Source organism: Sorangium sp. So ce1504 (genome assembly GCF_051521635.1).
Taxonomy (GTDB): Bacteria; Myxococcota_A; Polyangia; order Polyangiales; family Polyangiaceae; genus Sorangium; species Sorangium cellulosum_B.
Genome location: NZ_CP150365.1, coordinates 10,560,359 through 10,618,029, shown reverse-complemented (window position 1 = coordinate 10,618,029; position 57,671 = coordinate 10,560,359). Strand labels below are relative to the sequence as shown.

Here is a 57,671-nt window from a genome sequence, read left to right as displayed (position 1 = left end):
GAGGCGGTTGACCTTCCAGCCCACCACGACGTCGAGGCCCTCCTCGACCTTGGCGATGAAGCTCGGCAGATCGGCCGGGTCGTCCTGGAGATCGGCATCCATCGTGACGACCACGGCGCCCCTCGCCTTGCGGAACCCGGCCGTGAGCGCCGTCGCCTTGCCGAAGTTCTTCCGCAGCCGGATCCCCTTCACGACCGGGTTCTCCGCGCGGATCCTGGAGATGACGCCCCAGCTGTCGTCCGTGCTGCCGTCGTCCACGAAGATGAGCTCGTAGGAGAAGCGCCCTTTCAAGGCCTGATCCACCCGCTGCGCGAGCTCCGTCAGGCTCTCCGCCTCGTTCAGCCCCGGGACGACCACCGAGACGTGCGGCGCCGCCGAGGCGGCCGGCGCGATGGAAGGCGCCATGAGGCTCGGGCGAGGATCGAAGGCGGCGAGCCCGAACGTGGCCCGGTCCTCCGGAGCCTCGTGAGGGGCAGGTGTGGGGGGTTGGTCCACAATCACGGCGGCGGAGGATAGCAGAACGTCACGAGAAGGCGCGGTTCCGTCCGAGAACGCGCTGCAAGCGCGACGGCAACGAGGGCAGGACGTGCTGCCGGTCACCGGCAGGGGTTGGGGGAAGGGCTGCGGAGAGCCGGCAGGGGTTCGGGCAAGGGCCGCAGAGACCCGGCAGGGGTTGGGGGAAGGGCTGCGGAGGGCCGGCAGAGGGGCAGGGAAGGGCTGCGGAGAGCCGGCAGGGGTTGGGGGAAGGGCTGCGGAGACCCGGCAGGGGTTGGGGGAAGGGCTGCGGAGACCCGGCAGGGGTTGGGGGAAGGGCTGCGGAGAGCCGGCAGGGGTTCGGGCAAGGGCTGCTGGGGGTGGCGGAGGCAGGGCGGCGCACGCTCGCCGGCCCCCTGCGCTCCTCCGCCGGCTCAGCCGGGCGTGCTCTCTTCTGCCTCGGTCTCCGCGGCGTCCTCTTCTTCAGCCGGCGCGGCCTCCTCCTCCTCCTCCGGTGCGGCGGCCGCCGGCGCGCGCTGCGGGCTGCGCTCGAGGAGGGCGAGGAACGGCGCGTGGAGCGCCTCGAGGAGCTCGCGGTGCTTGCCGGTCGGCGTGTGCTCGATGAGCCAGCCGATCTCGCCGTGGATGGCGTTGAACGCCTGCGTACACGCGACCACCGCCTCCCGGATGCGCTTCGACCGCGCGACCGCGCGCTTCTGGCCGGAGCTCCGGCCGAGCCCCTTGGCGAGCGCCTCGGTCGCCTCTTCGATGCGCTTCAGGTACGCGCCGGCGCCGACCTTCTTCACGTCGGCGGCGAGCGGCGCCTTGCCCGCGACCGCGACCTGGTGCCAGCCGTAATCGACCTCGGCGTCGTACGTGTACCGGGTCTGCTCGGTGCCCGCCCCCGCGAGCAGGGCGCCGCGGAGCCGCACCGCAGCGTCGCGCTGCGCTGGATCCTTGCTCTCGGCCGCCGAGGCCAGGAAGAGGTGCAACGCCCGCTGGGCAGTGTCCCACTCCGTGTCGAGCTCGGCGAGCGCCGCGGCCGAGGCGACGCCGAGCGCCTCGTCGAGCGCCCGAATGCTCCAGAGCGCGCGGGCCTTCCAGATCACCGGCTTCGGCGCTTCGAGCAGGAGCGCCGCCGGGACGCGGTTCGGGACATCGTACTTGTCGATCGAGACGCCCTTCCACGCTCCCTGCTCGAGATCCCGCGCGAAGGCGCTGAACGCCTTGTCGGTGACGAAGCTGTATCCATAGGCTGCCATCGTTCTCTTCTCCGATCCTCCCCCAGGAAACTGGGCATCTTAGTGGGAGCGCCTCGCGCGTTCGCAACCGCTTTGCGCAAAGGGTCCTGTCGGAACCGTGCTCGGCGCGGCCAGTGGCCAACTGGCCAATGGCCAGCGGGCATGCGAGGGCGCGTGGGCGCCTGGTGGTCGGCGGTCGCGTCGTTTTCGAAGGGGGAGGCGTCGATCGGGTGAGCACTCCGGCGGCGCCGAGCCGACATGGGTAGGCGACGGCAGCGCCTCCAGAGGAGGGGCGCTCGCCCGAGAGGCACCCGCCCATGGACAACGCGATGCTCCCTCTCACGGAACCCACGAGACGGCCGGCCTTCGTCACGGCGGCGCTGGCCGTCACGGCGGACCTGCCCGCCGCCGCGCTGGCCGTCACCGAGGCGTTCCCGCCGCAGCAGCCCGCGGATAGCGTGGGCGCCGGGAAGGAGCGGGAGAGCGCCGTGAGCGACGCCGAGGAGCCGATCGAGCGGCAGGTGTTCCAGCCGGGTCAGGTCTTTCACCAGATGGAGATCGTGCGCTTCGTGGGCGCCGGGTACTCCGGCGAGGTGTACGAGGTCCGCCACCGGATCACCGGCGCGCGGTGCGCCCTTAAGATGATGCACCTGCGCGACCGGAAGGACGCCAGGAAGGCCGAGAGGAGCCTGGCCGAGGCCCACGGGACGTTCGGGATCCAGCACGCCAACGTGGTCGAGGTCTTCGACATCGGCTGCGAGGCGGACGGCACGGCGTGGATGCTCATGGAGTTCCTCGACGGGCCGACGCTGAGCACCATCCTGGAGCGCCAGGGGAGGCTGTCGCCGCTGTTCGCGCTGCACGTCGCGCTCGAGGCCGCGTGGGGGCTCGACGCGGCGCACGAGAACCAGATCATCCACCGCGACGTGAAGCCGGACAACATCGTCTTCACCGCGGACGGGATGGTGAAGGTCGTCGATTTCTCGATCGCGAAGGTCATCCCCTACGAGATGCGGACGACCCAGCGCAACGTGCGCCTCGGGACGGCCGCGTACATGGCGCCCGAGAACCTCGCCGGGAACGAGGCGGACGCGCGCTTCGACGTGTACTCGCTGGGGCTCGTGCTCTGGGAGATGATGGCCGGCCGCCACCCGTTCCGCGACGCGTTCGACGACCGGACGAAGCTCGTGAACTGGCAGTTCTTCGCGGATCCCGCGCCGCTGTCGGAGGTGGCGGGGCTGCCGGCGTACGTGGACGAGGTGATCCGGCGCGCGACGGCGAAGCAGCCGGCGACGCGGTACCTGTCGATGGCCGAGATGGCGCAGGGCATGATCGCGCTGCGCAGGCGCCTCGAGCAGGACGAGGCGGAGGGCCGGATCTCGCTGGCGACGCCGCCCGGCGAGCCGCCGATCCCGGGCCGGCCGGGGCGGCGCGCGGTCTACCGGGCGCCGGTGACGGGGCCGACGCTCGAGGTGCCGCGGGGGGAGCCGTCGGCCAGGGTGGTGGTGGCGTCGCCGGCGCCCGCCCTGGGGCCCGGCGGAACGGCGCCGATGGATCTGGAGAGCGTCCGGGCGGCGGCGTTCGGGCCTGGACCGTGGCCGGCGGGCCGCGAGGGGGACGGGCGCGCGCCGGGCAGCCAAGGGAGGACGGCGCGGGGGACGGAGATCATGGAGGTGACGTCGCTGTCGTCGCCGTCCGGTCCGCCGCCGGGGTCGTCCCGGCCGCCCGCGGTGCGCACGACGAGCCCGATGCTCCGGCTGCTGGCCGCGGAGGGCGAGCGCGGGTCGGGGGAGCGGGGAGTGGGAGCGCGCGCCGGGCGCGAGGTGCGCATGGCGCCGTGGATGCTGATCGCGCTGGTGCTCGCCTCCTCGGCGGCGAGCGCGCTGGCCGTGAGGTGGCTCGCGCCGCCGGGCACGCCCGCGACCTCGGCGGAGGATGCCGGCGCAAAGGCGGCTGCCAGCGCAACCGCGGTTGCCGGCGGAACGGTGGCTGCCAGCGCAACGGCGGTTGCCAGCGCAACGCCGGTCGGTGCGGCGGAGGGCGCAACGCCGGTCGGAGCGGAGGGCGCAACCTCGGTCGGCGCGGAGGGCGCAACCTCGGTCAGGCCGGCAACCCCGGCCAGGCCGGCGGCGGCGGCGGGCGCAACCTCGGTCAGGTCGGCAACCCCGGTCAGATCGGCAACCCCGGTCAGGTCGGCAACCCCGGTCGGGTCGGCGCGCCGGCCAGCGGCGACGGCCAAGCCGGGGCGGCAGGGGGCCGCGCCCTTCGGAGACGCGCCGATTTTCTAGGGATGTGCAGGGCAGGGCGCTGGAGCGTGCGAGCGCGGAGAGGAGGCCGGAATGTCACAGGACGATCGAAACGACGAGCAGCGGCTGCGCGCGGAGCGCGTGGTGGCGGAGACGATCGAGCGGAGCCTCGCGCCGTACCGCGGGCTCGTGCCGGAGGCGATGCTCGCGCAGCTGCGCGAGGCGATGGAGGACGAGCTCGTCAAGAACCCCTACTCCGTCGCGCTGTTGCGCCAGCTGATGGCGCGGCCGGTGCCGTCGTCGAGCGGGGAGGTGCCGTGCGAGGGCGTGCCGGCGGAGCGTGGCCACGACCGCAAGGGGGGCGCGGCGGGCGGCGGGAGGGAGGGCGCGTGACCGGCGAGGGCGAGGGCAAAGACGCCGAGGTGCTGCTGCTGCTCACGCCGAGGCAGCGGGCGCTGGTCGAGCGCGCGCTGCCGATGGTCGAGGCCCAGGCCCGCTGGTACGCGCGCAGGTACGCGGGGCTGGTCGACCGGGACGAGCTCGCCGCGGCGGGCTCGGCGGCCGTGGTGGAGGCGGTGCGCCGGTACGACGAGGCGCAGGGCGTCTCGTTCGAGGGGTACGCGCGCGCGCGGATGGACGGCAGCATGCTGGACCTGATCCGGGCGGAGACGCAGGCGCGGCGGCGCGACGTGGCGATGCGGCGGGCGATGGCGGCGCTGTCGGAGCACCACAAGGGCGGGTTCGACCTCTTGCGGGACGGCCCGGAGGAGATCCAGGGTCGGCTTCAGGAGTTCTGCGACGCGCTGGCGACGGTGGGGGTCGTGGCGGGGGTGGCGGCGATGCGGCGGCCGGTGTCCGACGAGGAGGCGGCGGAGCGCGTGGCCTACGTGGGGGCGATCCGGGCGCTGGGGGAGGCGTTCGCCGAGCTGCCCGAGGACGAGCAGCGGGCGCTCGGGGCGGTGTTCGTGGACGGGATGGACATGCGCGAGGCGGAGGCGTTCCTCGGGGTGCCGTACATCACGGTGCGGCGGCGGCTGGAGCGGGGCAGGGAGCGGCTGCGCAAGGCGCTCTGGAAGCGGGGGGTGAAGGAGATGCCGCCGCCGCGGGGCGCGCCGGGGGTGGGGCCGGTGCTGCCCGGGGTGCGGGGCGATGGGCCGGCGGGTGGAGGCGCAGGAGGCACGGCAGGCGCGGAACGCGCGGGGAAGCGAGGACCCGGGTCGCGCGGGCGGTAGGCCGCGCGGGTGCAGGGAGCGAGGCGATGGCGAAGCAGCACGGCGAAGCGGCGGGCGTGCCCCGGGCGATCCAGAGCCAGGGCGAGGACGAGGCGAAGGCCTACGCGGTGGGCGAGGTCGCGCCAAGGCCGCTGCACCCGACGCTGGAGATGGAGCGGGTCCACATCGAGGATCCGCGGCGGGTGCCGCCGCCGCGGGACGGCGCGAGGCGGGGCGGCGGGGCGCGCAACCCGGAGCAGCGCGCGCCGCTCGCCGACGTGGGGGCGCCGACCGTGTCGATGCCGGAGGGGCTGGCGGTGACGAAGCGGCAGCCGATCGTGATCGACAGCGAGATCCTCGCGGAGTGGCACGGGGGGCGGAGCGGGGGAGGCGAGGAGAGGGGGAGCGAGGCGGCGGGGAGCGAGGGGGCGGGGAGGGGCGAGGCGACCGGGAGAGACGAGGCGACTGGGAGAGACGAGGCGGCGGGGAGCGCGGGAGCGAGACGCGCGGCGCCGCGGCTCGCGGAGGTCGCGGCGGCGCGGCGCACGCAGCGCCGGGCGGGCCGGCAGCGCGCGGCGTGGGTGCTAGCGGTGGGCGTTTTGCTGGCGATCGGGGTGTCCGTGCTGCGAGCCGGGTGGGGAGCGAGCGACGGTGCGGGAGAGGCGGCCGCGGAGAAGGCGGGCGCGGCGCAGGGCGAGGCGAAGGGGGCGGCTGCGGAGAAGGCAGGCGCGCCGGTTGCGGAGAAGGCAGGCACGCTGGGGGCAGCGATGGCCAGCGCTCCGGCTGTGAGCGCGTCGGAGGGGCCGGTCGCAGCGCCGGGTGGAGCCGCGGCCTCGGTGCGGATGACGCCGCCCATGGAAGGATCGCCGGGAGCAGCGAGCGGCGCGCAGCAGGACAGGTCGGGTGGGCCGGCGGCGTCGGCGGCGTCGCAGGGCACTGCGCCGAGGGCGCGTGATGGCAGCTCCGCGACGCCGTCGCGGCAGGCGCCGAGGGAGCCGGCGGGCGCGGCGCCGGTGAAAGAGAGGCAGGAGGCGCCGCGGCCGCCGAGCCCCTACGACACGCCGAACTTCGATTGAGCCGCCAGGATGGATCGACGATGGGAGACGCGATGAGGAACCTGACGATGCACGTGACGGGCGCGGCGCTCTGCGCGCTGTCCACCTGCGCCCTGGTGCCTGCGACGGCCCTGGCGCAGCCCGCGCCGCCGGCCGCGGCGGCGAGCGGCGACGAGGAGGGCCGCGGCGACAACGCCCGCGCGACGCAGCTCTACCGTGAGGGGAACGAGGCGTTCAAGCAGAAGCGGTGGTCGGACGCGGAGCTCCTGTACCTGAAGGCGTGGGCGCTTGTGAGGACGTTCGACATCGCGGCCAATCTCGGGGAGGTGCAGATCCAGCTGAACAAGGTGCGGTCGGCGGCGACGTTCCTCGCGTTCGCGCTGAGGACGGCGCCGCCGTCGACGAAGCCGGAGCAGATCGCGCGGATCCGGCACTTCCTCGACCACGCGAAGGCGCAGGTGGGGACGTTGCGCGTGAGGGTGAAGAACGCGGCGGACGCGGAGATGCTCGTGGACGGCGAGCGCGTGCTGGAGGACGCGGTGAAGCATGAGCTGTACGTGGACCCGGGGGAGCACACGCTGGCGATCCGGCGAGCGGGGTACGAGGACCAGGTGATGCGGGTGGTGGCGGCGGCGGGGGTGACCGAGACGGTCATGCCGGAGCTGAAGCCGAAGGCGGTGAACGCGCCGGAGGCAAGAGGGCCAGGTGGGAAGGGGCCGGGCGCAGCGGCACCGGAAGCAGCGAGCACGCCGGGGATGGGGGCGGCGAAGACGAAGATGCCGGCGGCGGGGGCGAGGGTGCAGGAGCCGCGGAGCTGGGTGCCTGTGATCGCGCTGGGGGCGGCGAGCGCGGTGGGGCTTGGCGTCGGGATCGGACTGACCCTGGCGTCCAACGGCGCGAGCGCGGAGGCCGACGCGCAGCTCGACGCGATCTTGAAGGTGCGCACCCACTGCTTGAACCCGCCTACAGCAGCGCCCGAGCGGTGCGCGGAGCTGCGCAGGACCGTGTCGCGCCTCGACACGCTCGGCAATGGCGCGCGCGTGGCGTACGCGACGGCGGGCGCGCTGGTGATCGCCGCGGTGACGTACGCGATGTGGCCGCGCGCAAAGAGCATCGCGACCGGCCGGGTGCGTGTAGCACCCACGCTTAGCGTGCAGGGCGGGAGCCTCGTGGTGCAGGCGACGTGGTGACCCGAGCAAGAGAGGACACGATGAAGCCGTTCACCTTCCATTCGCGCTCGACCGTCGCGGTGCTCGCTCTCCTCGCCGGGGGGTGCGACGTTCTGTGGAGCCATGAGATTGACCGGTGCGAACGCACCGCCTCCTGCGACTACCTGCGCTCGCCGAGCGATGGTGGGGGACCACCCCTCGCGTGCGTGCCCACCGAGAACGGCGAGGCCATCGACGCGAGTTGCGGCGTATTCGCGAAGCCCGGGCCTGCGTCCGGCGGCGATGGGACCAAGGCGAGGCCGTTCGCGTCGCTGCAGGAGGCGATCGATAAGGCGGGCGGCGGGCCGGTGTATGCGTGCGCGGCGCAGGGGGCGGCGTTCGCGGAGGCGGTGACGATCGCGAGCGGAGTGGAGATCTATGGCGGGTTCGACTGCGATGCGTGGACGTGGAGCGCGAGCGCGCGGAGCGCTATCGAGGGGCCCGCGGATGTCGCGGCGGTGACGGTGACCGAGGAAGCGGGGCGCGCGAAGGTCTGGGGGTTCGTGATCACCGCGGCGAGTGCGACGCTCCCGGGCGGGTCGTCGATCGGCGTGGCAGTGGCGGACGTCGAGGCGGAACTCGCGCAGGTGGATGTGACGGCGGGCGATGGGATGGACGGTGCGAAGGGCGAGACGCCGGGGGAGGCGCCGCAGGCGGGCGCGAGCGCGACGACGATGAGCGCGTCGAATGCGTGCGAGCTACCCGCGGACGTGCGAGGCGGCGAGCCCGGCGTGACGATGTGCGACGACGGCGAGACGCGCGGGGGTCGAGGCGGGCCCGGAGGAACCCCGGGGATGGACGAGGGTAACGGGCAACGCGGGGAGGACGGCGCGCCGTTGCCGGAGGAGAACCCTGACGAGTACGGGCTCGGTGGCGTGGGACAGACGGATCCAGATGGCGCCTGCAAGCCCGGCACAATCGGCAAAAGTGGCGCTCGCGGCATGACTGGCGCAGCCGGAGGCAGCACGACGCTGACATTGACCGGTGTCGTGGGCGGCGACGGCGGTCGAGGCATAACAGGCGGTCGTGGTCAAGGGGGGGGAGGCGGCGGCGGAGCGAAAGCAGGGCTGTTCTGCTCGGCCAGCACCGACACCGTGGAGGGACCTGGCGCGAGCGGCGGCGGCGGCGGAGCTGGGGGTTGCGGCGGTAAAGGAGGAGGCGGTGGCAAGGCCGGCGGGTCGAGCATCGGGATCCTCAGCCTCGGGTCGAAGCTGGTGCTGACGGAAGTGACCGTCGCAGTGGGCAAGGCGGGCAAGGGCGGAGACGGTGCTGGCGGAAGGGGCGGTGCCGCTGGGGGCAGCGGCGGGCCTGGGGGTGCTGCTTCGCCCCTCGGTGGATCCATCGGCTGCCGAGGCGGAGACGGCGGTCAAGGCGGAGCGGGTGGCCCCGGCGCTGGCGGTCGAGGCGGTCACGCCGTGGGCATCGCCTACGCGGTGGCTCCGAGCGAAGCGCCGGCGGTGCAATTCACCTTCGGCACAGCGGGCGACGGCGGCAGCGCCGCGCCCGGCGGTCCGGCGGAGAGCGCCGGCGCGCCGGGGAGCGCGGGCATGTGTTGGAATTTCGGATCAGGTCGATCATGTGAGAATTGAAGCCATCTGGAGGGAATGAGCTTCTCCGGAGAACTCAAGGGCAACATCGCTTCAGGAGGCTGGACGTAGAGAGCACCCAGGCGGTACCTTCCGGCGTGCCGCGGCAACGCGGGTCGGTGGGCTGCTCGGGGCTAACAACACTGCTGAGAAAGCGTGAGTGCCGGGCGGGTGGGCCGATGGTCTGCTGAAATCCTCCACTGCTTCGTCAGGCCTATAGTCGGGATATCTATCCAATGGCCATTGGCAGCAGTCCGGGAGAAGCGGACCCCTTTTTGGCCAGGCGGCTGACGGGTGCGAGCGCGCGCCGCGCGTGCGTGCGCTGACGTGGCCCACGCGCGCTGAGCAGGGAGCAGCGCCTCGTGCGCTGAGGTGATCGTGAGGAGGATTGAGCGCGCCGCGATGCGCGGCGCGCCTTGGCTCGGCTCGTCTCAGCGACGAGCACGCGAGGAGGACGATCGTGTACCCACAGCTCGCCATCGAGGCGGCAGCGCAGTCGGACGTCGGGCGTCGGCGCAGCCACAATGAAGACAGCTTTGCGGCACTGCCGTACCTGGGGCTGTTCATGGTGGCCGATGGCCTTGGCGGCAACGCGGCCGGCGAGGTCGCATCCCGCATGGCCATCGAGGTGGTCAGGAACTGCTTCGAGGAGGACGGCGACCTGGAGAAAACCTGGCCCCGCGGGACAACGACGACCGGGACCTCGACGCCCAGCGACTGGGACGAGGTGCGGCTGGTGCTGAGCGTGCGGCGGGCCAACCGGGCGATCTACGAGGCCAGCCAGCAGCAGGAGGCGATGCGCGGCATGGCGACGACCTTCGCGGGCGTGCTGCTCGCGCCCGGCATGGCGTACATCGCACACGTGGGCGACTCGCGCGTCTACCGGATGCGCGGGGGGACGCTGGAGCGCTTGACGCGAGACCACACGCTGCTGGAAGAGCTGCTCGGGGACGGCGACGGAGCGCGGGAGGCGGTCGAGGCGCTGAGCGACCGGGCGAGCGCGGTCACTTGCGCACTGGGGGCCGACGAGAGCGTCGACATCGAGTCGCGTGTGGAGGCCACCGCACCGGGCGATGTCTTTCTCGTGTGCTCCGATGGGCTATGGGGCCCGGTGCCCGAGCGGCGCATCGCCGGGATCCTCGAGGCGCACCGCGACCTGAGCCTTGCGGCGGAGTTGCTGATCCATCTGGCCAACGAGCACGGTGGGCCGGACAACGTGACGTGCGTCTTGGCGCGCCTCGGAGGCGGGTGACGTGCGCGGCGATGACGCGTTGCTGCCTCCCGTCACGGGCGCACCAAGACCCAAGCGTGTGCGCGTGCTGCGAGATACCGAGCGCGGAGGAGCGCGGGGAGCGGGCACGTGGATGGCGGACTTCGCGAGAGCGAGGAAGCGACCGTGAAGCGAGAGATGCGTGCAGGTTGGCTGACAATGTCGGTGTTGCTCGGAAGCGCGGCGGCGACGACGAGCGCGCGCGGACAGGAGCGAGCGCAGCCGGTGCCGACCGCGGAGAGCGAGCGTGACCGCGTGGTGCGGGACTTCGAGCAGGGCCGGAGCGCGCACCTCGCGGGCCGGCTGGAGGAAGCGGAGCTGTTGTACCTGCGGACGTGGGCGCGGCTGAAGTCGGTCGAGATCGCGGCGAACCTCGGACAGGTGCAGCTGGTGCTGGGCAAACCCGCGTCGGCGGCGAAGCACCTTGCATACGGGGTGCGGACGGTGGGTCCTGAGATCGAGCCGCAGCGGCTGGCGCGGATGCTGGCGCTGCTGGAGGCGGCGAAGGCGCGGGCGGGGACGTTGCAGGTGCGGGTGAAGAACGTGGCGGACGCGGAGGTGTACGTGGACGGCGAGCGTGTGCCGGAGGACGCGGTGAAGCATGAGCTGTACGTGGAGCCTGGGGAGCACACGCTGGTGATCCGGCGAGCGGGGTACGAGGACGAGGTGGTGCGGCTGGTAGCGGCGCCGGGGGTGACCGAGACGGTCATGCCGGAGCTGAAGCCGAAGGCGGTGAAGGCGCCGGAGACGAGCGCGGCGGGGGCGAAGGTGCCGGGGGCCGGAGGCTCGAAGGGCGCGCAGGGCGCGGCGGCAGCGGCGAAGGGGGAGGCGAAGACGAAGGCGCCCGCGGCGGGGGCGCGGGTGGAGGAGCAGCGGAGCTGGGTGCCGGTCATCGCGCTGGGGGCGGCGAGCGCGGTGGGGCTCGGGGTGGCGGTGGGGTTCACGGTGGCGTCGAACGACGCGAGCGCGGATGCGCACCGGTACAGCGATGTGCTCGCGAGAGCGAACGAGCAGTGCATCGCGCCACGAGGAGAGTTCATGGAGACCTGCACACAAACGAGCGACGCTGCGTCGCGTGCTGGGACGATGGGCGACCTCGCGCTCGGCAGCTACATCGTGTCGGCGGGGCTGGCTATCGCCGCGGCCGCCTATGCAGTGTGGCCGAACCCTCAGAAGTCAACAGAAACAGCGGTGCGCGTGACGCCGTTCGGAGGCTCACGCACGGCTGGCGTCATCGTGGCAGGTGCGTGGTGAAGACCTCAAAGGCACAGACAATGAGCCTGCGCAGGCAGTGCTTGCTCCTGATGATGTGGATGAGCGCCATGCAGGGCGTCGCTTGCGATGGCCTCTGGTACCACATCGAGAACGACTGCGAACTGCTTCGGACGTGCTCTCACTTCATGAGTAGCGGTTCCGGTGGTGGTGCACCACCCATCGCGTGCGTGCCGAGCGAGAACGCCGCCGGAGTGGACGACGAGTGCGGTGTGTTCGTGTCGACGTCCGGGAGCGACGAGAACGACGCGACGAAGGAGGCGCCGTTGAAGACGCTGCGTGCCGCGTTGGCGCAGGCGGAAGCGACCGGAACGCGGCGTGTGTACGCGTGCGCGGAGACGTTCGCGGAGTCGGTGGAGGTCGCGGGGAGCGTGACGATCTACGGGGGCCTGGACTGCGCGAGCGGATGGGGTTGGGCCGGCGAGCAGAGGAAGACGGTGCTGACGGCGGGGGCAGGAGAGATCCCGTTGCTGATGCGCGGCGGGGGAGCAGAGGCGAAGGTGCGCGTTGAGGACGTGCACGTGCAGGCGCGCGGGATCGAACCTGACGACGTGGAGTCGGCGGGAGCGTCGTCGATCGCGGCGGTGGCGGAAGAGGTGAACGTGGAGCTCGCGCGGTGCGTGCTGGAGGCAGGCGATGCGGCGGCGGGAGCAGACGGGGCGCTGCACGAGGTGAGCGCGATGGGGGGCGCGATGGGGAACGGCGGCAACGCGGCGTGCTCGGAAGCCCTCGTCGTTCCGGGCGGAGAAGTGAAGAACGACTGCGGCACGCCGGAGGATGAGAGCGACGATTCGCTCAGTGGTGCCGGCGGCATCGGTCAAGCGGGCAAAGGCGGCGGGGGGGACAAAGGTTCGCCCGGGGCGATCCTGAACGGCGGCACGGGTGAAGAAGGAGAGGTGCGCTGCAAGGACGGGACCGCGGGAGACGACGGCACCGTGGGCGGGCCTGGCGCCGGTGCGACCGGTCTCGGCGAGATCAGCGCCAGCGGCTTCACCGGCGCCGCCGGCCGCGACGGCACCAAGGGCGGCACCGCGCAGGGCGGAGGCGGAGGAGGCGGAGCGAAGGGCGGCGCGGGCGTAGACAAGTGCACGGATGAAGCGGTGGCCGGTGGCGCGAGCGGCGGCTCAGGTGGTGCTGGCGGCTGCGGTGGTGCCGGTGGTCGAGGCGGCAGCGCGGGCGGATCGAGCATCGCGCTGATGAGCCTGAACGCGCAGCTGAGCTTCGAGGAGGTCACGCTGAAGACGGGGCGCGGCGGAGCTGGAGGCAAAGGCGGTGCAGGCCAAGAAGGCGGTCCTGGAGGAGCGGGCGGTCCAGGCGGGACGAAGGCCGAAGGAGCGACGGCGCTGCACGACGCGTGCGCTGGTGGTCCGGGCGGCAAGGGAGGAGCGGGCGGTCCCGGTGGCGGAGGGCGAGGCGGTCACGCGCTAGGGATCGCGTACAAGGGCGCGGCGCCGCCGGTGCAAGGCGTGACGGTGGAGCTGGGCGACGCGGGTCCGGGCGGCGCGGGTGCGAACGCGGAGGGCGAGGGCGCCGCGGGTGTGAAGGCCGAGGCGCGGGCGTTCTGAGGTGACGCGGCTCGACGCGGTGGTCGCGGCGAACAGGACGCCGCAACCGCCGCGTGGAGCGAGGCGACGAGAGAGAAGAGCGAAACGTCGCGCTGGAGTAGGCGCGACGAACGGGGACGTGTGCGCGCGTGGCGGGAGAACGAGCGCGGCGAGCGACTGGGCGAGGTGCGAGCACGTGGACGGTGGATGTTGCGTGGATGAGGGAGCGATCGTGAGACGAGAGCTGCATGCGGGATGGCTTGCGATGTCGGTGCTGCTCGGGAGCACGGCAGCGACGAGCAGCGTCCGCGGCGAGGAGCGAGCGAAACCTCCGTCGAGTGAGGTGAGCGCGCGCGATGTTGCGCTGCGCGACTTCGAGGAAGGGCGTCGGGAGCACATCGCGGGTCGTCTGGAGGAAGCGGAGCTCCTGTACCTGCGTGCGTGGGCGCGGATGAAGTCGTTCGACATCGCAGTGAACCTCGGGCAGGTGCAGCTGAGGCTGAACAAGCCTGTGTCTGCGGCGAATCACCTTGCGTACGGGGTGCGCACGGTGGGCCCGGAGATCGAGCCGGAGCGGCTAGCGCGGATGCTGGCGCTGCTGGACGAGGCGAAGGCGCAGGTGGGGGCAGTGCGGCTTCAGGGAACGGACGTGGCGGACGCGGAGGTGTTCGTGGACGGCGAGCGCGTGCCGGAGGACGCGGTGAAGCATGAGCTGTACGTGGACCCGGGGGAGCACACGCTGGTGATCCGGCGAGCGGGGTACGAGGACGAGGCGGTGCGGCTGGTGGCGGCGCCGGGGGTGACCGAGACGGTCATGCCGGAGCTGACGCCGAAGGCGGTGAAGGCGCCGGAGACGACGGGGCCGGAGGCGAAGGCGCCGGCGGTGATGGCGCCGATGCCGCGGAAAGCCGGGTGGTCGTCTCCGCCAACGGTGCCGGCGCGACCGGAAGGGCCGAGGACGGCGGTGCTGATCGGTGGTGCGGCGACAGCGGGGGCGGCTGCGATTGCGGGGGTGGTACTCACATTCCTAGCGAACGCGAACGGCAGCGATGCAGACACAGAGCGAAGCCGCTTGCGCAGCGCCGGTGGCACGGGTGCGTGCGGGGCTTCCGATCCGCGGGCAGGATGTCGTGAGCTGAGCGAATCTGTAGACGACCGCTATGCATTCAGTAACGCGGCGTTCTGGAGTTTCGCCAGCGCAGGAGCCGTCGGGGTTGGGACGCTCGTCTACGGGCTCGCTACTCGCCGTTCAGTGCCGGACCGACACGTGCATGTGACACCCATCGTCCGAGCCAGCAGCCTGGGGATTGTCGTGGGCGGTGTGCTCTGACCAGGCGCCGCGGAGAGAAATGATCATGCATCGAACTGCTTGCTGGGCTTGGGTGTTGCTGGTGGGGCCAACCGTGACGGGGTTAGGTTGCTTTCCGTACACGATGCCGGAGGACTGCACGATCAAGCTCCTCTGTGATGGCGGCGCTGGCGGCACCGGTGGTGGGACGCCCGCCGTCTGCGTGCCGAGCGAGAACCCCATGGCGGTGGACGACACGTGCGGGGTGTTCGTGTCGTCGTTGGGGAGCGACGAGAACACTGCGACGAAAGAGGCGCCGATGAAGACGCTGGGGGCGGCGCTAGCGCTGGCGGAGAAGAATGAGAAGCGTCGGGTGTACGCGTGCGCGGAGACGTTCGAGGAAGCAGTGGAGGTCACGCAGGGCGTGACGATCTACGGAGGGCTCGACTGCGCGAGCGGATGGGGCTGGGCCGGCGAGCAGCGCAAGACGGTGCTGACGGCGGAGGCAGGAGAGATCCCGCTGGTGGTGCGCGGTGGGGGCGTCGAGGCGACCGTGCGCGTGGAGGACGTGCACGTGCTGGCGCGCGGGATCGAGCCGGATGACGTGGAACTCGCGGGAGCGTCGTCGATCGCGGCGGTGGCGGAAGAGGTGAACGTGGAGCTCGCGCGGTGCGTGCTGGAGGCAGGTGATGCGGCTGCGGGAGCCGAGGGAGCCGCGTACGAGACGAGCGCGATGGGGGGCGCGATGGGGAACGAAGGAACCGAAGCGTGCTCGGCACCTGCGTCGCTGGGTGGGTTGTCGGTCAAGAACGACTGCGGCACGCCGGAGGATGCCAGCGATGACTCGCGCGGAGGCTCAGGCGGCGCAGGTGAAGCGGACACGGGCCTCCTCGGGATTCCCGGTGCTCCGGAGAATTTGACGAACGGAGGCAAAGGCGAAGGTGCGGCGGTGTGCACCGACGGGACCGCAGGCGCGAACGGCTCCGAGGGGGGCCCTGGTGCGGGCGCCACCGGTCTCGGCGAGATCAGCGCCAGCGGCTTTACCGGTGTCTCCGGCCGCGATGGCGCGAAGGGCGGCACTGCGCAAGGCGGAGGCGGAGGAGGCGGAGCGAAGGGCGGCGCAGGTACAGACAAGTGCCCGAACGAAGCGTTAGCGGGCGGCGCGAGCGGCGGCTCTGGAGGCGCGGGCGGTTGCGGAGGAGCCGGCGGGCGAGGCGGCGGCGCGGGAGGATCGAGCATCGCGCTGATCAGCCTGAACGCGGCGCTGAGCTTCGAGGACGTGACGCTGAAGACGGGGCGAGGCGGAGCAGGCGGCAAGGGCGGCGCTGGCCAGGAGGGCGGTGCTGGAGGGGCCGGTGGGCCTGGCGGCACGAAGCCCGAGGAAGCGACGGCGCTCAACAACGCGTGCGCCGGCGGTGCCGGTGGCAAGGGAGGCCCCGGTGGTCAAGGAGGCGGCGGTCGCGGCGGTCACGCGCTGGGGATCGCGTACAAGGGCGCGGCGCCGCCGGTGCAAGGGGCGGTGATCGAGCTGGGCGAAGCGGGCACCGGCGGGCCGGGCGCGAAGGCGGAGGGCGAGGGAGCTGCGGGCGTGAAGGCCGAGGTGCAGGCGTTCTGATGTGACGTTGTGAGCGACGCGGCTGCGGCGGAGCATGAGCCGCAGCGCCGGAGCGGCGTGGGACGGAGGAGACGACCAACGGGACGGCGCGCTGGAACTGGCGCGACGAACGGCGGACGTGTGCGCGGAGAGAGCGCGAGCGCGGCGAGCGAGGAGCGAGCACGTGGATGGCGGATGTTGCACGGATGAGGGAGCGATCGTGAGGCGAGAGCTGCATGCGGGATGGCTGGCGATGTCGGTGCTGCTCGGGAGCACGGCAGCGACGACCAGCGCCTGCGGAGAGGAGCGGGCGAAGCCTCGGCCGAGCGAGGAGAGCGAGCGTGAGCGCGCGGTGCGCGACTTCGAGGAAGGCCGCCGGGCGCATCTGGCCGGCCACTTGGAGGAAGCGGAGCTCGCGTACCTGCGAGCGTGGTCGCGGCTGAAGTCGTTCGACATCGCGGTGAACCTCGGGCAGGTGCAGCTGCGGCTGAACAAGCCTGCGTCGGCGGCGAAGCACCTTGCGTACGGGGTGCGGACGGTGGGTCCTGAGATCGAGCCGGAGCGGCTTGCGCGGATGCTGGCGCTGCTGGACGAGGCGAGGACGCAGGTGGGAGCGGTGCAGCTTCAGGGAACGGACGCGGCGGACGCGGAGGTGTTCGTGGACGGCGAGCGCGTGCCGGCGGAGGAGGTGAAGCACGAGATCTACGTGGAGCCCGGGGAGCATCGGATCGTGATCCGGCGCGCGGGGTACGAGGAGACGGCGATCCGGGTGGTGGCGGCGGCGGGGGTGCGGGAGACGGTGCCCGTCACGATGAAGCCGGTGGAGGCGAAGGCGCCGGAGATGACGGTGCAGAAAGCGAAGCTGCCGGGCGCCGCGGGCGCGAACGGCGCGGCGGTGGCGGCGGCGAGCGGGGCGGTGTTGATGGTCCCCCCGATCCGCAGATTTCTGCCCCTCACCTCGTGACGCCTGGGGCGAGCGCGGGCGGCCGGGAAGTTCGCCAGCGCGAGGCGCGGCGGTAGAGATCGAGCCCAAGCGGTGCGCTGGAAAGAAGAAGGCCCTGGGTAGCGACCAGGGCCTTCCGGGGATCGGCGACAGACCGATGTTCGGCCTGTCTCGCACGACCCAGCCGCCGAGGGCAACTTCCCGGCGCCCTGGTCCGGGGACTCGTGCAAGACAGCTTCCGGCTCGCCCGCTGCGGGCTCTGCGCCGTGATCTTCTTCGTCTGCGGCCGGTGTGATCGAGGGCAGCTCTACTGCGGCAGCGGCTGCCGCGACACGGCTCGCCAGCGGGCGCAGCGCGCGGCTCGGCTGCGGCACCAGAGCTCCCACGAGGGGCGCCTCGATCACCGTGATCGCCAGCGTGTCTACCGCGCCCGACGGGGCCGGCGCGTGATGGATATCGGTTCCGACAACTTGCCCGCATCCGCCAGCGTATGCCCGCGGATCGGCGCGCCGACGTCGAAGGACGACGTGGCCGTCGCCGGCCCGCAGGAGTCGAGGGATGGACGAGTTGGTGATGACGATCTCCGCGACGCCGCAGGAGACGCGGGTGCTGCTGACGCAGGGGCCCGACGAGGTGATGAAGGCCCGGCTGCGGTCAGTGGCCACGCCGGCGCATCGGTTCGCCGGGCCGATGCTGTGCGAGTCAATGGCGCTCTGGCACGACCAGAGGGTCCGTGCTGTCGTTTCTGCGGAGTCCGAGGACATCTTGTTCGCGCTGGGTTTGTGCGACGGCCTCGGCGTCGCGCGCGCGACGCTGCACTACGTCGTCGAGCCTCTGTTCATGGACGCCCCGCCCCGCCGCGGGCAACGCCTGCCGGGACTCGGTAACTTCCGCGGCGAGCATCGCCTTCGCAGGAGCCTCGGTCGATGACGATCGACGAGGCCAAGGAGGCGGAGATCCGCCGCCTGCACTTCGCCGAGCACTGGAAGATCGGCACCATCGCGACGCAGCTCGGCCTGCACCACGACGCCGTCGAGCGCGTGCTCGGCCTCGGCAAGGGGGCGCGCTCGCGGCCCGTCGTTCGCGACGCGGATGCCGCGGTGAGCGAGGTGCCTTTGCCGCTGCGCGGCTACGAGGCCTTCGTCATCGAGACGCTGACACAGTATCCTCGGCTCCGCGCCACGCGCCTGTACGACATGCTGGTGGAGCGCGGCTACGAGGGCAGTGTGCGCACGGTGCGACGGCATGTTCGGCTCGTGCGCCCGGCGCCGAAGAGCGAGGCCTTCCTCCGCGTCGAGCCGCTCATCGCCGAGCAGGCCCAGGTCGACTGGGCTTACGTCGGCAAGCTGCGCGTCGCGGGCGGCACGCGCCAACTCTGGGCCTTCGTCATGGTCCTGTCGTACTCGCGCGCGATCTGGGGTGAGCTCGTGCTCGACCTGTCCGCAAGCTCGCTTCGCCGCTCGCTCGTGCGCGCGTGCTGCTACTTCGGCGGCGCGACGAGACAATGGCTCTTCGACAATCCCAAGACCGTTGTCCTCGAGCGCCACGGCGACGCCGTGCGCTTCCACCCGGACCTGCTCGCGCTCGCCGGTCAGCTCTGCGTCGCGCCGCGGCTCTGCGCCGTGCGCAAACCGCAGCAAAAGGGCAAGGTCGAGCGAGCGATTCGCTTCCTGCGCGACCGCTTCTTCGCCGCGCGCACGATTCGTGACCTCGAGCGTGGCAACGCCGAGCTGCTCGTCTTCCTCGACGAGATCGCCAACGTGCGCCCGCACCCGCGATGGCCTGAGCGGCGCGTCGACCAGGTGCTCGCGGAGGAGAGGACGCGGCTGCTCGCGCTGCCCGATCCGCTGCCGGAGACGGACCTCGTCGAGCCCGTGCCCGTCGACAAAACCGCCTTCGTGCACTTCGACGGAAACCGCTACTCGGCGCCGTCGATCCACCACGGCAAGACGCTGATGCTCGTCGCCAATGACACGACCGTGCGGCTCTCGGACGGCGGCACGGAGGTCGCGCGGCACGTGCGCTGCTGGGGACGACACCAGAGCATCGAGGCGCCCGAGCACCGTGCCGAGCTGCTCGACCACAAGCGCGCCGCGCGCGAGGCCAAGGGGCGCGATCGGCTCGGCGCCGCGATCCCCGGCTTCGAGATCCTGCAAGAGCGCTGGGTGGAGGCCGGTCGCAACGTCGGCTTCATGACGGCCAAGGCCCTGCGCCTTCTCGACCTGTACGGCGTCGAGATCCTCGGCGCTGCGGCGCGCGAGGCCATCGCCCGCGGCACCCACGATCCCGGTGCCCTCGCCGTGCTCTGCGAGGAGCGCCGCCGCGCCGCCAACGGCCCTGTCCCCGTCGACATCGCTCTCGGAGCCCACGTCCCCGATCGCGACGTGATCCCCCACGACCTGGAGTCCTACGATGCCCAACGATGACGTCGCTGAGCTGGTTCGCTCCCTCGGCGTACGCGTGTCGCGCGAGGCGCTGCTCGCGCTCATCGCGCATGCCACCACGGCGCGCCTGTCGCCGGTGCAGACGTTCGAGGAGCTCGCCGCCATCGCCCACCGCGAGCGCGCCGAGCGCAATCTCGCCGCGCGCGCCAAGGCGGCGACCATCGGCACCTTCAAGCCCCTCGATCGCTTCGACTGGAACCACCCGCGCACGATCCAGCGTGAGCTCGTCGAGGAGCTCATGACGCTCGACTTCATCGCCAAGGGGCACAACATCCTGCTCCGGGGTCCGAGCGGCGTCGGCAAGACGATGCTCGCCCAGAACCTCGGCATGCTCGCGCTCCAGCGCGGCTATACCGTGCGCTTCACGACGCTGTCGGCCGCCCTCGCCGATCTGCTCAAGCAGGAGTCGCTGCCGGCCCTCGAACGACGGCTGCGGAAATACACGGCCCCGTCGCTGCTCATTCTGGACGAGATCGGCTATCTGCCGTGCAGCCGTCAGTCTGCCGACCTGCTCTACAACATCATCAGCCGCAGGCACGAGAGCCGCTCGCTCGTGCTGACGACGAATCTGCCGTTCAAGCAGTGGAGCACGGTCTTTCCGGGCGCAGCGTGCGTCTCGGCGCTGATCGACCGCTTCGTCCAGCACTGCCACATCCTCGACATCGACGCCGACTCGTGGCGGCAGAAGGAGTCGCTGGCCATGAGCGAGGCGCGACCCAAGCCGGGGCCGGAGGCCCCCGAGCCGCCCGCGGCAGCGAAGAAGCGCTGACCCGGCCGACGCCAGGTCAGATTTCCGCGGCGCCCGGGGTCAGATTTCCGCGGGCGCCGCGGTCATTTTTCTGCGGACGCGCGCGGCACGTTTCCGCGGATCTGCGTGGTTAGATTCCTGCGGATCTCCGAGGCCATCTACAGGGCGGGGAAGACGAAGCCGCCCGCGGCGGGGGCGCGCGTGGAGGAGCGGAGCTGGGTGCCGGTGATCGCGCTGGGGGCGGCGAGCGCGGTGGGGTTGGCGGTAGGCGTCACGACAACGGTGCTCTCGACAAATGCGCGAGCCTCCGCGGACAAGGATGAGGAAGCGCTCCGGTACGCGAACGGACAGTGCATCGAGCCGCCGAGCGATCTGACACAGCACTGTCGCGAACTCCGACATGAGGCAAAGCGCGCCGAGGGCTTCGGAACGGCGTCCGTCGTCAGCTATGCGGCGTCGGGCGCTCTAGCGATCGCCGCTGCTGCGTATGCGCTGTGGCCTCGACGCCCCCCTTCGGCGAGCCATGGATTGCGTGTGTTGCCTCGAACACACGCAGGCGGAGGCGGTGTGCTCGTGGTCGGAGCATGGTGAGCACGATGAAGAACGCGCGGGTGATGCGGTGGATGCGCTGGGGGGTTGCTGTTGCCGGAGTTGCGAGCGGCTGCGACGCGTTATCGATCGGGCTGACGAGCGACTGCGATTACATGCGCACGTGCTCTCACTTCCTCAACGGTGATGCCGGCGGGACGCCGGAAGGGTGCGTTCCAAGCGAGTCGACGTCGTCGTCTGTGAGCGATACGTGCGGTGTGTTCGTGTCGTCGTCCGGGGACGACGAGAACGGGGCGACGAAAGATGCGCCTGTGAAGACGGTGGGCAAGGCGCTCGCGCTGGCGGAGAAGAGCAGGACGCGGCGGGTGTATGCGTGCGCGGAGACGTTCGAGGAGGCGGTGGAGGTCGCGGGGAGCGTGACGATCTATGGGGGGCTCGACTGCGCGAGCGGCTGGGCATGGGCCGGTGACCAGAGGAAGACGGTGCTGACGGCGAGGGCAGGAGAGATCCCGCTGGTGGTGCGCAGCGGTGGAACCGAGGCGACCGTGCGCGTGGAGGACGTGCACGTGCAGGCGCGCGGGATCGATCCGGAGGACGTGGCGCTTGTGGGAGCGTCGTCGATCGCGGCGGTGGCGGAAGACGTGAGCGTGGAGCTCGCGCGGTGCATGCTGGAGGCGGGCGACGCGGCGGCGGGGGTCGATGGGGCGCTGTACGAGGTGAGCGCGATGGGGGGCGCGATGGGGAACAGCGGCAACACGGCATGTTCGGAAGACTTTGTCGATCCCGGTGCGAGCGCGAAGAACGACTGCGGCACGCCGGAGGACGCGAGCGATGACTCCTCCGGCGGCCTGGGCGGCGTAGGAGCAGCGGAAACCGGCTTTTCCGGGACCGAGGGCTCGCCCGGGGAAACGCTGAACGGAGGCAAAGGCGAAGGTGCAGCTGTGTGCACCGAAGGGGCCGCTGGTGCCGAAGGCGCCGCGGGTGAAGCTGGAGCCGGTGCGATCGGCCTGGGCGAGATCAGCGCCTCCGGTTACGCCGGCGTCACCGGCCGCGATGGCGCGAGGGGCAGCACCGCGCAAGGCGGAGGCGGAGGCGGAGGAGCGAAGGGCGGCGCGGGCGCAGACAAGTGCCCGAACGAAGCGTCGGCGGGCGGCGCGAGCGGCGGCTCGGGCGGAGCCGGTGGCTGCGGCGGAGCCGGAGGTCGAGGCGGCGGCGCGAGCGGCGGCTCGGGCGGAGCCGGTGGCTGCGGCGGAGCCGGAGGTCGAGGCGGCGGCGCGGGCGGAGCGAGCATCGCGCTGATCAGCCTGAATGCGGCGCTGAGCTTCGAGGAGGTGACGCTGAAGACGGGGCGCGGCGGAGCCGGAGGCAAGGGAGGCGCCGGCCAGGAGGGAGGCGCAGGAGGCGCCGGCGGTCCTGGCGGGACGAAGCCCGAGGAAGCGACGGCGTTGCACGACGCGTGCGCGGGCGGCGCGGGTGGCAAGGGAGGCGCTGGCGGTCCCGGTGGCGGCGGTCGAGGCGGTCACACGCTCGGGATTGCATACAAGGGCGCGGCGCCGCCTGTGGAAGGAGCGACGGTGGAGCTGGGCGACGCGGGTCCGGGCGGCGCGGGTGCGAACGCGGAGGGCGAGGGCGCCGCGGGCGTGAAGGCCGAGGCGCGGGCGTTCTGAAGTGAGGTCGTGAGCGGCGCTGCTGTGGCGGAGCCTTCGTCGCAGCAGCTGCGCGGCGTCGGGAAGAACGGACGAAGGGCGAGACGGCGCGCTGGAGCAGGCGCGACGAGCGGGAGACGTGTGTGCGCTCGACGGGACGGCGAGCGCGGCGAGCGAGCGAGGAGCGAGCACGTGGACGGCGGACGTTGCGAGGACGAGGGAGCGACCGTGAGGCGAGAGCTGCATGCGGGGTGGTTGGCGATGTCGGTGCTGCTCGGGAGCACGGCAGCGACGAGCAGCGTCCGCGGCGAGGAGCGAGCGACGCCGAGGCCGAGCGCGGAGAGCGAGCGAGAGCGAGCGGTGCGTGACTTCGAGGAAGGGCGGAAGGCTCACATGGAGGGGCGGCTGGAGGAAGCGGAGCTCGCGTACCTGCGCGCGTGGTCGCGCCTGAGGACGTTCGACATCGCGGCGAACCTCGGGCAGGTGCAGCTGCGGCTGAACAAGCCTGCGTCGGCGGCGAAGCACCTTGCGTACGGGGTGCGCACGGTGGGTCCGGAGATAGAGCCTGAGCGGCTGGCGCGGATGCAGGCGCTGCTGTCGGCGGCGAAGGCGCAGGTGGGGACGCTGCACGTGCGGGTGAAGAACGTGGCGGACGCGGAGGTGTTCGTGGACGGGGAGCACGTGCCGGCGGAGGAGCTGAAGCACGAGATCTACGTGGAGCCAGGGGAGTATCGGATCGTGATCCGGCGCGCGGGGTACGAGGAGGCGATGATCCAGGTGGCGGCCGTGGAGGGGTCGCGCGAGGAGATCGCGACGGAGCTCAAACCGAAGATGGCGACGCGGCCGGGGGCGGCAGGCGCGCCGGTGGTCGGGAAGGTCGGAGAGGAGAAGACGAAGGTGCCCGCAGCGGGGGCGGCGGTGGAGGAGCCGCGGAACTGGGTGCCGGTGATCGCGCTGGGGGCGGCGAGCGCGGTGGGGCTCGGGGTGGCGGTGGGGTGCACGGTGGCGTCGAACGCAGCGAGTGCGGACATGCGCGTGCAGCGGGCAGCGATCCATGGGGACGGCGGTGGCTGCTTGGGGACGTCGGACGCGTTCAACATGCGTTGCCGCGAGCTCTACAAGACGGCGTCTCGTGCTGAATCGTTCGGGCACGTCGCGATGGTGACCTACGCCGCCTCGGGAGCCGTCGCCATTGGTGCGCTCGCGTATGCGCTATGGCCTCGCGCAGGCGCGACCACGTCGACTGGCCTGCGTCTGTTGCCTCAGGTCTACGCGCGAGGTGGGCGCTTCACTCTGTCGGGGGCGTGGTGAGGAGAACGATGGAGGGTGCCGTGCAGCGAACGCTGAGGTCCTTGTTCGTGAGCATCATGGTCGGAGGCGCTTGGATGACCTCGGTCTGTTGTGTCAACTACACCGACGACTGCGAGTTCATGCTCACCTGCGAGAAGTACCGAGGCAGGGGCACGACGATCGTGCCCTCGGTCTGTGTGCCGAGCGAAGCCGACGGCGCCGTGGCTGTGGCTGACAGCTGCGGCGTGTTCGTCGCCGCGAGTGGCAACGATGGCAACACGGGCACCAAGGCCGCACCCGTCAAGACGCTCGCCGAGGCGCTGCGACGCGCCGGGGATAACGGCAGCGACGTCTACGCGTGCGCCGAGCCGTTTGCTGAAGCGGTCGAGGTGCCCGCCGGCGTCGCCCTCTTCGGCGGTCTCGACTGCGCCAACGGCTGGACATGGATCGGCGAGCAAGCGAAGACCATCGTCGCACCGGAAGCCGAGGCGATCCCGCTGATGCTCGCGCGCGGCGAAGGCACCACGCGCGTCGAGGACATCGAGGCGCGCGCGCCCGACGCATCGACGAAGGGCGGCTCGTCGATCGCCGTGCTCGCAGACGGAGCAAGTGCGGAGCTCACGCGCTGCGCCCTCGTCGCAGGCAACGCGGCCGATGGTGCCGACGGCGACGACGCGCCGAGCGAGGCGCCGGAGCGCGCGCCGGGCGGCAGCAACGGCGTCGATGCATGCAGCGACCTCGATGACGTGGAGGGCCCCGACGCGACGCTCAACGGCGGCGCGCAGGTGGTCAACGAGTGCGGCGGCGAGCTGTCCGTCGGCGGCAACGGTGGCAATGGGAACGTCGGCAACGGTACGGACGGCGCATCAGGCCAGACCGGGGTCGAGGGACAAGCGGGCGCTGGAGAGCCCCCGTCGATGAGCCACAGCTGGAGCTGTGGTGCCATCCCGAACGATCCAACCAAGGGCGGTGGCAGCGCCGGTGCAAACGGCACCCCCGGCCCATCCGGCGTCGGCGCCAGCGGCCTCGGCGCGCTGAGCGCTACCGGCTACACCGGCGTACCCGGCGGCGACGGCACGCCCGGTACGCCCGGCCAGGGCGGCGGCGGCGGCGGCGGCGCCAAGGGCGGCCCCGTCTGCACCGGCGGCGTCCCGGGCGCCGGCGCCAGCGGCGGCAGCGGCGGCGCCGGCGGCTGCGGCGGCCTGGCAGGGCAGGGCGGCCGCCCGGGCGGCGCCAGCATCGCCTTCGCCAGCGTCGATGCCAGCGTCACCCTCATCGACTGCACCCTCACCGCCGGACGCGGCGGCAACGGCGGCAAGGGTGGCAATCTCCAACCGGGAGGCCTGGGCGGCAACGGCGGCACGGGCGGCGTTGGCGTCGGGATATCGAAGGCGGCATGCGACGGCGGCAAAGGCGGACAGGGCGGCCCCGGCGGCCCTGGCGGCGGCGGCCTCGGCGGTCCGTCGCTCCCCATCGCCTTCCGCGGCACCCCCGTCGTCCAGCAGGGCCAGACCACGCTCACCCCCGGCGCACCAGGCAGCGGCGGTCCGGGTGGCAACAACAACATCACCGAGAACGCCGGCCAAGATGGCATGGCCGCCGACACCCAGGAGCTGCCGTGAGCCCCCGACAGCCTGGCCGCACCGCTCCCCTCCCGCCCCCCGCCACCGCTTCGCCGCGTCATCCGACGCACAGCGTCACCAGGGTCGCGGAGAAAAAAATGCAACCGCCGGACGATTGTGCAGCAATCCAGGACTGCTCGCCGGAACTAGAAAGGTAGAGGAGCCCGGAAACGGCTCGGCAGGGCGGTCGGCGGACCACCAGCGCTCCGCGGGGGTGGTCCAACACGCCGGCGGGTTGGCCGAGGGACAGCTGGATCGTCTTCAACCCTCGCGCTCGGCGCGCAGTCCAGGAACAGCGACTCGCTCCTCGCCTTTTTCTCATGACGCTCGCTTCACTTCCGCGCGGCATCGAGGACGCCCGGATGGAGGCGTTGCTGGTGCAGCTGGCGGGCCAGGTAGAAAAGTGGGCGGTCGAGGACCGAGCCGCCGAGCACGAGGCGTGGCGAGCGTGGCGCCGGACAAGGGCGAGGTCGATCAGCGCAGTCGCGCCTGGCGCTGCTCGGTGCGGTGCTCTTCGTGCTGGGAGTCTTGTGCGGCGTGGTGCTGGCAGCGCTGCGGCTGCGTTGAGATAGCGACGTAGCGAAGGCCGCGCGCGGCGCGGCCTGATTACATCGAGGGAAACGCGCGCCGCGCAGGGCGGCGCGTCTTGGCTCGGCTCGTCCTGTGGACGAGCGCGCGAGGAGGACGAAGGTGTATCCACAGCTCGCCATCGAGGCAGCAGCGCAGTCGGACGTGGGCCAGCGGCGTAGCCATAACGAGGACAGCTTCGCGGTGCTGCCGTGCCTCGGGCTGTTCATGGTGGCCGACGGGTTGGGCGGCCATGCGGCTGGCGAGGTCGCGTCGCGGATGGCCATCGAGGTGGTCAAGAGCTGCTTCGAGGAAGCGGGAGATCTGGAGGAGACCTGGCCCTACGGCGCGGCGACGCCGCACGACCGGGACGAGGTGCGGCTGGTGATGAGCGTGCGGCGGGCGAACCGGGCGATCTACGAGGCGAGCCAGCGGCAGAAAGAGACGCGTGGCATGGCCACCACCTTCGCGGGGGTGCTGCTGGCGCCGGGCATGGCGTACATCGCCCACGTTGGCGACACGCGCGTCTACCGGATGCGCGACGGTCGGCTGGAGCGGCTGACGCGGGATCACACGCTGCTGGAGGAGCTGCTCCGTGAAGGTGACCGCGACAGCATGCTGGAAGCGATCGAGGCGCTGAACGACCGGGCGAGCGCGGTCACGCGCGCGCTCGGGTGCGACGAGAACGTCGAGATCGAGTCGCGGGTGGAGGCGACGCTGCCGGGCGACGTCTTCCTCGTGTGCTCCGACGGGCTGTGGGGCCCGGTGCCCGAGAAGCGGATCGCGGGGGTGCTCGGAGCGCATCGCGACCTGAGCCTGGCGGCGAGCCTTCTGATCGACCTCGCGAACGAGCACGGCGGGCCGGACAACGTGACGTGCGTGCTGGCACGCCTCGGGGGCGGGTGATGGGTAGGTGGCGATGAGATCGGGCGGGCAGGGCGAGAAACGGCGGGTGAGAAATTCGGGGAGCTCGGAGGAATGCGATCGGCAGAGGAGCTCGAGCACAGCGGGCCGTGATTTCCGAAATGGAGGTGAGGAAATGAGAAGACAAGACCTGCGCGAACACGGTACCGATCTTCGTGTCGCGCGGCACCGCGACAAAGAGGCGGGCTGCTCTGCGCTCATGGCAGCACCCTCCCCAGGGTGGGTTGTCTTGGGTTCGGACGGACGGGCCTTTGATCTGCTGACTCCTTCTGCGTCGAGCGCGGAGATCCTCCGACGGTCGCTCCAAGCAGCCCCTCAGCAGGTCGTCTATCGCAGCATGGCAGCAGTGCGCCGGGGAGGCGGGTGACGTGGCGGGCGAACACAGCGGCGCGCCGCGCGGCGGACACCCGGACGATGAGCGGCTGTTCGGCCCCGATGCCGTCCGGACGCTGCGCGTGGCCTTCGAGGAGGTGACGTGGCTCCTCGGCCGCGGCTATCCGCTGCGCACCGCGATCCGGACCGCCGGCGACCACCACCAGCTGGCCGCACGCCAGCGCCTCGCGCTGCAGCGGGCCGCTTGTTCGGACGCGCAGCGGGCGTCGCGCCTCGCGCGCTGCGCGCCGTCCTCGTCGCTCCAGGGCGCGGAGGCGAACATCGACGGCTTCAACCTGATCATCACCCTGGAGGTGGCGCTCGCGGGCGGGCTGCTCGTGCGCGGGCCGGAGGGGGCGCTGCGCGATCTCGCGGGGCTGCGCGGCAGCTACGCGCCGATCGCGGAGACCGACGCGGCCATCGATCGGATCGGCGACGCGCTGTCCGGCGCCGGCGCGGCGCGCGCGCGCTTCCTCCTCGACGCGGCCATCCCCAGCTCCGGGCGGCTGCGCGCGCGGATCCTGGAGCGGCTCGGGGGCGCGCCCCTCTCGATCGAGGCGACGCTCGTCCCCGATCCCGACCGCCTCCTCGCGGGGGCGGCGGGCGTGATCTCGTCCGACAGCGTCGTCCTCGATCGCTGCGTGCGCTGGGTCAACCTCGCGGACGAGATCGTGGGCGCGCGCGTGCCGGCGGCGCGCGTGGTCGAGCTCGTCCCTCGCGGAGGTGATGCCGGCGCTTGAGGGCGCGGAGCGCCCGTCACCGGCAGAGCCCGAGCCGCCTCGTTTGCCAGGCGACCTGCGCCGCGAGCCCCTCGCGCAGGGGCACCCGGGGCACGTACCGGAGCGCCGCCTGCGCGGCAGCGGTGTCCGCCCAGGTGCGCCGGACGTCGCCGGGCTGCGGCTCTCCCCGCTCGACGCGCACGGGTCCTGCGAGCTCCCCCAGCAGCCCGAGCGCGTCGTTGAGGCTCACCCGCGAGCCACCGCCGATGTTGAACACGCCCACCGCGCCGCCCTCCATGGCGTCGACGTTGGCCTGCACCACGTCGCTCACGTACGTGAAATCGCGCGTCTGCTCGCCGTCGCCGTACACGCGGACCGGCTCGCCCTTCAGCACGGCGGCGATGAACCGGTGAAACGCCATGTCGGGGCGCTGCCTGGGGCCGTACACCGTGAAGTACCGGAGCGAGATCGTGGGCAGGCCGAAGTTGCGCCGGTACAGCTCGCAGAGCTGCTCGGCGGCGAGCTTCGTCACCCCGTAGGGTGAGTGGGGGGCGGTCCGACTGGATTCGTGCATGGGCACATCCCCCGTGTCGCCGGAGGGGTCGCCGTACACGGAGGAGGACGAGGCATAGACGAGCTTGCGCACCTGGCCATGCGCCCTGGCTGCCTCCAGCAGCCGCTGCGTCGCGAGCACGTTGTCGCGCAGGTAGACCTCGAAGCTCTGTCCCCAGCTCGGGCGCACGCCCGCCTGCGCCGCCTGGTGGAAGACGACCTCGCGGCCCGAGAGCAGCGGGCGGAGATCGTCTGTCGCGAGGTCGGACGTCGAGAGCGAGAAGCGCGGCTCGCCGCGCAGCCGTGCCAGGTTCCCCTCCTTGAGCTCGCGGGCGTAGTAGTCGGTGAAGCGGTCTACCCCGAGCACGTCGTGCCCGAGCTCGATCAACCGCTCCGCCAGGTGGGAGCCGATGAATCCGGCCACCCCCGTCACCAGACAACGCATCCGCCTTCCGTCCTGGTCCTGCCGCGTCGCGGCCTCGCATCCTCGTCCAGCCGCGCCGCGGCCTCCGGTCCCGGGCCTGCCGCGTCGCGGCGCGGCGATGCTAGCACCTCGGGCCGTCCGTTGAGTCGGGCAGCAGCCGGCCGCGCGAAGCCCGCCGCGCAGCTGAGCTCGCTCCGGGGTTCGGGAACCGACTGGGGACCGACCGGGGTTGGAGATCGTGGACCGACCGAGGTTGAGGACCGACCGAGGTTGAGGACCGACCGAATCGGCCCCGCGGACCGACCGAGGTTGGGGACCGACCGATCGGCCCAGGACCGGGACCGACCGAGGTTGGGGACCCGACAGTGGCGGACCGACCGAGGTTGGGACCGACCGAGGTTGAGGACCGACCGAGGTTGAGGACCGACCGAGGTTGAGGACTGACCGACACGGGAGGGGTCGGCCTGAGCACCGGCTCCGCGCTTCCTGCCCTCTGTCAGCCTTCTTGCATCAGCACGCCCCCTTTCTTGCAAATACGCCCACCTTTCCGATGTGTATTTCTGAATCTGGTTGCGCCTACCCGCCCGGCAGGCGACGCTGGTGCGCGCTCGGGCCCCTCGCTTTTTCTGTCCGAGGAGCGATCGAGACGGGTCGGAAGGCTAGCTGTTGCTTATGGGAATTGTTGTCGAGCGGCTCACGAAGCGGTTCGGTCCGAACAAGGTGGTCGATGACGTCTCGTTCGAGATCGAGAGCGGCGCGCTGGTCGCGCTCCTCGGGCCGAGCGGAGGTGGCAAGAGCACCGTCCTGCGCATCATCGCCGGGCTCGAGAGCCCCGACTCCGGCGAGGTCGTCCTGAATGGCAAGAACGCGACCACCACCCGCGTCCAGGACCGGAACATCGGCTTCGTCTTCCAGAACTACGCGCTGTTCAGGCACATGAGCGTGCGCGACAACATCGGCTTCGGCCTCAGCATCCGGAAGCGGCCACGGAAGGAGATCGCGACCACCGTCGACGAGCTCCTCAGCCTCGTGCAGCTCGACGGGCTCGGCGGCAGGTTCCCGCACGAGTTGTCGGGCGGCCAGCGGCAGCGCGTCGCTCTGGCGCGCGCGCTCGCGCCAGGCTCGTCGCTGCTCCTGCTCGACGAGCCGTTCGGGGCGCTCGACGCCAAGGTCCGCCTCGAGCTGCGCGAGTGGATCCGGAGGCTCCACAAGGAGCGAGGGATCACGAGCGTCTTCGTGACCCACGACCAGGAAGAGGCGATGGACCTCGCCGATCGGGTCATCGTGCTGCACAAGGGGCGGGTCGAGCAGATCGGCACCCCGGAGGAGATCTACGACCGGCCGGCGACCGAGTTCGTCGCGAGCTTCGTCGGGTCGATCAACGTGCTCAAGGGGGAGGTGCGCGACGGCCAAGCGGCGCTCGGCACCCTCGCGGTGCACGCCCCCCCCGGGACCGGCGACGGCGCGAGCGTGCACGCCTTCGTACGTCCGCACGACATCGAGGTCCACACCCGGATCGACTCCTCGAAGACGCCCGCCGCCGACGACGCCAGCGTCGCGCGCGTCGAGCGGCTGTCGCGGGTCGGGTGGATGGTCAAGGCGGAGCTCCGCCTCTCCGACGGCCAGCCGCTCTCCGTCGAGCTGACCAAGGATCGCGTCGCCGAGCTCGGCCTGTCCGAGGGGGACAGGGTGCTGGTAAATCTCCGAGACGCCAAGATCTTCGTGCAAGATTACTCCATCTAGCCCGCTGGCCGGCGCTCCCGTCTGGCCAACGGCCATCACGGGAGGCGGCACGTGGCTTCAATCTTCGACGACATCGCGGCGACGATCGGGCGCACCCCCCTCGTCCGCCTGAGCTCTGCGGGCAAGGGGCTGCGCGCCGAGCTGATCGGCAAGGTCGAGAGCCGGAACCCCGGCGGCAGCGTCAAGGATCGCATCGGCCTCGCGATGGTCGAGGACGCGGAGCGGCAGGGCAAGCTGAAGACCGGGAGCGTCCTCGTCGAGCCGACGAGCGGCAACACGGGCCTCGCGCTGGCGATGATCGCCGCGGCGAAGGGCTACCGGCTGATCCTCACGATGCCCGAGTCGATGAGCCCGGAGCGGATCGCGCTGCTCCGGGCCTTCGGGGTCGAGGTGCTGCTGACGCCCGGGTCGCTCATGGTGCAGGCCGTCGCGCGGGCGCGCCAGATCGTGGAAGAGACGCCCGGCGCGGTGATGCTCCAGCAGTTCGAGAACCCGGCGAACCCCGCCGCGCACCGCGTGACGACCGCGCGCGAGATCTGGGAGGACACGGACGGGACGGTCGACGTCGTGGTCGCCGGCGTGGGGACCGGCGGGACGATCACCGGCGTGGGCGAGGTGCTCAAGCAGAAGAAGCCGGGCGTGAAGATGATCGCGGTCGAGCCCAGGAACGCGGCCGTGCTGAGCGGCGGCCGCGTGGGCGCGCACCTGATCCAGGGCATCGGCGCGGGCTTCGTCCCGAAGATCCTCAGGCGCGAGCTCATCGACGAGGTGGTGCCCGTGTCCGAGGACGAGTCGTTCGACGCCGCGCGCCGGCTCGCCAAGACCGAGGGCATCCTCGTCGGCATCTCCGGCGGGGCGGCGATGGCGGCGGCGCTGTCGATCGCGGCGCGCGACGAGATGCAGGGAAAGAGGATCGTGGTGATCCTTCCCGACGGCGGGGAGCGGTACGTCACCTCGCCGCTCTTCAAGGAGCTCGTCGGCTGCGCTCGCGCGGCCGTGCCCCGCTGAACCGCTAGGGAAGGCAGCCGCACATCGGGTCGCCTTCCCTGCAGAAGCGCTCCGTCTTCCTGGGCGCTTGCGGCGCCGCCGGCCTCGCGGCCTCGATCACTCGATGCGGACGGCGACGAGGACCTTCATCCACACCCCTTCGGGCGGGATCGTCTTCGTCAGATCGACCTTGCCTTCCCAGTCGACGTGCACCGTGTAATCGCCGCTCTCGTCGTTCTTGTAGAAGAAGGGCCGGATGTCGTCGTGATAGACCCGATCGAGCGGGACGATGCGCTCCCCGGTAGGCATCGGCGCCTTCTTGGCGACGACGGTCGACTTGCCGTCGACGACGGCCGAGGCGGATACGCTCTTGAGGAAGGTGAGGTCCGGCACGTTGTCGTCGCGTGCTTCCAGCCGGATGTACATGAGCTCGGCCCTGTCGACGGAGCTCGGGTCCTCCGAGACGGAGAGCTCGCTCCATCCGGAGAAGGTCGACTGCGAGGTGGGCTTCACGAGGAACTTGGTCTCCACCTCATGCTCACCGACGACCGAGGCGCAGGCGCTCGCGCCGAGCGACAGCACCACGGTGAGCGCCGCGCCGCTGCGCGCGGCAAGGCAGAGCGAAGCGAGCCCACGGCGACAGGTCAACATAAGCATCCTCATTCGCAAGACATAGCATGGCGAGCTCCGATCGACGCGCGGGGCGCGGCCGGCTATCGTCGTCGGCCGAGGGCGACCAGATGGCGGCGGAATCAGGCGCGGGTATTGACGGCGGGCAGGGCACGGCCCCTGCGTCCTTCGAGGCGAGGCTCGAGCTCGCCCAGCGGACGAGCGCGCGGCTGCGAGAGGCGATCGGGCAGGCCGTGGTCGGGCAGGACGACGTCATCGAGCAGACGCTCTGGGGGATCCTCGCGGGAGGGCACGTCCTCCTCGAGGGGGCGCCCGGGCTGGGCAAGACGCTCCTCGTCAGGACCATCGCCGGCTGCTTGGATCTCGCGTTCTCGCGCATCCAGTTCACCCCGGATCTCATGCCGAGCGACGTGACCGGCACGAACGTGCTCGTCGCGGCGGCGGACGGCTCGCGCCACTTCTCGCTGCACAAGGGGCCGATCTTCGGCCAGGTGATCCTGGCCGACGAGATCAACCGGGCGACGCCGAAGACGCAGAGCGCGCTGCTCGAGGCCATGCAGGAGCACGCGTGCACCATCGCGGGCACGCGGTACGCGATGGAGGAGCCGTTCTTCGTGCTGGCCACCGAGAACCCGATCGAGATGGAAGGGACTTACCCGCTGCCGGAGGCGCAGCTCGATCGGTTCTTGCTCAAGGTGCTCGTGCCGAGCCCGACCGAGGATGAAATGACCGAGATCCTCGCCCGGACCACGGGCCACGATCGCGGGCCGCCGCCGCGGGTGCTCACCCGCGACGACGTGCTCTCGCTGCGATCGCTCTGCCGCGACATCGCGGTCGCCGAGCCCGTCATGCGGTACGCGTCGCGGCTCACCCGGGCGAGCGATCCGGCCGCCGAGGGGGCGCCCGAGATCGTGCGGAGGTCGCTCCGGTTCGGCGCCGGCGTGCGCGGCGCGCAGTCGCTGGTGCTGGCCGCGAAGGCGGTGGCGCTGCTCCAGGGAAGGGCGCACGTCGCCTTCGCCGACGTGCAGCGGGTCGCCAAGCCGGTGCTCCGCCACCGGATGATCCGGTCCTTCGAGGGCGAGGCGGAGGGGATCACGACGGATCAGGTGATCGCGGCGCTCCTCTCCGCGATCGAGGCGCGGCCCGAGCCCGTGGCGCAGGCGATCCGGCGATGAGGCGCGTGCAGGAGCCGCGGGGGCAGGCGATCCGGAGCGGGTCGCTGAGGAGAGGCGCGAAGGGCCTTGCGGGGGCGGCGTCGCTCGCGGCGCTCTTCTCGGCGGGGCCCGCGTCCGGGCAGGCGCCGCCCCTGTCGACCGCGACGGCGCTCGTCGTCGACGTGGCGCCCGTGCTCGGGACGAGCGGCGGGATGCCCTGGGGCTGGAACCAGGTCGTCGTGCGCATCCAGAACAACGGCGGCCGGGCGGCCAGGGGCGAGGTCGAGGTCGAGTCGAAGCGCTACTCCGATGACCGCGTCTTCGTCGCGTCGGCGCCGTACGCCGTCGGGGCTGGCGCGTCGGTCGACGTGCGCGTGCCGGTGCACGTGTCGCCTTTCGGCGACGTGCAGGTGCGGGCGCTCGATGAGGGCGGAGCGCAGGTGTCGTCGCAGGGGCTCTCGTCGACCTCGCAACACGCGGTGGTGCTCTTCGACGTCAGCGAGAGGTCGCTGCTCCGCGGGGGCCTCCACGACGCGCCGATCGCGCCGCTGTACATATCGACCAGCCGCGCGCCCGGGGGGACGCCGAGCCCTGTCCTCTGGGTCGGGCAACCTCGCTTCGACAGCGCGACCGGCGACCCGCTGCTGCCCGACCGGGCGGCCCTGTACAACGCGGCGGACGCCGTGCTCATGCGCACCGACACGCTGTCCAGGCTGGGCGGCTCCGAGCTCGAGGCGCTCGCCGGCTTCGTCCTCTCCGGCGGCACGCTGGCGCTGTCCGTCGCCCGCCCCGAGGATCTGCGGCACCCGACGCTCGCGGCGTTCGTCGGCGGTGAGGTCGCGAGGGCGGCCATCGCGCCGCCCACCCTCGCGGAGATCGCGCCGCCCGGCGGCTCCAGCGGCTTTGGCAAGCAGGGCAACGTGCTCCTGCCCGCGCCGAGCGCGACCCCCGCGGTGGCCGAGTCGCTCTGCGGCTGGTCGGGCGGCAACCTGCGCGGGAGCGCGTATGGCAGCTCGGCGTTCTACGGCCTCGGCGAGGTGCACCTGCTCGCCTTCGACCCCACGCGCTCGCCCGCGGCCAGCGACCCGTGGGTGAAGATCCGGGTGGCCGATCTCGCTCGCCGAGCCTACGACCGTCGCTCCACGGTCGCCTTCCGCCCGGGGGAGGATGCGATGGGCGTCGACCTCGATCCGGTGCGGCGGGAGCTCGATCCGAACGAGAGCTCCCGCTGGGCGATCGGGGTCTCCGCGCTGCTGCTCTGCATCTACGCGGTGCTCGCCGGTCCGATCAATTTCTCGCGCGCCGCGCGGCAGGGGAGGCCGCTCCGCGCGCTGTGGCACTTGCCGGTGCTCTCTGCGGTCACGTTCGCGATGATCGTCGGCGTGGGCTTGCTCGCGAAGGGGGTGCGCGGCCGGGCGCGCCACCTCACGCTGATCGAGGCGGGGGCCGGCATGACGAAGGGGGCGGTGCGCCGGTTCCGGGGCTTCTTCGTCGCCAGCGCGGAGGAGCTCACGGTCCGCACGACCGACGCGAGCGGCGTGATCAGCACGGCGGTGGTCGCCGAGCTCTCGGAGCGGCGCGACCGGCTGCTCGTGGACCGCGACGGGGCGCGGCTGACGAAGGTCGCGGCGCTCCCCTGGCAGACGGTGATCGTGCGTGAGGACGGGGCCGCGTCGCTCGGGGACGGCATCGCGATCGTCGCCGATCCGAGCGGCGACGTCGTGGTGAGCAACCGGAGCGGCCGCGATCTCCGGGGCGGCGTCCTGTGGCTACCGGAGGGCGCGGCCCGCTACTTCGCCCGCATCGGCGACGGGGAGAGGGTCTCGTCGCGCGCGGGGGTCGATCTCGCGGCGCGGAGCGAGGGGCAGGGCTGGCTCTCGCACGCGGGCTTCGGGCGGCGGGTCGGCGGCATGGACGTCCACGACCTCGGCGGGAGGCTGCTGGCTCCGCTCCTCGAGCCCGACGCGCCGGGGCTAGGCGCTGCGTGGCTGGCGATCGAGGAGGCGGCCGGCGGATCGGTCGACTGGTTCCCGGCCGGGGTGCCCGTGCTGTTCGGCCAGCTCGACGGCGGCGAGGGGCGCGCGAGCGACTCCGGGTTGCGGATCGACAGCGATCGCGTGCTCGTGCGGGTCGTGGGCTACGGAGGCCGGCCGTGAGCGCGGCGCTCGGCGGCGCTCCGCCCTCCGGGGCGCAGATCGAGCGGGCTCGGCCGACGATCCGCGTCCGGCACCTCTCGCACCGCTTCGGCGCGCTCGACGTGCTGAAGGACGTCACCTTCGACGTGGGCCCCGGCGAGATCTTCGGCTTCATCGGGCCGAACGGCGCGGGCAAGACGACGACGATCCGGGTCATGGCGACCTTGCTGGAGCCCATGGCGGGGCGGGTCGAGATCGACGGCGTCGACGTGACGATCGACCCCGCGGCTGTCCGCCGAAGCATCGGGTACATGCCGGATCACGCCGGCGTCTACGACAGGATCACGGTGCGCGAGTACCTGGAGTTCTTCGCGGACGCCTTCCGGGTGCCGTCGCTCGACGTGGTCGACGCCGTCCTGGAGCTGACCGACCTCGGCAAGATCCAGGACCGGATCGTCGCCACGATGTCGAAGGGGATGAAGCAGCGCCTCCAGCTCGGGAGGATCCTGCTGCACGATCCGAAGGTCCTTATCCTGGACGAGCCGGCGAGCGATCTCGATCCGCGCGCGCGCATCGAGATCCGCGATCTCTTGCTCGAGCTCCGGAGCCTGGGGAAGACGATCTTCCTCTCGTCGCACATCCTCACGGAGCTCTCCGACGTGTGCACGTCGATCGGCATCCTCGAGAAGGGCCGCCTCGTCGTCGCCGGGCCGATCGGGGAGATCGCCGCGCGCCTCGAGGCGGTGCGCGCGGCGCAGGCGCACGGGCACGCGCCGCCGCGCCATGGCGCCGCGCCGGGCGCGTACGGGGCGCAGGCGCATGGACACGCGCCGCCGCGGCACGGACCCGAGGCGGCCACGCCCGACGGCGCGCCGGCGGATCCGGCCGCCGTCGATCGCTCGCAGGCCGGCGGTCCGCCGCCCGGATACGGCCAGCACCCGCCGCACGCCGCTGCGCCGGCGAGCGCGGGGCAGGCGGCCTATCCGGCGCTCTCGCCGATCTCCCGGCGCAAGGTCAAGGTGCGGGTCCTCGGCGATCCCGAGGCAGCGGCCTTCCTGGTCAGGGGCGGGCCGGGGATCACCGACGTCGACATCGTCGCCGGAGCCGTGCACGTCGGTTACGTGGGCACCGACGTGAAGATCGCCGAGATCGTCCAGCACCTCGTGCGCAGCGGCGTCGGCGTGATCGGCGTCGAGCCGGAGCGCAATGAGCTCGAGAGGATCTTCCTGGAGGTCACGCAAGGAGAGGTGCAGTGAGCGTGCAGACTGGCACATCGCCGCCCGCCGGGCCGGCGTCGCAGCGGCTCGTCGATCGGGCGCGGCATCGCGTGGGGCGCATCCTGGGCGAACCGAACCCGATCTGGATCCGCGAGCTCAAGCAGGCGGCGCGCCTCGCCCGCACGCCGATCATCCTGCTCGTGCTGGCCGTGCTGATGGCGCTGCTCGTGGCGGCCATCGGCGGCATCGCGGCGAAGGAAATCGCGCCTGCGAAGACGGGCGTGATCCTGTTCCAGGTCTTCTTCTCGCTCGCGTACTTCGTGGTGGCGCTGGTCGGGCCGGCGGTCGCCGCGAACAGCATCGCTTCGGAGCGCGAGGGGCGCACCTGGGAGGCGGTGCTCCTGACGGGCATCCCGCCCGGTGAGATCGCGCGAGGCAAGTTCCTCGCGGCTTACACGGCGATCTCGATGTACGTGGTGATGCTCGCGCCGGTCGGGGCGCTGCCGTTCCTGTTCGGCGGGATCACCGCGATGGAGGTGGTGATCGCCTTCCTGTTCCTCTTCTTGATCGCGCTGCTCAGCGTGGCCTTCGGCCTGGCGATCAGCTCGAAGATGGGGAGCCTGCGCGCGGCGATCCTCGTCACGCTGCTGCTCGCGTTCCCGCTGTCGATCGGCCTGTTCTCGGCGGGCGGCTCGGGGCTCTCGTACGCGGCCCACCTGGCCTGGCCGGAGGTTCCCGAGGGGCCGCCCATCTGGCTCCCGATCGCCTACCAGCGCGCGCCGCTCGGCCTCGATTACGTGCTCTTCCTGATCCTCCTGCCGATCGCGGCGATCGGCATGCCCGCGTGGTTCCTGTACCAGGTGACCGTCTCGAACCTCACGAGCGAGAGCGATGATCGCTCCTCCGGGCTGAAGACGTGGTTCGCGGTCTGCGCGCCCGTGACGACCGCCGCCGTCGCGGTGCCGGCGTTCTCGGTGGACGCCTCCGATCGCCTGCCCGCGATCGTCGCGGGCCTGTGCGCGGCGCTCTCGTTTCTGATCTTCTGCGTGTTCCTCTTTGCCGGAGAGCCGATCGGCCCATCGCGCCGCGTCGAGGTTCACTGGGCTCGGAGCCGCGCCAGCCGGCTGCGTCGCTTCTTCGGCCCCGGCGTGATGCGCTCGGCGTACCTCCTCCTCGCGGTGGGGGTCTCCGCCATCACCGCGCTCTGGGTCGTCGGGCACCGGCTGAGCCTCGGCGCGCCCGTCCCGACGCCGGAGATCCATGCGCAGCAGGTCCAGCACGTCGCCGTCTACGCGCTCGCCGTCTACGTGTTCCTCGTCGGGCTCAACGCGTTCCTTCGCGCGCGGATCGCCTCGCCCCTGGTCACGCGGGCGCTGCTCCTGACGCTGCTCTTCACGATCGCGGTCGGCCCATGGATCGTCGCCGCCATCGCCGGCCTCGTCGCGGAGCTCGACACGAGCGAGAGCGCTCTCCTCGTCGCGGCCCCGTCGCCGTTCTATGCGTTCGTGATGCTCTCCAAGGCCGATCAGGGCGACGCGGGGTCGTCTGTCATCGCCGCCGGGTACACGGCCGCAGCGGGCTGGGTCGCCGTCGGGCTCGGCCTGCTCTCCGCGGCCCGCGCGCGCTGCGCTGCCGTCGTCGCGCAACGCGAGGCGGCCTTCGCCGAGACGGACGCGCTCCTCGCCCGGGAAGACGAGGCGGCGCTCGCGGCGGAGCAGGCAGCGCCGCCGCACGCGGCCACGCCCGAGCACGCGGAGCCAGGGAGCGCCGCGGGCACCGCCGCCTGATCACGGGGGCATGATCGCGACGCGCTCCGAAATCGTACGCGCACGTCTCTTTGTGTGGAAATTTGGAACGCGTCCGGGGAATGCGTCAGGATGCGCTGCGCGCGGATCTGTCGAAATCTTGGGCGTCCCGTGGCGAGCGTGTGAGAAGAGCGCTCGCGCGCTCGAGGTCCGGGAGCGAGAGGGGATCTCGATTCCTCGCGTCGTGTGACGACGGCGGCACCACCTCGACCCGCAGAGGATGGCCTTGCCTTCGCACGAAGACTGCCGATGCGCGGCGCCTGAGCTGAGCGATACCTTGCTGGATGGAACGCCGTACCGGCCCGTGCGCCGGCTCGGGCGAGGGGGAATGGGCGAGGTGATCGAGGCGGCGCACGTGGGCCTCGACAAGCCGGTGGTGGTGAAGCTCCTGCACCGCGACCTGAACCGCGAGCCGCGGCTCGTGGAGCGGATGCGCGTCGAGGCGCAGTCGCTGGCGCGGCTCGCTCACCCGAACCTGGTGACCGTCACCGATTTCGGGCGGACCGCCGAGGGGAGGACGTTCCTCGTCATGGAGCGGCTCTACGGCCGGACGATGCGCGAGGAGCTCGCGGCGCGCGGCGCGCTGCCTGCGATGGAGGCGCTCGATCTCGTGACGCAGACGCTGGCGGGCCTCGCCGCGGCGCACGGCGCGGGCATCGTTCACCGCGACGTGAAGCTCGAGAACCTCTTCGTGTGCGACGCGGATGCGCAGGGTCGGCGCGTGGTGAAGGTGCTCGACTTCGGGATCGCCAAGGTGGTCGCTCCGCGCGGCGATGGGCGCGCGCCGGCGCCGTCGCTCTATCAGACGGAGGAGGGGGTTCTCGTCGGTACGCCGCGCTATCTCTCGCCCGAGCAGGCTTGCGGGCTCGCCGTCGATGCGCGCACCGACGTGTATGCGGCCGGCGTGGTGCTCTACACGCTGGTCGCCGGTCGCGATCCGTTCGAGCATGTGAGGCGCGTCCACGAGCTCGTGCGCGCCCATGCGAGCGAGGTCCCCGCGCCGCCGTCGAGCCACGCGCCACGAGCGGTGCCGCCGGAGCTCGACCGCGCGATCATGAGGGCGCTGGAGAAGAGCCCGGAGCTTCGTTTTCCGGACGCAGCGGCGTTCGCGGCGGAGCTGTCGCGCATCGCCGCGGGGCTTTCGGGAGGGGTGGATGGTGGGTCGGTCATACCGTCCGGGTCGTACTGGGAGCGTACGGCGCCGCTGACGCTGCCGCCGGTCCGGGCGCCGGTGCTCCCACCGACGTTGAGCGCGACCGTGAAGGCGTTCGGCCTCACGGCGCCGTACATGGCAGCGCGGCCCGCCCCAGGGTCTGCGCTGCAGCGGGCCTCGGAGGCGCACAGAAGCAGGCCGCGGCGCGCGCGACGGTCTGCGCGCGCTCAGGCCAGCTGGGCGGCCATGGGATTGCTGGTGGTGAGCGTGGTGCTCTTCGGCTTCACCCTGGCGCTTCTGGTGAGCTTCCTGGGTTGACAGGCGGGTACGGCGTCGTCGCCGCGGATGCCAGGAACGTCACCCGGTGTGACGAACCCGCTACGATGCGGGCTGCGGAATGGGGAGCGTTGGCGCTGAGAGGGGCAACCTGGGTCGGAAGGGTCAACCTCGGAGGGGTCAACCTGGTCAACCTCAGGCGCGCGGTGGAGGTCAACCGGAGGTCAACCTGGGTGCGGGCCAGAAGGCAGCTCGGCAGCTCAACCTGGGTGCGGACCGTGGACCGTGGATGCTGGATGGGTGCAAAAAATCGATGTCGTGGCACGCGGGAATTTTGGCAGCGGAGTATTGGACAACACGCGCGTGATTCGGTGAGAAAGCAAGAAAGTGGCCAGGGGCAACTTTGCGCGCCGTCGACCCGCGGAGCCGCGCGTTGCGCGACGTCATGCTCCGCGACACCGGCGCCTTCGAGCATCGGGAGCCGCCGCCGTCACGGACGTGACCGCGGCGGCTCCCGATGCCTGCGCCCTGCCATGGAGCGACCTTGGCATCGCTCCGGAGGGGGTGGTCACGCTTGGGTGCGTGGTGGTGGCGGCCGGGTGGAGTATCTTCGGGTCCATGCCGTGGCCCTGTTCCCGAGCGAGCTCCGAGGTACCGTGCGCGGACCAGCGCACGTTCGACGCTGGCCTCCGGCGCCCCCGGGCTTGTCGGAGCGCTGCCGCGGCACCCGCCACGCCGTCTGCGGTGCAGCGGTCGAGGCAGATCACCTCGGGAGCGCGCCCATGACAGCGCGGCGTCTTGTACCGGGGGCTCGATGCGCTGCTGCTCACGTGGGGCAGCAGCGCGCCTTTTGCGCGTGGCGAGAGGGGCAGGCATGACCAACAGGAACGCGAACAAGAGCTCGCCAGGCCAGCCGGCGGCTCAGGGCGCTGCGGGCGACGCCGCGCCGCAGCAACCGACGCTGCCGCAGCAGCCGCCGCGCGGGTACGACACGCCGAATTTTGCATCGCAAGAGCACCCCTCACCGGCGCAACAGCGAGCGCTTACGCAGGAGCCGCGCCGCAGACCTGAAGAAGGGAACACCGGCCCCGCAGCGCCGCCCGCGGAGCGGATGGTGCAGTGGGGCGAGCCTAGGCCGCGGCGCCGCCAGGATCGCGAGGCGGGACCGAGCGACAAGCAAGTGTATGTTCCTCCGGTCACGCTGCCTCCGAACCGAGAGCACCAGGCGATGGATCAGCAGAAGATCCAGGTAGCGCCGTCGCTGTTGAAGGGCGTCGACGAACGGAACCGGCCGACGATGCGCAGGATCCCTGTGCAGGGCATGCCGGGTCCGCCGACGGGGGCTCCCGATGGGCAGGGCGGTGCGCGTCCCGGTGGCGTCCGCACGGCCCGCGTCGGTGTGGGCAGCGGCGTCTGGCCGCCGCCCGAAGACGAGTCGTCCGGCTCGCGCGGGCAGTCGTCCCGGAAGCAGCGGCCGATTGCAGCGGCCGCTCCCCCGCCAGCAGCCGGCGCGCCTCGAGCGGGGCTGCAGCCGACCGCGGCGCGGCCCGACGACACCGCGGTGACCGCAGCGGCCGCCGCGGCGGTGCTCGCGGCGCGCCGCCGCAGGGCCCCGCTGGCGCTCTTCGCGTTGCTCGTGTTTCTGGGGAGCGCGACGGTCGCAGGCTTCTGGGTGCTGTGGCGCGCCGCCAATCCGACGAGCGAGCAGGATCCGGCGCTGGCCGAGGGCGGCCGCGCTCCCACGCCCGATCCCGCTGGCCTCGCGACGCCCACCCCGAGCGCGCAGCCCGAACATCCGCCCCCGGTGGCGATCGAGCCGCCGCCCACCGCAGAGCGACCCGTTCCCGCCGCGCCCGAGGTTCCGACAGCGTCGCCCACGGCGGAGCCGAGCTCGCCGCCCGCTCACTCCGCGGCCACGGTCGCCGCCCGTCCGTCATCACCGCGCCCTGCTGTGCAGGTGAGGCGCCCGGTCAAGCCTTCGACGGCGGTGGACGACTTCTACGACTCGGCTGTGAGCCCTCCGATCCCCCCCTCGGTCCCGCCGTCCGCGCCCTCTGCGTCGCCCACAACGCCCCCGGGGACGACCGCTCCCCCGCGTCCGTTCCCCTGAGGCGTCGCCTCTCCGGATTGCATTCCTCCCGCCAGCCACCATGCGAAAGCCATTCTTGAAATACCTGTCTCTACTCCTCCCGTGCGCGGCGGTTCTTCTGGGGCCGAGCATCGCGAGCGCGACCGGAGAGGCTCGGCTGATGCCGAACTCTCCGACCGACGCCCCGCCTGCGACGTCGCGCGCGGGCGAGCGCGCCGCGCAGCTCTACCGGGAGGGGAACAGGTTCTACGATGAAGCGCGATTCGCCGAGGCCGAGGCGCGTTATCAGGCGGCGTGGGATCTCCAGCAGAGCTTTGACGTGGCCGGCAACCTCGGGAACGTCGAGCTGGAGGTGAACCAGCCCCGCGAGGCGGCCGAGCACCTCCTGTACGCGCTCAATACCTTTCCGCTCGGCGAGAAGGCCGAGAAGAAGAGCTTCCTGCAGAAGCGCCTCGCCGTCGCCAGGTCGCAGGTCGGCGCGCTTCGCATCAGCGTGAACGTCGACGACGCCGAGGTGCTCGTCGACGGCAAGGTCGTCGGGCATTCGCCCCTCGACGCCCAGGTGTTCGTCGATCCCGGCAAGCGCAGGATCGAGGCACGCCGCGCTGGCGCCAGGACGTCGACGTCGCTGCTCGTGGCGAGGGGCTCGGACCAGAGCATCGCCCTCAGCCTCGATTCGGGCCCGAACATTCCGCTGGTGGTCGCGGGCGGGGCCGTCGGGCTGCTCGGGCTCGCGTCGGGCGTGACCTTCGCGATCCTCTCCACGGCAAAGGGCGAGTCCGCAGCGACGGAGCCGTTCGGCAGCGCGAGGCGCACCGACCTGCGCGACGCCCAGACCACGCTCGCCAACGTCTCGTTCTGGAGCTTCCTCGGCGGCGGCGTGGTGCTCGCGGGGACGGCCTTGTACGCGCTCTCCACGTCGAGCCGCACGCCGGTCACGAAGGCCGGGCTCCCCCGGCTGTATGCCGCGCCTTTCGTGAGCGCGGAGGCGAACGGCCTGCTGCTGGGCGCGAGCTTCTAGGCCGGTGGGCGCTGCGCGCTCCACGTCTCGTCCCCGGACTCAGCGCGGCTGGAAGTAACGGCCTACCTGCTCGCGGTACTCCTCGGGGACATCGCTGCGCTCGACACCGCCGACCTCCTGGGGACCCACGACCCCGAGCGCGCTCTCGCCGCGCACGTTGGCGGTGTCTCCGGCGCGCCCGGCTGCTCGGCCCGTCACGATCCCCGGCATCGGCCTACCCGGGTTGAGCCTCGCGCTGGCCCGTGAGCGCAGCTCACCCCCGGCGATCGCGCCGGTCTGCCCTTCGTGGCTGCCCGAGCCGCCGCCCTCCGAGTGACCTGGCTGCGCCGACCCCTGCTTGCCGGCCCCGCCTCCCGACGAGCCCTGCTGCCCGCTCTGTCCGCGCTCCTGGCCGCCCAACCCCGGTTGGCCTGACCCGCCTGCGATCGGCATCGGGAGCGGCGTCCCCCCGAGCTGCCCCTCGGCCTCGCCCGCCCCGCGCTGTGCATCGTCGAGCGCTCGTTGGCGCTTCGATTCCTCGCTGCTCGGGCTCCCCTCCTGGGCCATCTGGCGCAGCTGTTCCTCGAGCTGCTGCTGTCCGTCCGGCGTCTCGAGCTGCCGTGCGAGCTCGCGCATCTGCTCCTTTGACATGGGCTCTCCGAGCGCGCTCTCGGGCGACTGCGCCATCCGCTGCTTCAAGCGGTCGGCGAGCCGCTTGCGCTCCTCGAGGCTCAATCTTTCGAGCGCCTTCTCGAGGCTGCCAGCAAGCCGCCGCGCGTCGCGGTCGCTGCCGGTCCGGGCGAGCTCGCGGAGCGCGTCGCGCCCCTCGTCGCCGAGCCTGTCGCCGAGCGCCTCCGCCAGCTCCCTCAACGCGTCGGCCTGCTCGCCGCGCTGATCCAGCAGCTTGCGCTGTTCCTCGAGCGCCTTCGCTACGCCGGGGGCGCCGGCCCTCTTGGCGGCTTCGGCGGCCTCCTCGAGCACCTTCCTGGCCCGTTCGCGGTCATCCCGTTCGAGCTTGTTCGCGAGCCGCGCCATCTCCTCGTCGAACGCCACGAGGTCGCGATCGCCGAGCGCCTTCGCAGCCCGCTTCAGCTGAGGGTCTTCTCCGAGCTTGCCGAGCGCCGACTCCATCCCATGACGCTGCTCGCCCTCGCCGAGCGATAGCCGCTCGGCCGTGATCGCGTCGCGGAGCCTGCCGAGCTCGGCCTGCGCTTCGCGGCGCTCGACGCCGCTCTTCAGCTTTTCGCGGAGCCTCTTCGCGTCGTCGGAGAGCTTTTTCAGCCGATCGTGTTGCTCCGCGTCCCGAGCGTCGATCTCGGAAAGCTGGACCACCCGCCCGAGGCCGGCGATCTCGGCGACGCGTACCTGCTCGGCCCCGGGTGGGGGCGCTGCTGCCGCGGGCGCTGGTGGCAGGGGAAGCCAGCTGAGATAGCCAATGGCCGCTGCCGCGAGGGGCGCTCCGGCATGCCAGCGTCGCCCCAGGGGCGTGCGGACCTGCCGGGCGGTTGCGGCATCGAGGGCCGCGGTCGCGTGGGCGAACACGACCTCGCGGGCCGCGGATGCGCTGGCACCGGGCGCGCCGTCCGTCGCGTCCTCGGCTGCTGCGAGCTCAACGGCCGTGGAGACCGACTCGGCGGAGCCGAGCTTGCCGTCGAGAAACAACGCGACGTTCGGGTCAGTCCACCGGCGCCGGCGCGCCACCGCTGCGCCAGCCACGGCGCCGAGCAGGCCGCCCGCGGCCATCCAGGGGCGCAGCGCGCCTTGCCGCATGTGCCAGGCGCCCGCCGCGCCTACCGCGCCGAGCATCATCCCAGCGGCGGCGCCGGTGAGGACGAGATCGAGCGCGAGCCGCCGTCGGACGCGGCGAGACCACCGAACGAACGCGGCGCTGAACCTCCGCCGGGGAGACGCATCGACCATGGATCGAGGTGTACCTGCGGGCCGACGCGCCGGCCAGAGCTGCTTCGGGCACTCCTCCAAACCTCATTGCGGCACGCCGTGCCCGACGTCGCGCCCGGTGCGAGCGCCTCGCGCGCTGTCGGGACGCCCTGTGGAGTGGCGTCGGTCATGTGCGCCACGACGCGCCGCGGAGGAGCTGTCCTTGGACATATCGCGCTCCGCCCCCCTCAGGGGACGAAGCACCCTTTCAAGTGGAATGACGCGAACTCGAGGCGCGCTGGGACAACGTCCTGGGCAGCGCCGAGCAAGTTCAGGCCACAGTCAGCGAAAGAGAACTTGCATTCGTGCGAGTCCTCGGACGATGTCCGGAGCGTCGCGTGGCAGGAGCCATAGAAAAGCGCATCGTCGACGTACATTCGCATGTTCACGACAGCAGCGTCGCCGCCCTTGCGCTCGCTGCCGAGCAGATGGAGATCGAGGTAGTAGAAGCCCCTCCTGTCCTTCGAGTGATCCACCAGCTCCAGATTGGTTTCGCCATTGAGGCGGGAGCAGTCAACGTCCCAGCTGTCGTCGAATCCGGCGACAGGCAGCTTGCCGCTATCCCCCGTGTCAAGCACCAAGCTCTCCCCGTTCACGGTCATGACCGCCATGCCGTACGCTTCAGGAATTTCCGGGCTAGTAGAGCACCCGAACGGCGAGAGCGACAGCACGAGGCCTTGGGCGAGGAGGGGTCGGTGCATGGGAGTTCTCCAGCAGCATGGCGGGCGAGAGCATCGCACGAGGTCGACAACCATGAACGCGCGCAATGTGGTTGATCCATGCGCCGTGCCAGATGTCAACCGGAAACGGAGGCCGCTGTTGGGCCCGTGCCACCGGAAACGGAGGCCGCTGTTGGGCCCGTGCCGAGCTGACTGCCGGGCTGACCGACGTTGCCGTTGACTGTCGACCTGACCGACGTTGCCGGTCTGCCGGCCCGGCCGGTCTGACCGACGTTGCCTTGGTGGTGCCTTGGTGGTGAGACCCGATACGTGTTGTCTATGAGGCGGTCCCAGGCATAGGCCATGGCGGGCGCCGGCGGAAAACAGAAACCGCCAGGATCTCGAAGATTCAAGTATGTGAAATCATTGGCCGCAAGCCACGGCACGCGTTTGGCATAGTTGGCAGCGATGAGCCAGCCTCGCGCTATCGTTGCAGGTGCCACCTATCTCCTCACACGACGCGCGTTGCGGCGACACCTCCTCTTCCGACCGGATGCCGCGATGACTCAGCTGATCATCTATGCGCTCGCGGTTTCGGCCAGGCGCTACGGCATTCGCCTGCATGCGTTGTGTGCCATGTCCACGCACCTGCACATCGTCGTCACTGACGTCGAAGGCGTGCTTCCGCGATTCCTGCAGCTGTTTCATCGCCTCGTGGCGTTGGGGACCAAGGTGCTCCGAACCTGGGAGGGGCCGGTCTGGGGCCACGAAGCGACCAGCGTTGTTCGCCTCTTGACGCGGGCGGCCGTTGTGGAAAAGATTTCATATTCACTGGCGAACCCGGTGGAGGCGGGATTGGTGCGACGTGCGAAGGAATGGCCGGGAGCGAAGGTGCTCGTCAACGAAATCGGCCGCGGTGAGCTGCGGGCGAGGCGTCCTGACGTCTACTTTGCTCCGAGCAATCCTGCATGGCCCGAGGACGCTGCCATTGCGATCTCGCTTCCGCCAGCTGTGGCGGATGATGACGCTGACGCCTTTCGGCGCGAGGTGGCGGCGGAGCTGGAGCGGAAGGAAGCCGAGGCGCACGCCGCGATGCATCGAACTGGCCGCGGTTTTCTCGGCCCCGAGCGCGCATGCACGGTGTCGCCCGACGCTCGCGCGACGAGCTTCGAGGCGCCTCGCGGCCTCAATCCGACGTTTGCGGTGGGGAGAGGACATGCAGACGCACGAAGGACCGCGGTCGCCGCTGTCCGGGCATTTCGCGCAGCGTACCGAGAGGCGCTTCAACGATGGCGTGCAGGGCTGCGCAGCGTGGTGTTTCCGGCACAAACGTGGTGGATGCGCGTATTCCATGGCGTGGCCGTGAACGATGATCCGCTCGTGTCGTAATCGTAAAAGGAACGATCGGGATGCCGACGCGGCACCTGGGCTGCTGAACGAGGGCGAGTGAACGGCAGACGCCCTCCGTTCGCGTGCATGAACGCGCACCTGGTTTTCGTGTGAAACTACACGTCAAGGGCGCCGGGATTGCGTGAGTCGGCCTGGTGGTCGAGGAGGCGCGGGCGGTCCGTGCGCGTCGCTACAATGGTAGGGGGAGCTCGATATACGGCTCCGTGATCCGGCCGACGACGATGTCGCGCACCTGCGTCCCATAGTAGGTCGATCCCGATTGCGTGCTCCAAGCGTGTCCCACGATCGTCCCGTTGCTGTTGGCATAGAGGCGCATGACGCCCCTGCCAACACCCGCGTGCCAGGATCCGTCCGCCTTGCGCCGGGTGTCGGTTGTCCCGTGGCCCGTGGTGCTCGAGTCGAGGACGAGGAGCGAGTACTGGATTGTCCCCGTGACGAACGGATAGGTCGCCAGGCGTGGCACCGCAGCGCCTGCCGCGATGGCGACGTGCCCGCTCGCCGTGCTCCCCGCCGGATACTCGATCGCGACGATATCGCCGGCCTCGATCTCGCTCACCGTCACGATCTGCTCGAAGCCGACTTCCTCGATGATCCTGTCGTGGTAAAGCGCGGCGTTCGGGCTCATGCTGCCGAACCATGTGTTGATGTCGTAGACGGACAGCTGATAGGCCTGCTTGAGGACGTTCGTGACGAACGACGCGCACAGGCTGCGGCTCCGGTAATCCGTGGCTCCTCCGACGCCGGCCCAATCAACATAGGTCGTTCCATTTCCATATTCGTTATTTACCGGTGCGATGTGGGTCACTAGCGTGTCGGCCCAGTAGAGATGGCCCGGCTCTCCGGCCGTCTGGCCCTCTGCCGGGCGCGGCGCGAGCAGGCTCACCCCGGCCAGAACGACGGCCGGGAGCGCGCGAACAGCGGCTCTCGAGCTCATGCGCTTCAATGCATTCATGATTTCCTCCCGTGTGGAATCGATGGCCCCGCGTAGGCTGGTCACACCGGTGTCGGCCTCATCGCGGGCATCGCCGCGGAGCGCCGGCAAAGCGAAGTTGCGCACCAAGCCACCGAACATACGCCGAACGAACGATCTCTTCAATCACCGGCACGAAGGCGGCACACGGGGCGTGCGCGATCCTGCGCGGATAGTGTTCCCCTCATTTCCACAGGCTGTCTCCTCGGGGCGACCTCCGTGCACGTCTTCGTAGATCCGCGCGTCGATGCCCACCGCAGGGGCGGCGCGGCGGTGGCGCGGGGATCACGGCCGGTACGGAGAGGGCGCGGCCGTCGCGACCGACGTTGCGCCCGACGCCGACCGTCGCGACCGACGTTGCGGCCGACGCGACCGACGTTGCGCCCGACGGATCCGCGCCCCACGTCGACTGGAGGGCGGCGATGTCGTACGGATCGGCCGATCCCGGGCGCTTGGGGCTCGCGCTCGGCGAAAGCCCGACGCGCTGGCGAAGCGCGCCCCGCCCGCGCCGCGTGGCGCGCGGGTCCAGGCGGCTCGCCGGGGCCGAGCTCCGCCGTTTTGTTGACAGATCCGCGCAGTTCGATTGGATGGCCGCGTGTCCCCCGTGAAGCGCGCCTCGACCACCCTCCACCCCACCCTGACGCTCGGCGACGCGCTGGAGCACTACGCCTCCTGGCCGAGACCCACCGTGATTGTCTCCGACGGTGCTTATGGCGTCTCCGGTTTTCCCGGCGATCCCCCGACGCACGACGGGCTCGCCGCGTGGTACGCGCCCCACGTCGCCGTCTGGTCGGAGCGCGCCTTGCCGTCCGCCACCCTCTGGTTCTGGGGGACGGAGATCGGCTGGGCGACGGTGCACCCCCTGCTCGAGCAGCACGGCTGGGAGTACCGGACCTGCCACGTCTGGGACAAGGGAATCGCCCACATCGCGGGCAACGCGAACACCCGGACGCTGCGCAAGTTCCCCGTGGTGAGCGAGGTGTGCGTGCAGTACGTGCGCAAGGTCCTCCTGGAGAGCGCCGGCGTGCGGCTGCCCCTCAAGACCTGGCTGCGGCATGAATGGGAGCGCTCGGGCCTCCCCCTGCGCCAGACGAACGAGGCGTGCGGCGTGAAGAACGCGGCCACGAGGAAGTACTTCACCCGCTGCCACCTCTGGTATTACCCCCCGGCCTCGGCGTTCGAGCAGATCGCCGCCTTCGCCAACGCGCACGGCCGCCCCGAGGGGCGACCCTACTTCTCGGTCGATGGCAAGCGGCCGTTGACGGGCGAGGAGTGGGCTACCCTGAGAGCCAAATTCCATTGCGAGGTCGGCGTGACCAACGTCTGGCACGAGCCGGCGGTCCGCGGCCCCGAACGCTTCAAGGAGGACACCCGGTCGATCCACGGCAACCAGAAGCCCCTCAAGCTGCTCGATCGCATCATCCGCGCATCGTCCGATCCAGGCGATGTCGTCTGGGAGCCATTCGGGGGGCTCTGCTCGGTCGCGGTGGCGGCCTTCACCGCAGGGAGGCGCTGCTACAGCGCCGAGATCGCGCCCACGTACCACGCCGTCGCGTCGCGCCGCCTCGCGAAGTGCGCGCCGCAGCCGCGCGTCGAGATCTCGGCGGCCTGACGGTCGGTATCGGCCCCGCTCGTCCGCATGGTAGCCTGCTCCCCCATGGCGACGCCGAAGATCGTGACCGTGGGAGGGGGGACGGGCCATTACACGCTCCTCACCGGCCTGCGTGACCTGAGCGTCCGCATCACCGCGATCGTGACCATGATGGACTCGGGCGGAAGCTCCGGGAGGCTCCGGGACGAGTACGGCCTCCTGCCCCCAGGCGACTTCACGCGTTGCCTCGTCGCCCTGTCCGAGCACCCGGAAGCGCTGAAGGAGCTGCTCGGCCACCGCTTCCGCTCGGGGAGCCTCGGCGGGCACACCCTGCGCAACCTGATATTCACCGCGGTGCAGGAGATCACCGGCTCGCTCCCCCTCACGGTCGAGCGCCTGCACGAGATCTTCTCCGTCAAGAACCGCGTCCTCCCGGTCACGATGGATCACGTCGATCTCGTGATGCACCTCGAGAACGACCGGACCATCCGCGGCGAAGCGTCGATTGACAACCTCTCCGACATGCTCGATGCGCCGGTGCTCTCGGTCTATCTGGATCCTGAGGCCCAGGCGTATCCAGCGGCGCTCGACGCGATCGCGGAAGCCGATCTCATCATCCTCGGGCCGGGAGATCTTTACACGAGCCTCGTGCCGAACCTCCTGGTCAAGGGTGTGCGCGAGGCCATCGCGGCGAGCCGCGCCCGCGCGATGTTCGTGTGCAACCTGATGACGAAGCCCAACGAGACCCCCGGCTACACGGTCGAGGACTTCGTGGGGACCATCGCCATGTACCTCGGCGAGGCCCGGCTCGACGCGGTGCTGGTCAACGACGTCTGGCCCTCCGAGGGCCTCGAGGAGTACGCCTCCGCCGGCTCTGACCCGGTCGTGACCTCGCCGGACAAACCGCTCGCCTCCGACCTCCTCGTCCCTGCCGACCTGCTGTTCGGCGGCAAGCTGATTCGCCACGACCCGCGCAAGCTCTCCGCCGCGATCGTCTCGCTCGCCCGCCAGCGCTCGTGGTGGTGAGGCCCGGGCCCGGCTCCGCTGCGCCTGGCCCTACGCTCGACGGCACCCGGGGCGCGGCGCTGCCGCGTCGGCCGGGCGGCCTCGGGCCGGCGCGGCAGCGCACGACGATCAGGCGGTCTCCGGTTCGTCGGGCAGATAAAAAGGCGTGTTGACGATCACGATGCCCTTCCCGCCCCGGAAGAGAAGGAGCCATTTGAGGATCGACGCCGTGTGGTTGTGGAGCAGGTAATGGTACCAGCGTGACTCGACCACCTCGGGTACGACGACCGCCACCTGCCGGTCCGGGTGGGCGCGCGCGAGGGTGGTGACGAAGCGGAGCAGCGGCCTGAAGAGCCGCCGGTAGCGGGACCGCACCACCGAAAGCCGCGGCGCCGGTACCCCCTTCTCCTTCGCGGGCTCCTCCACCAGATGGTGCCATTCGCCGCTCAGGTCCTCGACGCGAGGATCGTCGAGGAGCACCTGGAGCGCGTAGACCTCAGGCGAGAGGCGGAGCGCGAAGCGGAGCCCCTTCTGCGCCACGAGGTCCCAGCGCCTGATGGGGACCACCACGATCGGCGGCGGAGGCGGGGTGAGGTCGAGCGGCGCGCGGGCGCGAACCACCTCGTCGATGCGCTTGTAGTGGCGTCGCACATTGCAGAAGATGAGAAAGGCCCCGAGCAGGAGCAGGGTCGAGATCCACGCCCCCTCGGTGAACTTCGAGATGATGATGACGACGAGCGTGGCGGCCGTGGCCGTGGCGCCGGTCGCGTTGACGGCGAGGTGGAGCCGGGAGCGCGCGCCGCCGACCCTGCGCCAGTGCGCGGTCATCCCCGCCTGCGACATCGTGAAGGCGAGGAACGCGCCCACCGCGAAGAGCGGGATGAGGGCGTCGGTGATGCCCTGGAAGACGACGAGCAGGAGGGCCGAGAGTCCGGCGAGGACGCCGATGCCGTAGGAGAAGGCGAGGCGCCTGCCGCGGTGGATGAAGGGCTCGGGCAGGAAGCGATCGAGCGCGAGGAGCCGACAGAGGCGGGGGAAGTCGGCGAAGCTGGTGTTGGCCGAGAGCATGAGCACCGCCACCACGGCGGCCAGGGTCACGTAGTAGAACGCGCCGCGCCCCACGACCGCGCCCACGATCTGCGAGACGATGCTCTGGTAGCCGCTCTTGCCGGGCTCGGTGGCGGTGATGCCGTATGCCCGCGCGAGGATCGCGATCCCGGCGAGCAGGATGCCGAGCGAGGCGACGATGTACGAGAGCGTCCGGCGCGCCTGCTCGCTGCTCGGCTTGCGAAAGGCAGGGACGCCGTTGCTCACCGCTTCCACGCCGGTCATCGCGGTGCACCCGCTGGCGAAAGAGTGGCAGAGGAGCCCCAGGCTCGCGGCTCCGAGCGCGACGGGCAGCGAGGGCGGCGCGACCACGGGCGGCGGATGCCCTCCGTGGAGGATCGTCTTCCCGATCCCGATCGCGATCACCGCGAAGAGACAGCCGAGGAACGCGTACGTCGGCACCAGGAACACGAGGCCTGCGGTGCGGAGCCCGCGCAGGTTGGCCGCCGTGAGGAGGGTGAGGACGGCGAGGCAGAGGCCCAGGGTGTGCGACAGGAGCGCGGGCACCGCGGAGACCAGCGCGCCCACCCCCGCGGAGATGGCGACCGCCACGTTGAGCACGTAGTCGATGAGCAGCGCCGCCGCCGCGACGAGGCCGGCGCGCGTGCCGAGGTTCTCCTTCGCGACGATGTACGAGCCGCCACCGTTCGGGTACGCGGCGATCGTCTGGCGGTACGAGACGTAGAGGATCGCGAGCAGCCCGATGACCAAGGCGCTGAGCGGCACGATGTAGTGGACGCCGAGCGCGCCGAGGGGGAGGAGCACGGTGAGCGCGGCCTCGGGGCCGTACGACGCGGAAGCGAGCGCGTCGAGGCCCAGGACCGGGATCCCGGAGAGCGGGCCGATCTGTTCCTTCTCCGCTTCATCCGAGGCCAGCCGCCGGCCGAACAGCACCGTCATGAGCGACATGGGTGAGGCAGCTCACGCAAGGCGTGTGCCCGGAGCGAGCTCCGCCGCGCGCGCGTCGGTCGGAGCCGCAGCGTGCAACCGGTGCTCCAAGCTCGCGCCGAGCGCTCGTCAGCGGTGCTGATCGAGCACGAGCGTCGCCTCCATGACCGTGGGCGCAGCCGCCGCATTCGAGGTTTGCACGGACGGCCTCTCCTCCGATGCGAGACGATATCGTGTGAGCCGATCGAGGTGGGATCATTTGCCACGCTCGGCCAAGTTGCCTCATCGCAGGCGGGCGCCCTCGCGTGCGAGCGCGCTCGCCGCTGGAGCAAGCGGCTCGCCCGCTGCCGCGCGGGCTCACGCGTGGCTGCGCGTCGGCCGCCCCGGCGCTTGCTGCTGGTATGTGCTTCGCATGTCGCCGGAGCTATCGCCACTTCCGTGGCTAATCATCTCAGGACGAGGTAGAGCGCTATGAGCATCGGTAACGACCAGTACACTTCGGGCGGGTACAAGAACGGGATTTACGAGGGCGGCTCGCAGGAGTCCGGCTCGCACGAGCCTGGCGCGCCGCAGACGCAGGGCGGCGAAGGCGCGGTGAGCCTCGACATGCTGCTGAAGTTCGCCAAGGACATCCAGACCAAGGTCAAGGACGTCCCATACATCGTCCCGATCGCGATCGGCGGAGCGGCATTTGCGATTGGCGTGCTCGCCAGCTCGAAGATCCTGCGCCAGCTCACCCTCCTCGCCGGCGGCTACGCGGTCAAGTACGCGATCCAGAACGTCCCCAGCGAGCCGATCATCGACTTTGCAAAGAAGGTCGTGTCCGACTCGTACCGGGCGTCGTCGAGGGCCTGAGCCGGAGACTCGCTGCGGCGCGCGCAGGGGCGCTCGCCCGCCTGCAGCCGTGCGTGCTCCGGCGGAAGGCAGCCCGACCTGAGATCCTACCTTCGCCGCGCCGGCGGCACGTGCCCCCGTTTCTGGCATCATGGAGGCGGTGGTGCGGACGCGCCGCCAGCGCGCGGCCGGGAGGACGCCATGGACATCCGGGAGAGCATCGAAGTCCGCTGGTTTCTGCCTGCGGACGACGCTCGGGCGGCGCGGCTCGTGTCGTGGTTCTCCCGTGCGTTCTCCGAGGCGCCCCGGCATGACCGCTACCGGCGCCTCCGGCGCGCCGATCTCGGGATCAAGAAGCGCGGCGGGCGGCCGAAGGGCCTGGAGGTCAAGTTCCGGGTCTGCGCCTTCGGATCCATCCACCTCTCTCCCACGGTGCTGGGTGAGGTGGAGCGGTGGACGAAGCTCACCGTCTCGTCGACGGACGCCGATGACAGCGGGTGGACGACCCTCACGAAGGAGCGCCGCGTGCGGGTGTTCGGGCTGGTGGGCGGATGCGCCGTCGAGGTGATGGACGGCGCGCACCCCGGAGCCGGGTGTGCTGTCGAGCTGACGCGCGTCGCCGTGGCGGAAGGCGAGGGCGCGGCTGCTCCGGCGGCCTGGTCGCTGGGCCTCGAAGCGTTCGGTCCGCCAGAGATCCTCCTCGAAGCGCTCTACGCCGTGGGCCGCGCGGTGTTCGTGGAGGTGCCCGACCTCGGCCTTACGTCCGTTGAATCGAAGGGGTATCCGGCGTGGCTCGCCGAGGGGTCGGCGGAGCGGTGAGCGCAATCGCGTCGTAACCGGGGCTCCGTGGCATAAGCCGGCAGATGAGCGCCGTCGGTTCGTCGCGATCGGGGACGAAGTCGCGACCGTAGCCCAGGAAAGCGTGGGTGTTCTCACGCCCCCAGTCGCCTGCGCTGCGCGTATCGTCGTCCTCTCTCATACGTCGTTGTATATGTCGTCGTACGTGCCCCGCCGCCATGAGCCGCTGCGGCCGAGTGCCTTCCCTCGAGAGCGTCGCGTGCGATACCCTGCTGCCTTTCTGATACCCAGGGAAAGTGCTCGTGTGATGAATGTAACTTCGGACGCCCTGTTTGCGGAATTTTTCGCCCGCTGTCCTGAGCTGCTCTTCGTCGCCTCGGCCGCGGGCGGACTGCTCCACGAGAGCGATGCCTTGCGGGAGGTCATCGGCCCTGCGAGCGAGGGGGGTGCGAGGCTCGCAGAGCTCGCTCACCCGGAGGATCGCGCAGCGCTGCTCGCGGCGTGGGCGAAGCTCGAGCAGACCGGTGAACCCGTCTCCTTTCGCGTCCGCCTTCGCGACGCGCGCGGGGCGTACCGTCCGCTGTCGTGCAACGCGAAGCGTTCGCCCGATCGCAGCGCCGTCTTCGGGTCGCTCCGGCCAATCTCCGAGATCGATGACAAGGAGCTGGCGACCCTCCGCAGCAAGGCGCGCATCCTGGACAGCATCGCCGAGCACGTGGACAACATGATACTCTGGGCGATCGACATGGATGGAGTCTGTTTCTATCACCACGGCAAGGGGCTCGCGAACGTCGGGCTCAAGCCCGGGCAGCTCGTCGGGGCCAACTGGTTCCACATCTATGCGAACCAGCCAGAAACGACTGGCGTCAATATCTCCGTCGACGATATGCGCCAATGGTTCGACGGGGCGGTGCGCGGCTTTCGCACCGACGCGTTCGGTGTCTACTGGGACAACTGGATCACCCCGCTCCAAGACGAGCGCGGCGGGCCCGTGTGCGGCGTGCTCGGGCTGGCGTTCGACATCTCGGAGTCCAAGCGCACGGAGCAGGAGCTGCGCGCCCAGCTGCAGCAGATCGAGGCGCAGCAGAAGGTCATTCGCGATCTCTCGACGCCGATCATCGAGGTCTGGGACGGCGTGCTCACGCTGCCGATGGTGGGGACGGTCGACAGCGTGCGCACCGCGGACGTGATGGATAGCCTGCTCTCGAAGATCGTGGAGAAGCAGGCGCGCTTCGCGATCCTCGACCTGACCGGTGTCGAGGTGGTCGACACGAAGGTCGCGAGCCACCTGATCGAGCTCATCACCGCGATACGGCTGCTCGGGGCCGACGGCATCGTCGCGGGCATCAAACCGACCGTCGCCCAGACGATGGTCGCGCTGGGGCTCGACCTCTCGCAGCTCAACACACAACGTAATCTCCGCGCGGCGCTCCAGCATGCGATCCGGAGCATGACCCGCCCGGAGAACCCCCCGCGTAACGGCGCCGCGACGCCCGGCCGGCCGGCGCGGGGCTGATCGCGCCGCGCGTCACGGGAGCTCGCTGCCGCAGCAGAGCAAGCACCTGAGCTGGAAACGGCAGCCGTGCAATGGGCCCTTCCCGCGAGGGCTTCGCGTGCGATACCCTCGTGTACTTCTCATGCCCCAGGGAAGAGGCTTGTGTGATGAGTGTTACTTCGAGCGCGCTGTTCGCGGAGTTCTTCGCCGGCTGTCCTGAGCTGCTCTTCGTCGCCTCGGCGGCGGGCGGCCTGCTCCACGAGAACGATGCCCTGCGGGAGGTCATCGGCCCTGCGAGCGAGGGAGGCGCGACGCTCGCAGAGCTCGCTCACCCGGAGGATCGCGCAGCGCTGCTCGCGGCGTGGGCGAAGCTCGAGCAGACCGGTGAACCCGTCTCGTTCCGCGTCCGCCTTCGCGACGCGCGCGGGGCGTACCGTCCGCTGTCGTGCAACGCGAAGCGTTCGCCCGATCGCAGCGCCGTCTTCGGGTCGCTCCGGCCAATCTCCGAGATCGATGACAAGGAGCTGGCGACCTTCCGCAGCAAGGCGCGCATCCTGGACAGCATCGCCGAGCACGTGGACAACATGATACTCTGGGCGATCGACAGGGATGGAGTCGTTTTCTATCACGACGGCAAGGGGCTCGCGAACATCGGGCTCAAGCCCGGGCAGCTCATCGGGGCCAACTGGATCCAAATGTATGCGAACCAGCCAGAAACGACTGGCGTCGATATCTCCGACGATGATATGCGCCAATGGTTCGACGGGTCGGCGCGCTGCTTTCGCAGCCACTTGCTCGGCGTCCACTGGGACAACTGGATCACCCCGCTCCAAGACGAGCGCGGAGGGCCCGTGTACGGCGTGCTCGGGGTGGCGCTCGACATCTCGGAGTCCAAGCGCACGGAGCAGGAGCTGCGCGCCCAGCTGCAGCAGATCGAGGCGCAGCAGAAGGTCATTCGCGATCTCTCGACGCCGATCATCGAGGTCTGGGACGGCGTGCTCACGCTGCCGATGGTGGGGACGGTCGACAGCGTGCGCACCGCGGACGTGATGGATAGCCTGCTCTCGAAGATCGTGGAGAAGCAGGCGCGCTTCGCGATCCTCGACCTGACCGGCGTCGAGGTGGTCGACACGAAGGTCGCGAGCCACCTGATCGAGCTCGTCACCGCGATACGGCTGCTCGGGGCCGACGGGATCGTCGCAGGCATCAAACCGAACGTCGCCCAGACGATGGTCGCGCTCGGGCTCGACCTCTCGCAGCTCATCACGCAACGCAACCTCCGCGCGGCGCTCCAGCATGCGATCCGGAGCATGACCCGCCCGGAGAACCCCCCGCGCAACGGCGCCGCGACGGCCGGCGCCGGCGCCGGCGCCGCGACGCCCGGCCTGCTGGCGCGGGGCTGACCGCTGCGCGTCACGGGAGCTCGCCGCCGCCGCAGAGCAGCGCGGCGAGCTCCTCCGTCCGCTCCGGCGTCGCGAGGTCCCCGGCTGTGACGGTGATCGCGCGGATCCCCTCGGCTCTCCAGCCGCCGTGCTCGCGCTCCGGGGCCGCCGTGATCCGGACGCGCATGAGCTCGCCGGACGCCACGACCGCGAGCTCCACGCCTTCGCCCTCCGGCCCGTCACCGCGGCGGATGGTCACCGCCACCGCGCCGCGCGCCGCGAGCGCCCGCGCGAGCCGGGCCTCCGGCGCCGCCGCTCCGCCGAGCGGGTAGAGCGCCGTGGCGAGCTCCACGGACGCGATCGCCTCGGAGGCGCGCGTCCCCGCGTCGCGCACCGCCCGCCGCAGCCGCTCCGCGCGCTCGCCGTCGCGGTCGAGCGCCGCGCGATCCGCTGGCTCGAGCCGCACCACGCAGCGCACCAGCGCGGCGCCCCCGCTCGAGACCTGCGCCGCCTCGAGCCGCGCGCGGCGGAGCATCGCCGCGCCCCGCGCGTCGCCCGACGCCTCGAGCAGGGCCGCCGCGCCGCCGAGCACCGCGTCCGGAGCCGGCCGCTCGGG

Annotated in this window: 45 protein-coding genes (2 of these 45 running past the window's edge); 36 read left to right on the top strand and 9 right to left on the bottom strand. The window is 71.2% G+C overall.

Annotated features, from left to right (window positions below; genetic code table 11):
- Together WMF39_RS39995 and WMF39_RS39990 are read right to left on the bottom strand one after the other, a co-directional pair.
- Window positions 1–405 carry the beginning of a glycosyltransferase family 2 protein gene (locus WMF39_RS39995; protein WP_437748094.1) on the bottom strand. Its footprint begins 561 nt before the window's first position, so the window shows 405 of its 966 coding nt (coding positions 1–405); it begins with the start codon at window positions 403–405; the stop codon falls past the left edge of the window.
- 503 nt (window positions 406–908) lie between these two features.
- Window positions 909–1,736, bottom strand: coding sequence for a hypothetical protein (locus WMF39_RS39990; protein ID WP_437741703.1), 828 nt, complete (start codon window positions 1,734–1,736; stop codon window positions 909–911).
- Between the two features lie 308 nt (window positions 1,737–2,044).
- On the opposite strand from WMF39_RS39990, the gene WMF39_RS39985 reads away from it, so the two are divergent.
- From WMF39_RS39985 to WMF39_RS39890, 20 genes are all read left to right on the top strand, one after another.
- Complete coding sequence (locus tag WMF39_RS39985; protein WP_437741702.1) at window positions 2,045–4,003, top strand: serine/threonine-protein kinase; 1,959 nt, start codon at window positions 2,045–2,047, stop codon at window positions 4,001–4,003.
- 51 nt (window positions 4,004–4,054) lie between these two features.
- Window positions 4,055–4,354, top strand: coding sequence for a hypothetical protein (locus tag WMF39_RS39980; protein ID WP_437741701.1), 300 nt, complete (start codon window positions 4,055–4,057; stop codon window positions 4,352–4,354).
- Complete coding sequence (locus tag WMF39_RS39975; protein ID WP_437741700.1) at window positions 4,351–5,193, top strand: sigma-70 family RNA polymerase sigma factor; 843 nt, start codon at window positions 4,351–4,353, stop codon at window positions 5,191–5,193. Before WMF39_RS39980 ends, WMF39_RS39975 begins: the two co-directional genes overlap by 4 nt.
- A gap of 26 nt (window positions 5,194–5,219) precedes the next feature.
- Complete coding sequence (locus WMF39_RS39970; RefSeq protein ID WP_437741699.1) at window positions 5,220–6,248, top strand: hypothetical protein; 1,029 nt, start codon at window positions 5,220–5,222, stop codon at window positions 6,246–6,248.
- A gap of 32 nt (window positions 6,249–6,280) precedes the next feature.
- Window positions 6,281–7,417 (top strand): PEGA domain-containing protein, encoded by a 1,137-nt coding sequence (locus WMF39_RS39965; RefSeq protein WP_437741698.1) that lies wholly within the window; start codon window positions 6,281–6,283, stop codon window positions 7,415–7,417.
- Between the two features lie 20 nt (window positions 7,418–7,437).
- Window positions 7,438–9,024 (top strand): hypothetical protein, encoded by a 1,587-nt coding sequence (locus WMF39_RS39960; RefSeq protein WP_437741697.1) that lies wholly within the window; start codon window positions 7,438–7,440, stop codon window positions 9,022–9,024.
- Between the two features lie 457 nt (window positions 9,025–9,481).
- Entirely contained in the window at window positions 9,482–10,273 is a 792-nt protein-coding gene (locus WMF39_RS39955; RefSeq protein WP_437741696.1) for a PP2C family protein-serine/threonine phosphatase, read from the top strand.
- A gap of 177 nt (window positions 10,274–10,450) precedes the next feature.
- Entirely contained in the window at window positions 10,451–11,545 is a 1,095-nt protein-coding gene (locus tag WMF39_RS39950) for a hypothetical protein (protein ID WP_437741695.1), read from the top strand.
- Between the two features lie 20 nt (window positions 11,546–11,565).
- A complete protein-coding gene (locus tag WMF39_RS39945) occupies window positions 11,566–13,128 on the top strand; it encodes a PGRS family protein (RefSeq protein ID WP_437741694.1) in 1,563 nt (520 codons plus the stop codon).
- Window positions 13,129–13,339: 211 nt separating this feature from the next.
- Window positions 13,340–14,437 carry a hypothetical protein gene (locus WMF39_RS39940; protein ID WP_437741693.1) on the top strand — a complete coding sequence of 366 codons (1,098 nt, stop codon included), beginning with the start codon at window positions 13,340–13,342 and terminating at the stop codon, window positions 14,435–14,437.
- A 73-nt stretch (window positions 14,438–14,510) separates the two neighbouring features.
- A complete protein-coding gene (locus WMF39_RS39935; protein ID WP_437741692.1) occupies window positions 14,511–16,010 on the top strand; it encodes a PGRS family protein in 1,500 nt (499 codons plus the stop codon).
- A 199-nt stretch (window positions 16,011–16,209) separates the two neighbouring features.
- Window positions 16,210–16,953 carry a hypothetical protein gene (locus WMF39_RS39930; protein ID WP_437741691.1) on the top strand — a complete coding sequence of 248 codons (744 nt, stop codon included), beginning with the start codon at window positions 16,210–16,212 and terminating at the stop codon, window positions 16,951–16,953.
- 537 nt (window positions 16,954–17,490) lie between these two features.
- Window positions 17,491–17,862, top strand: a complete 372-nt coding sequence (locus WMF39_RS39925; RefSeq protein ID WP_437307435.1) for a hypothetical protein — start codon at window positions 17,491–17,493, stop codon at window positions 17,860–17,862.
- Complete coding sequence (gene istA, locus WMF39_RS39920; RefSeq protein ID WP_437740574.1) at window positions 17,859–19,358, top strand: IS21 family transposase; 1,500 nt, start codon at window positions 17,859–17,861, stop codon at window positions 19,356–19,358. Before WMF39_RS39925 ends, istA begins: the two co-directional genes overlap by 4 nt.
- A complete protein-coding gene (istB, locus tag WMF39_RS39915) occupies window positions 19,345–20,145 on the top strand; it encodes an IS21-like element helper ATPase IstB (protein ID WP_437740573.1) in 801 nt (266 codons plus the stop codon). The genes istA and istB overlap by 14 nt, the downstream gene beginning before the upstream one ends.
- 575 nt (window positions 20,146–20,720) lie before the next feature.
- A complete protein-coding gene (locus tag WMF39_RS39910; RefSeq protein WP_437741690.1) occupies window positions 20,721–22,340 on the top strand; it encodes a PGRS family protein in 1,620 nt (539 codons plus the stop codon).
- A gap of 171 nt (window positions 22,341–22,511) precedes the next feature.
- Window positions 22,512–23,630 (top strand): hypothetical protein, encoded by a 1,119-nt coding sequence (locus WMF39_RS39905; RefSeq protein WP_437741689.1) that lies wholly within the window; start codon window positions 22,512–22,514, stop codon window positions 23,628–23,630.
- 74 nt (window positions 23,631–23,704) lie between these two features.
- A complete protein-coding gene (locus WMF39_RS39900; RefSeq protein ID WP_437741688.1) occupies window positions 23,705–25,231 on the top strand; it encodes a PGRS family protein in 1,527 nt (508 codons plus the stop codon).
- Between the two features lie 690 nt (window positions 25,232–25,921).
- Window positions 25,922–26,704 carry a PP2C family protein-serine/threonine phosphatase gene (locus WMF39_RS39895; protein WP_437741687.1) on the top strand — a complete coding sequence of 261 codons (783 nt, stop codon included), beginning with the start codon at window positions 25,922–25,924 and terminating at the stop codon, window positions 26,702–26,704.
- Between the two features lie 386 nt (window positions 26,705–27,090).
- On the top strand, window positions 27,091–27,834 hold the full coding sequence (locus tag WMF39_RS39890) for a DUF434 domain-containing protein (protein WP_437741686.1): 744 nt from the start codon (window positions 27,091–27,093) through the stop codon (window positions 27,832–27,834).
- A gap of 16 nt (window positions 27,835–27,850) precedes the next feature.
- On the opposite strand, the gene WMF39_RS39885 is transcribed toward WMF39_RS39890, so the two are convergent.
- Entirely contained in the window at window positions 27,851–28,810 is a 960-nt protein-coding gene (locus WMF39_RS39885; RefSeq protein WP_437741685.1) for an NAD-dependent epimerase/dehydratase family protein, read from the bottom strand.
- 651 nt (window positions 28,811–29,461) lie between these two features.
- Here WMF39_RS39885 and WMF39_RS39880 point away from each other — a divergent pair.
- Together WMF39_RS39880 and cysK are read left to right on the top strand one after the other, a co-directional pair.
- Window positions 29,462–30,532, top strand: coding sequence for a sulfate/molybdate ABC transporter ATP-binding protein (locus WMF39_RS39880; protein ID WP_437741684.1), 1,071 nt, complete (start codon window positions 29,462–29,464; stop codon window positions 30,530–30,532).
- Window positions 30,533–30,583: 51 nt separating this feature from the next.
- Window positions 30,584–31,540 carry a cysteine synthase A gene (gene cysK, locus WMF39_RS39875; protein WP_437741683.1) on the top strand — a complete coding sequence of 319 codons (957 nt, stop codon included), beginning with the start codon at window positions 30,584–30,586 and terminating at the stop codon, window positions 31,538–31,540.
- Between the two features lie 96 nt (window positions 31,541–31,636).
- Here cysK and WMF39_RS39870 read toward each other — a convergent pair whose 3' ends face one another.
- Window positions 31,637–32,170 carry a hypothetical protein gene (locus tag WMF39_RS39870; RefSeq protein ID WP_437741682.1) on the bottom strand — a complete coding sequence of 178 codons (534 nt, stop codon included), beginning with the start codon at window positions 32,168–32,170 and terminating at the stop codon, window positions 31,637–31,639.
- An 89-nt stretch (window positions 32,171–32,259) separates the two neighbouring features.
- On the opposite strand from WMF39_RS39870, the gene WMF39_RS39865 reads away from it, so the two are divergent.
- The 7 genes from WMF39_RS39865 (at window position 32,260) to WMF39_RS39835 (ending at window position 42,999) form a co-directional block, all read left to right on the top strand.
- Window positions 32,260–33,324 carry an AAA family ATPase gene (locus WMF39_RS39865; RefSeq protein WP_437325185.1) on the top strand — a complete coding sequence of 355 codons (1,065 nt, stop codon included), beginning with the start codon at window positions 32,260–32,262 and terminating at the stop codon, window positions 33,322–33,324.
- Window positions 33,321–35,459: a hypothetical protein gene (locus WMF39_RS39860; protein WP_437741681.1), complete on the top strand. Its 2,139-nt coding sequence runs from the start codon at window positions 33,321–33,323 to the stop codon at window positions 35,457–35,459. The genes WMF39_RS39865 and WMF39_RS39860 overlap by 4 nt, the downstream gene beginning before the upstream one ends.
- On the top strand, window positions 35,456–36,694 hold the full coding sequence (locus tag WMF39_RS39855) for an ATP-binding cassette domain-containing protein (protein ID WP_437741680.1): 1,239 nt from the start codon (window positions 35,456–35,458) through the stop codon (window positions 36,692–36,694). Before WMF39_RS39860 ends, WMF39_RS39855 begins: the two co-directional genes overlap by 4 nt.
- On the top strand, window positions 36,691–38,442 hold the full coding sequence (locus WMF39_RS39850) for an ABC transporter permease (protein WP_437741679.1): 1,752 nt from the start codon (window positions 36,691–36,693) through the stop codon (window positions 38,440–38,442). The genes WMF39_RS39855 and WMF39_RS39850 overlap by 4 nt, the downstream gene beginning before the upstream one ends.
- A gap of 295 nt (window positions 38,443–38,737) precedes the next feature.
- Window positions 38,738–39,931, top strand: coding sequence for a serine/threonine-protein kinase (locus WMF39_RS39845; protein ID WP_437741678.1), 1,194 nt, complete (start codon window positions 38,738–38,740; stop codon window positions 39,929–39,931).
- 832 nt (window positions 39,932–40,763) lie between these two features.
- Window positions 40,764–41,999: a hypothetical protein gene (locus WMF39_RS39840; protein ID WP_437741677.1), complete on the top strand. Its 1,236-nt coding sequence runs from the start codon at window positions 40,764–40,766 to the stop codon at window positions 41,997–41,999.
- Window positions 42,000–42,138: 139 nt separating this feature from the next.
- Entirely contained in the window at window positions 42,139–42,999 is an 861-nt protein-coding gene (locus WMF39_RS39835; RefSeq protein WP_437741676.1) for a hypothetical protein, read from the top strand.
- A gap of 39 nt (window positions 43,000–43,038) precedes the next feature.
- On the opposite strand, the gene WMF39_RS39830 is transcribed toward WMF39_RS39835, so the two are convergent.
- Complete coding sequence (locus WMF39_RS39830) at window positions 43,039–44,898, bottom strand: hypothetical protein (RefSeq protein WP_437741675.1); 1,860 nt, start codon at window positions 44,896–44,898, stop codon at window positions 43,039–43,041.
- Window positions 44,899–45,104: 206 nt separating this feature from the next.
- Complete coding sequence (locus tag WMF39_RS39825; protein WP_437741674.1) at window positions 45,105–45,617, bottom strand: hypothetical protein; 513 nt, start codon at window positions 45,615–45,617, stop codon at window positions 45,105–45,107.
- 426 nt (window positions 45,618–46,043) lie between these two features.
- Here WMF39_RS39825 and WMF39_RS39820 point away from each other — a divergent pair, with 426 nt between their 5' ends.
- Window positions 46,044–46,964, top strand: coding sequence for a transposase (locus WMF39_RS39820; protein WP_437741673.1), 921 nt, complete (start codon window positions 46,044–46,046; stop codon window positions 46,962–46,964).
- A 190-nt stretch (window positions 46,965–47,154) separates the two neighbouring features.
- On the opposite strand, the gene WMF39_RS39815 is transcribed toward WMF39_RS39820, so the two are convergent.
- Window positions 47,155–48,042 carry a hypothetical protein gene (locus WMF39_RS39815; RefSeq protein WP_437748093.1) on the bottom strand — a complete coding sequence of 296 codons (888 nt, stop codon included), beginning with the start codon at window positions 48,040–48,042 and terminating at the stop codon, window positions 47,155–47,157.
- Between the two features lie 766 nt (window positions 48,043–48,808).
- On the opposite strand from WMF39_RS39815, the gene WMF39_RS39810 reads away from it, so the two are divergent.
- Window positions 48,809–49,567 (top strand): DNA methyltransferase, encoded by a 759-nt coding sequence (locus WMF39_RS39810; protein WP_437748092.1) that lies wholly within the window; start codon window positions 48,809–48,811, stop codon window positions 49,565–49,567.
- A 45-nt stretch (window positions 49,568–49,612) separates the two neighbouring features.
- Entirely contained in the window at window positions 49,613–50,572 is a 960-nt protein-coding gene (locus tag WMF39_RS39805) for a gluconeogenesis factor YvcK family protein (RefSeq protein WP_437741672.1), read from the top strand.
- Between the two features lie 108 nt (window positions 50,573–50,680).
- Here the strand turns inward: WMF39_RS39805 and WMF39_RS39800 are convergent, their stop codons facing one another.
- Window positions 50,681–52,567, bottom strand: a complete 1,887-nt coding sequence (locus WMF39_RS39800; protein ID WP_437741671.1) for an APC family permease — start codon at window positions 52,565–52,567, stop codon at window positions 50,681–50,683.
- 450 nt (window positions 52,568–53,017) lie between these two features.
- On the opposite strand from WMF39_RS39800, the gene WMF39_RS39795 reads away from it, so the two are divergent.
- The 4 genes from WMF39_RS39795 (at window position 53,018) to WMF39_RS39780 (ending at window position 57,076) form a co-directional block, all read left to right on the top strand.
- The gene (locus WMF39_RS39795; protein ID WP_437741670.1) at window positions 53,018–53,401 is read left to right on the top strand and encodes a hypothetical protein; all 384 of its coding nucleotides are present in this window, start codon (window positions 53,018–53,020) and stop codon (window positions 53,399–53,401) included.
- A 180-nt stretch (window positions 53,402–53,581) separates the two neighbouring features.
- Window positions 53,582–54,199, top strand: a complete 618-nt coding sequence (locus WMF39_RS39790; protein WP_437741669.1) for a hypothetical protein — start codon at window positions 53,582–53,584, stop codon at window positions 54,197–54,199.
- Window positions 54,200–54,485: 286 nt separating this feature from the next.
- Complete coding sequence (locus tag WMF39_RS39785) at window positions 54,486–55,694, top strand: STAS domain-containing protein (RefSeq protein ID WP_437741668.1); 1,209 nt, start codon at window positions 54,486–54,488, stop codon at window positions 55,692–55,694.
- 146 nt (window positions 55,695–55,840) lie between these two features.
- Window positions 55,841–57,076, top strand: coding sequence for an STAS domain-containing protein (locus tag WMF39_RS39780; protein ID WP_437741667.1), 1,236 nt, complete (start codon window positions 55,841–55,843; stop codon window positions 57,074–57,076).
- A 10-nt stretch (window positions 57,077–57,086) separates the two neighbouring features.
- Here WMF39_RS39780 and WMF39_RS39775 read toward each other — a convergent pair whose 3' ends face one another.
- A protein-coding gene (locus WMF39_RS39775; protein WP_437741666.1) for a hypothetical protein crosses the window boundary here: on the bottom strand, window positions 57,087–57,671 show its 3' portion. 357 nt of this gene lie beyond the right edge of the window; only the last 585 of its 942 coding nucleotides appear in the window; its start codon lies off the right edge, out of view; it ends in the stop codon at window positions 57,087–57,089.

Excerpts from the sequence above, each read along its gene's own strand:
- WMF39_RS39805 (WP_437741672.1), top strand. The coding sequence starts at position 49,613 with ATGGCGACGCCGAAGATCGTGACCGTGGGAGGGGGGACGGGCCATTAC.
- WMF39_RS39880 (WP_437741684.1), top strand. The coding sequence starts at position 29,462 with ATGGGAATTGTTGTCGAGCGGCTCACGAAGCGGTTCGGTCCGAACAAG.
- WMF39_RS39870 (WP_437741682.1), bottom strand. The coding sequence starts at position 32,170 with ATGTTGACCTGTCGCCGTGGGCTCGCTTCGCTCTGCCTTGCCGCGCGC.
- WMF39_RS39800 (WP_437741671.1), bottom strand. The coding sequence starts at position 52,567 with ATGTCGCTCATGACGGTGCTGTTCGGCCGGCGGCTGGCCTCGGATGAA.
- WMF39_RS39925 (WP_437307435.1), top strand. The coding sequence starts at position 17,491 with ATGGACGAGTTGGTGATGACGATCTCCGCGACGCCGCAGGAGACGCGG.
- WMF39_RS39820 (WP_437741673.1), top strand. The coding sequence starts at position 46,044 with ATGAGCCAGCCTCGCGCTATCGTTGCAGGTGCCACCTATCTCCTCACA.
- WMF39_RS39865 (WP_437325185.1), top strand. The coding sequence starts at position 32,260 with ATGGCGGCGGAATCAGGCGCGGGTATTGACGGCGGGCAGGGCACGGCC.
- WMF39_RS39980 (WP_437741701.1), top strand. The coding sequence starts at position 4,055 with ATGTCACAGGACGATCGAAACGACGAGCAGCGGCTGCGCGCGGAGCGC.
- WMF39_RS39985 (WP_437741702.1), top strand. The coding sequence starts at position 2,045 with ATGCTCCCTCTCACGGAACCCACGAGACGGCCGGCCTTCGTCACGGCG.
- WMF39_RS39780 (WP_437741667.1), top strand. The coding sequence starts at position 55,841 with ATGAGTGTTACTTCGAGCGCGCTGTTCGCGGAGTTCTTCGCCGGCTGT.
- WMF39_RS39785 (WP_437741668.1), top strand. The coding sequence starts at position 54,486 with ATGAATGTAACTTCGGACGCCCTGTTTGCGGAATTTTTCGCCCGCTGT.
- istB (WP_437740573.1), top strand. The coding sequence starts at position 19,345 with ATGCCCAACGATGACGTCGCTGAGCTGGTTCGCTCCCTCGGCGTACGC.
- WMF39_RS39795 (WP_437741670.1), top strand. The coding sequence starts at position 53,018 with ATGAGCATCGGTAACGACCAGTACACTTCGGGCGGGTACAAGAACGGG.
- WMF39_RS39830 (WP_437741675.1), bottom strand. The coding sequence starts at position 44,898 with ATGGTCGATGCGTCTCCCCGGCGGAGGTTCAGCGCCGCGTTCGTTCGG.
- WMF39_RS39885 (WP_437741685.1), bottom strand. The coding sequence starts at position 28,810 with ATGCGTTGTCTGGTGACGGGGGTGGCCGGATTCATCGGCTCCCACCTG.
- WMF39_RS39910 (WP_437741690.1), top strand. The coding sequence starts at position 20,721 with ATGAAGAACGCGCGGGTGATGCGGTGGATGCGCTGGGGGGTTGCTGTT.
- WMF39_RS39835 (WP_437741676.1), top strand. The coding sequence starts at position 42,139 with ATGCCGAACTCTCCGACCGACGCCCCGCCTGCGACGTCGCGCGCGGGC.
- WMF39_RS39860 (WP_437741681.1), top strand. The coding sequence starts at position 33,321 with ATGAGGCGCGTGCAGGAGCCGCGGGGGCAGGCGATCCGGAGCGGGTCG.
- WMF39_RS39990 (WP_437741703.1), bottom strand. The coding sequence starts at position 1,736 with ATGGCAGCCTATGGATACAGCTTCGTCACCGACAAGGCGTTCAGCGCC.
- WMF39_RS39960 (WP_437741697.1), top strand. The coding sequence starts at position 7,438 with ATGAAGCCGTTCACCTTCCATTCGCGCTCGACCGTCGCGGTGCTCGCT.
- WMF39_RS39840 (WP_437741677.1), top strand. The coding sequence starts at position 40,764 with ATGACCAACAGGAACGCGAACAAGAGCTCGCCAGGCCAGCCGGCGGCT.
- istA (WP_437740574.1), top strand. The coding sequence starts at position 17,859 with ATGACGATCGACGAGGCCAAGGAGGCGGAGATCCGCCGCCTGCACTTC.
- WMF39_RS39790 (WP_437741669.1), top strand. The coding sequence starts at position 53,582 with ATGGACATCCGGGAGAGCATCGAAGTCCGCTGGTTTCTGCCTGCGGAC.
- WMF39_RS39965 (WP_437741698.1), top strand. The coding sequence starts at position 6,281 with ATGAGGAACCTGACGATGCACGTGACGGGCGCGGCGCTCTGCGCGCTG.
- WMF39_RS39970 (WP_437741699.1), top strand. The coding sequence starts at position 5,220 with ATGGCGAAGCAGCACGGCGAAGCGGCGGGCGTGCCCCGGGCGATCCAG.
- WMF39_RS39825 (WP_437741674.1), bottom strand. The coding sequence starts at position 45,617 with ATGCACCGACCCCTCCTCGCCCAAGGCCTCGTGCTGTCGCTCTCGCCG.
- WMF39_RS39950 (WP_437741695.1), top strand. The coding sequence starts at position 10,451 with ATGTCGGTGTTGCTCGGAAGCGCGGCGGCGACGACGAGCGCGCGCGGA.
- WMF39_RS39945 (WP_437741694.1), top strand. The coding sequence starts at position 11,566 with ATGAGCCTGCGCAGGCAGTGCTTGCTCCTGATGATGTGGATGAGCGCC.
- WMF39_RS39900 (WP_437741688.1), top strand. The coding sequence starts at position 23,705 with ATGACCTCGGTCTGTTGTGTCAACTACACCGACGACTGCGAGTTCATG.